Below are 57,671 nucleotides of genomic sequence, written 5' to 3'. Positions count from 1 at the left end.
GGTGGTGGCCACACCGGTGGCCCAGAGGTCGACCTTGGCACCGCGCAGGACCCCGGCGACGGCCTCGTCGGTGGCGGCCAGGCGCTCGCGGCGGCCCATCTCCGGGGTCACGGTCACCCGGTGGCTGTGCAGCACGACGCCGTCCAGGTCGGTGACCAGGGCCAGCACCTTGTGGCCGCCGACGTCGACACCGAGCAGGTGACCGGCGCCGGCGTTGAAGCGGTAGCGCCGGGCCGGGCGGCCGACCCCGCCCGCGGCCGGCTCGACCTCGGTCACCCAGCCCAGGTCGAGCAGCTCACGCACCACGTCCTCGGTCGAGGCACGGGACAGGCCGATCCGTTTCGCGAGTTCCGTCAGGGTCAGGGCCGGCTCGTCCCGCAGGGTCCGGATCGCGCTGTGCGCGTTGAGCTGGCGGAGGCGGGAGAGATCCCCGCCGGCGAGATGCGCGATCAACGTTTCCCCTTGGCGTGCGGCGGTCGCAATGCTTTTAATGGAGTCCTTCTTAACTTGCTTGAAGGGACGCCATGTCTGCGGTGACTTTAGCTCTCGTCGGCGCCGGCCTCCGGGGCCAGGCGTACGCACGGCACGCGGTCAGCACCGGGCAGGCCCGGGTGGTCGCCGTCGCCGAGCCCGACCCCGGCCGCCGCGAAGCCGCCGCCACCGAGTTCGGCATCGCGCCCGAGTTCGTCTTCGAATCCTGGTCCGACCTGGTCGCCGAGCCTCGGCTCTCCGGTCAGGCCGGTGAGCCACGGCTCGCGGTCGCCGCGATCGTCGCCACCCAGGACCGGATGCACCGCGACCCGGCCGTCCGGCTCGCCGACCTCGGCTACCACCTGCTCATCGAGAAGCCGCTCGCGCCCACCGAGGAGGACGCCACGGCGATCGTCGAGGCGGCGGTGCGCAACAAGGTGATCGCGGCGGTCTGCCACGTGATGCGCTACACGCCCTACACCCGGCTGGTGAAGGGCCTGCTGGACAGCGGGCGGATCGGGAAACTGGTCAGCGTGCAGCACCTGGAGCCGGTCGGGTGGTGGCACTTCGCGCACTCGTTCGTCCGCGGGAACTGGCGCAACACCGAGGAGTCCGGGCCGCTGCTGCTGACCAAGTGCTGCCACGACATCGACTGGCTGGTGCACCTCTTCGGGCAGCTGCCGGAGCGGGTCAGCTCGTTCGGCAGCCTCAGCCACTTCCGGCCGTCCGAGCGTCCCGCGGGCGCGTCCGACCGGTGTCTGGACTGCGCGGTGGAGCCGACCTGCCCGTACTCGGCGAAGCGCCGCTACGAGCAGGCCCTCGCCGATCCCGACGAGCACTTCTGGCCGCTCGGGGCGGTCACGCCGATCGCCACCGAGGAGTCGCTGCGGGCTGCCCTGCGCGACGGGCCGTACGGCCGCTGCGTCTACACCTGCGACAACGACGTGGTCGACCATCAGGTCGTCAACCTGGCCTTCCCGGACGGCGCGACCTGCTCGTTCACGGTCAGCGCGTTCACCCCGATGGAGCACCGCCGCACCCGCCTGCAGGGCACCCACGGCTACCTCGACGGCGACGGCCGGCACGTGACGCTGCTCGACTTCGTCACCGGCGAGACCGAGGTGTTCGACTCCGACGCGGGCGGCTCGTCGGCCGGGGACGGTCACGGCGGCGGCGACGAGGGCCTGACCGAGGCGTTCATCGCGGCCGTGGCCACCGGCGACCCGACCCTGCTGCCGTCCGACCCGGTGGAGAGCCTCGCGACCCACCGGGTGGTCTGGGCGGCCGAGGAGGCCCGCCTCCGCGACGAGGTCGTCCGGCTCTGACCCCCAGTGGTAGCTCAGAGCGGTATCCGGCGCCCGGACACCGCCAGGAGCTACCTCTGATCAGGGCTTGCGGGCGACGGCGCCGTACTCGTCGGTCTCGCGCAGGTCGGCGGGGTCGCTGTCGGGGGACGGGCGCCAGCTCGCACACGGGACCAGGCCCGGCTCGAGGACCTCGAAGCCGGCCGTGAAACGGGCCAGCTCGTCCGGGTGGCGCAGGTGGTACGAGAGCGGCGCGTTCGCGTTCCACACCCCGATGGCCCGCTCGAACGCCGGGCCGTCCAGGACGTTGGTGCCGTCCGCGGTGACCAGGTAGCTGCCGGCGGGCAGGGCGTCCATCAGCGTGTGCGCGATCCGGTCGGCCTCGTCCAGGTCGGGGACGTGCCCGAGAATGTTCATCAGGATCAGCGCCACCGGCCGGGAGAGGTCCAGCGTGGTCTCACCGGCCTTCGCGATGATGTCCTGCGGGTCGTGCAGGTCGGCGTCGAGGTACTCGGTGGCGCCCTCGTCGGTGCCGGTCAGCAGCGCCCGCGCGTGGACCAGGACCAGCGGGTCGTTGTCCACGTAGACGACGCGCGACTCGGGCGCGACCGCCTGCGCCACCTCGTGCGTGTTCTCCGCGGTCGGCATGCCGGTGCCGATGTCCAGGAACTGGCGGATGCCGACGTCGGCGGCGAGGTGGGTGACCGCCCGCTTGAGGAACGCCCGGGAGGACCGCGCGACCAGGGTGATGTCCGGGTAGAAGCGCACGAACTCGTCGCCGACCTGACGGTCGACCTCGAAGTTGTCCTTGCCGCCGAGCCAGTAGTTCCAGACCCGGGCGGAGTGCGGGATGGACGTGTCGAGCCCGCTGGAGGGGTCGCGGTCGGTCATGGCCGCACAGCATACATGCTCCATTCTGGATGGTGACTCTCGGTAGCGCATTTCCGTGGCCCGGAAAGGGATCCGTCGCTTTTCGGCGTCACGGCAAATAATCTTTCCAATCACGACAAATGTTGACCTTCGTTCCGATTGCCTCAAACATCGGACAGGTGCCGATCAAACCATCTGTCAAGGACATGATCTACTACGAGGTCACCGACCACAGAATGGTACGCGGAGAAGGCGTCCATCTTTACGACGGCGCCGGCGAAGCCTATCTGGACTGTGCGTCCGCCACGTTCAACCTGAGCCTCGGCTATTCGCACCCGGCGGTGGTCGGCGCCATTCAGAAACAGGCCGAGCTCGCCATTCACCTGACCTCGTCGTTCCGCAGCGACCCCGTCGACGACCTGGTCGGCAAGCTCGTCGCCTGCTCGCCGGAGAGTCTGACCAGGGTGCACCTCAAGGTCGCCGGCGGGTCCGAGGCCAACGAAGGCGCGATCAAGATGGCCCAGGCGGCGACCGGCCGGAGCGAGGTGATCACGCTGTTCCGGAGCCATCTCGGACAGACCATGATGATGACGTCGATGTCCGGGAACGCGTTTCGGAAGGCACCCTTCCCGCTGCTCCATCCCGGGTCGATGCAGGTTCCCGACCCGTACTGCTATCGATGTTTCTACGGCCAGGACCGGGCGAGCTGCGCTCTGATGTGCGTGGACCGGCTCGACGATTTCCTGGAATACGCGAGCAGTGGCCGGGTCGCCGCCATGGTGGTCGAGCCGATCAGCGGGAACGGCGGGAACATCGTCTCGCCGGACGGTTATCTGCCGGGGCTGCGCGACTTCTGCGACCGGCACGGGATCATGCTGATCCTGGACGAGGTGCAGACCGGGATCGGCCGCACCGGGCGGATGTTCGCGGCGCAGCACTTCGGGGTCGAGCCGGACGCGATCACCGTCGCGAAAGGACTCGGCGGCAGCGGGGCGCAGGTCGCCGCGATCCTCTCCGGCGAGCGGCTGGACGGGCTGCCCGGGCACCACCACTCGTTCACCTACGGCGCGAACCTGCTGGCCGCGGCCGCCGCGAACGTCACCCTGGACATCGTCGGCCGGCCGGAGTTCCTCGCCAACGTCACCGCCACCGGCCGGCGGATCATGGACCGGCTGACCGACCTGCAACGCCGCTTCCGGTGCATCGGGGACGTCCGCGGGGTCGGGCTGATGATCGGCGCCGAGCTGGTCGGCCCGGACCGGGAACCCGACGTGGCGCTGACCAACGAGCTCGCCGCCCGGAGCATGGAGCACGGGCTGATCCTGCGGACCTCCCGCTACGGATTCGGCAACGTGATCAAGATCCGGCCGCCGCTGATCCTCACGATGGGACAGGCGGACGAGATCGGCGACAAGTTCGAATCACTGCTGACGGCGGTGACGTCGTGAGCGCGTACCTGAGAAGTCTGCTCCTGGGAACCGCCCAGGCCGTGCGGACCGCCGTGCTGGACCACGCACGGGCCGGCCTCCCCCGGCACGTGCAGGGCGACTCCCCCGGCGGCGACGCCCAGTTCGACATCGACGAGGTCGCCGAGGACGCGGTGTGGAAGCACCTGACCGAGCACGCCCGCGAACCGGTGGCGGTCTACACCGAGGACAACACGCTGCGGAGCACCGGGCCGGACCCGCGCTACGTGCTGCTCATCGACCCGATCGACGGCACCCGCCCGGCGTCCGCCGGACTCGAGATGGCCACCGTCTCGATCGCCGCCGCGCCCATGAGCGAAGAACCCACGCTGGCCGACGTGTGCGCCGCGCACCTGCTCGAGCTGCGCGGCGGCAACCGGATCTACGCCGACGACGAGCTCGAGGCGCCGCTGGAATGGCACGGCTACGACTGGACGCTGCCCCGGCTCAGCCGCACCACCGAGGTCGCGCGGATGTTCTGGTCGCTCGAGTTCAACGGGCACCCGATGCGGCTGATGACCGACGCGTACGACCACCTCGTCGACGCCAGCGCCAACACCGGCGGCGTCTTCGTGTTCAACAGCGCCACGTTCTCGATCAGCCGCATCATCACCGGCCAGCTCGACGCGTACGTCGACATCGGCAACCGGGTGCTGCGCGACCACCCCGGCACCGAGGCCGACTTCCGCCGGGTCGGGCGCGGCAACATTCTGCACCTCTTCCCCTACGACATCGCGGCCGCCGTCTACCTGGCCCGCCGCGCTCGCGTGGTCGTCACCGACGCGTACGGCGCGTCGCTCAGCCCCACGCCCCTGCTGGCCGTCGACCCGTCCGCGCAGCGGTCCTGCGTGGCGGCCTCGACCCCGGAACTGCACCGCACCCTGCTCGACACCATCCGCTGGTAACCGGAGGTAACACCGGAATGAAAGCCTTGGTACTGGGCTCTGATCGGACACTGGAGCTGGTCGAACGACCGCGACCGGCGTGCGCCGCCCCGGACGACGTGGTGCTGCGCGTCGTCCAGGTCGGGATCTGCGGCACGGATCGTGGCGTGCTGCTCGGCAAGTTCCCCGCCGAGCCGGGCGTGGTGATGGGCCACGAGGCGGTCGGCGAGGTCGTCGAGACGGGACGTGGCGTCACCACGCTGAAACCCGGCGACCGGGTCATCATCAACCCGACGCTCTACTGCGGACTGTGCGACCCGTGCCGGGACGGCGTGCTCAACTTCTGCGAGAACAAGGCCGGCAACGAGATCGGCATCGACCGGGACGGGGCGTTCGCCGAGTTCATGCGGCTCGAGGAACGGTTCCTGCACCTGATCCCGGACGGCATGTCCTACGACCGGGCGGTGCTGGTCGAGCCGCTGGCCTGCGTGCTCAACAACCTGCAGGCCGCCGCGGTGACCGCCGACGACCGGGTGGCGGTGCTCGGCGCCGGCCCGATCGGCACGGTGACCGCACTGGCCGCTTCCCACTTCGGAGCTTCCGTACGGCTGCTGGAGAAGGACCCGTTCCGCCGGGACGCCGCCATCGCGTTCTTCGAAGGCACCGCGGTGACGATCGAGGAACTGGCTTCCGGAGAAGCCGACGTCGTCGTCGACACGGTCGGCTCCCTGCTGGAGCAGGCCTGCGCGCTCGCGGCGCCCCGGGGCCGGGTGGTCGTGATGGGCTTCGACGAGCGGGCCACCGCCGAGGTGCGGCCGCTCGAACTGCTCCAGCGCGGCCTGCGGATCATCGGCGCCGGCGACTACAACAGCCAGGTCTTCGGCCGGGCCGTCCGGATGGCCCGGCACCTGCCGCTGGAACGGATCGTCTCGCACCACTTCGGACTCGACCGGGTGGACGCCGCGCTCCGGGCGCTGGGCGTCGGCGAGGGCGCCGCGTACGCGGGCATGAAGATCGTCATCGAGCCGGGCGGTGCCGCATGAACGACCGGCCCCTGCTCTACGGCGAATACCCCTACTACCGCGCGCTTCCGGAGCGCTGGGACACCAACCTGGGCGCGATGGCGGCGGCCGGCATCGACGTGGTGACCTGCTACCTGCCGTGGCGGTTCCATGAGATTCCAGGCGACGGGTACGACTTCAGCGGCGCCACCGACCCGCAGCGCGACGTTCTCCGGCTGCTCCGGCTGATCGGCTCGCACGGGATGCGCGCGGTGCTCAAGCCCGGCCCGTTCGTGCACGGCGAGGTGCAGCTCGGCGGGCTGCCCGACCGGGTGAGCCCGACCGTCGACCCGGCGTTGCCCGCCGTGCTGGACGCTGACGGCAACCCCGTGACGTCCCAGGCCCTCGCCCTGCCGAGCACGTTCTCCGCGGCGTACGCGTCGCAGGTCACTCTGTGGTTGTCGGCCGTCGACGAGCAGGTGCTGGCACCGAATCTGGCTCCCGGCGGCCCGGTCGTCGCGGTGCAGCTGGGCAACGAGGGCGTCTACAGCGACGCGAACCGGGCGGTCACCGCGCACGACTTCGCCGCCCCCGCGATCGCCTCCTTCATCGCGGCGCTGGCCGAGACCGATCCGTCGCTCGCCGAGGCGGCCCGCACCGCCCCGCGGAACTGGCCGATGGCCGTCCGCGCGGCCTGGGCCCGGCACGGCGGCGTGGTGCTCGCCGCCCAGTACTCCGAGCTCGCGGCCGCGCTGACGCCGCGCACTCGTGCGATCGCTCTGGTGAACCTGCCGCTGCCCGACCTGACCGTCGCCGGCAGCGCCGCGGGCTGGCTGCTGCGCACCGCCGACCTGGACGGGCTCGGCTTCCGCGAGGGCTACACGAGCTGGGTGGGCAACGCGTCCCGGTCGGCCGACGCGTTCGCCGCGCACTGGTTCGGGGTCCGCGCCCGCCGGTCCAGCAACGTCGAGGACAACTGGGGCTTCACCTGGACCGACGAGTCGTTCGCGCGGCCCGGGACGGTGCTCTTCCACGCGCTGCTCGCACTGGGCCTCGGCTCGTCCACGTGCAGCGTCTACACGTCCACCGCCACCACGCACTGGGGACCGGAGATCGACCTGGACCCGGCCGGGCTGCGCTCCGAGGGCCTGGACCCGGCCGACTACGGGCCGCCGTACTGCCCCGGCGCCCCGCTGCACGAGAACGGGCGTACCGGAGCGAACCTGCACGCCCTGCACGCCCTGCGCGACCTGCTCCGCGCGCCGGACGTCCCGCACGGCTCGCGGTTCTCCGCCGACCTCGCGCTGCTCGTGCCCGACGTGCTGGCCCGCGCGGCCGCGTGGACCGAGGCGGACGGGCCCGCCGACGCGGTGCTGCGGGCCGCGATCGACGCCTCGGTCGCGCTGATGACCAACCACCAGTACCGGGTCGAGGTGCTGACCGAACGAACCGCCGCGTCGGATCGGGTGGGCGAGGTCTGGCTGGTGCCGCTCGGCGCGCAGGATCCCGACGACGCGCTGCTCGCCCTGCTGCGCCGGCACCGCGACACCGGCGGTTCGGTGATCGTGCTGGCCGAGCGGGCCCGCCCCGGCTGGTCGGAGATCGGCGACGCGCTGGTCCCGATCACCGTGGCCGCCGAGACGCTCCCCCGCTTGCTGCCCCCGCCGCGCTACGCCCATCCCGCCACCGACCCCGGCGTGGCGTTCATCCACGAGGACCCGTCCGGCCGTCCGGTGGGCGTGTTCGCCTTCAACCCCACGGACCAGGCGGTTTGCGTACGCCGGAAGCTCGGCGACCGTGCCGTCTCGATCGAGCTCGCCCCCCACGGCGCGGCGTACCTGCACGCCCCCGCCTTCGAGGTGGCCGTCACCACCACCGACGTCGAGACACAGCCCTTCCCGCCCGTCGCCCTCCCCCTCCTCGCTCAGGAGAAGTCATGATCACCTTTGACACCCTGGTGCCGCGCGCCCTGGTCGACCGCGGCGACACCACGACCGTGCTGATCACGTCCTATCTCAAGGAGGACAACAAGCTCACCGCGGGCGCGGCCTGGTCCCGGCTCGGCGGCTTCTACACCCTGCTCGACCACGAGACCCACGACCCGATCCTGGTGCTGGAGACCTTCCGCCAGGCCGCCCTGCTGATCGCCCACGTGGTCGACGACGTGCCGCTGGCCACCATGCAGATCATGCGCTCGGTGGAGTTCACCGTGGATCCCGCCGGCCTGAAGATGACCGCCGACCCCACCGAGCTGATCGTCGAGCTCACCACGGCCGGCGCGTCCGCCGCCCGCAACATCATGCAGACCACCATCGAGATGGCGCTCTACCGCGACGGCGACCGCATCGCCACCGGAACCGGCCACGCGATCGTCCCGCCCAACGACACCTACCTGAAGGTCCGCGGCCGCGACCCGTCCACGGTCGCCCTCTCCCGCGCCGCGATGCCTCCCGCCGCCGACCCCCACACCGTGGGCCGCGCCCTCTCCCGCGACGTGGTGATCTCTCCCGCCGGCGGCTCCTACCGGCTCCGGGTAGACCCCGAACACCCGAACTTCTTCGACAACCCGACCGACCACGCACCGGGCATGCTCCTCACCGAGGCGATGCGCCAGGCCGTGGTAGCCGCCTCGGGCGACCCGTTCTACGCCCCGCTGTCGGTGTCGCTGCAGTTCTTCCGCTTCGTCGAACTGGACTCCCCCGCGGACGTGACGGTCACCCGCCGCTCCGACGGCTTCCACACCGAGGTCCGCCAGTTCTCGAAGCTCGCCGCCCGGGCGAGCTGGCCGGCATGAACCTCGTGGCCGAGCCCGCCCGTACGGTGCTCGCGCTGCTCCGCTCGGGCGAGCTGAGCGCGGCCGAGGTCCACGAGGCCGTGGCCGCCCGGCTGGCCGCCGTCGAGCCGGTGATCAACGCCGTGCCGCTGCGCGTCGCCCACCCGCCCGCCGGCTTGCCGATCACGGTCAAGGACGTGCTGGACGTGGCCGGCCTGCCCACCACCTTCGGGTCCCTTTGCTCTGCTTACCCATACGCACCACCCCCGCCCGCGCCCTGCTCTGAGCACGCGCCCTGCTCTGAGCACGCGGGGGCATCGCCCACGGCCGCGCTTTGCTCTGAGCACATATATGCATCACCCGCGGTTTGCTCTGCTTACACATACGCATCACCGCACGATCGGGGTGTCGCGCGCACGTCGGATCCGCTGGTCCGGCGGCTCGAGTCGCGCGGCATGGCGGTGATCGGCAAGACCAACGTGCCCGAGTTCCTGTCCGGGGCGGAGACCACCAACGACCTCTTCGGACCGACTCGTAACCCATGGGATCCGGCGCTGACCTGCGGCGCGTCCAGCGGAGGCGCGGCCGCCTCGGTGGCGTCGGGCACGTCGTGGCTCGCGCACGGCGAGGACACGGCCGGCTCGATCCGCATCCCGGCCGCCTTCTGCGGCGTAGTCGGGCTACGAACCACACCCGGCCTGGTCCCGACGGCACCGACCGCGGACCCGGTGCCCGGCTTCACCGTCCACGGCCCGATCGCCCGCGACGTGGACGACGCCCTCCTGATGCTCCGGGCGATGTCCCCGTCGCCACTCGTCGGATCGCCACCCAGCGGGTCGCCGCCGCTCGCCGAACTGTCGCCCACCGACCCGCCGCTCGCCGGGACGTCGCCCACCGGGACGTCGCCCACCGGGACGTCGCCCACCGGGACGTCGCCTCCTGCCGAGCCGCCGCCCAGCGAGCCGTCGTTGCGCCGGATCGGCTACAGCCCTGACCTCGGCGGCCGGGTGCCGATCGATCCGTCGATCGCCGCAGTCTGCGCGCGAGTGATGGCAGGGTTCGGCGACCGGGTCTCGCTCGCCGAACCCGCCGTGGACGGCTGGCACGAAGCCTGCCTGGTGCTGCTTGCCCACCGGGCGGCGGTGCTGCACGGGCCGCGGGTCGACCGCTGCGGCGACCGGCTCGGCGCGGGCATCCGCGCCGAGGTGGAAGCCGGACGTTCCCTGACAACGAAACAGCTGGCCGGCGCCTGGGAAGTACAAGCCGCGGCTCGCAACGCCGCCCGGCCGGGATCATCCGACGTGCGCACCGCGGCCCGGGGCGCCGCCGGGCCGGGGTTGTTCGACGTGCACGATGCGGCCCGGCCAGGGTTGTTCGACGTGCATGACGTGATCGTGACGCCGGCGTTCGGGGTGTTGCCCTGGCAGCCGCCGGCCGATCTCGCGACCGTGGCCGCGTCCTGGCCGCTCATGACGGTCGCCACGATGGCCGGCTGTCCGGCGCTGGTGGTGCCGTGCGGAGTCAACGAAGGCGGGCTGCCCGTGGCGCTGCAGCTGATCGGGCCACCGGGGAGCGACGTGGCCCTGCTGCACCTCGGCCGGGAGATCGAACAGCTCCGCACGATGCCCGATCTGCCGCTTTCCCGAGTCCCAACGCCGCTGTGAGCTGGGGTGCTTCCTATATGTATGCAGAGCAAAGCGACCGTGATGCGTATATGTGCTCAGAGCAAAGCGCCGCGGGCGATGCCCCGGTGCGGCCGGAGCAAGGCGCGGGCGCGGGCGATGCCCCGGCCCGGCCCGGCCAAAGCGCGGGTGATGCCCCGGCCCGGCCAGAACGAAGCGCGGGCGCGGGTGACGCCTCGGCGTGCTCGGAGGGAAGCGCCGCCGCGTATCCGGTGGGGCGGGACGAGCCGCTGCACCCGCCGGGGGTCTACGGGGCGTGGCGGGAAGCGGGGCCGGTCAAGCGGATCGTGCTCCCCAGCGGGGCGGAGGCCTGGCTGGTCACGCGCTATGACGATGTGCGGCGGCTGCTTCGTGAGCCGGCGCTGAGCTCGGACGCGACCCGGGCGGGTTATCCGCGGTTCGGGGCCGCGGTGGAGACGCCGCCGCTGAACCGGACCTTCATCGGGGTGGACGAGCCGGAGCACACGCGGCTGCGGCGGATGGTGGCGGCCGAGTTCACGGTGGCGGCGACGCGGCGGGCGATGCCGATGATCGAGGAGGTCGCGGAGGATTGCGCGCGGCGGTTCGGCGCCGGGCCGTCGCCACAAGATCTGGTCCATGGGTACGCCCTGCCGGTCGCGTCCGGCGTGATCTGCCGGGTGCTGGGTGTGCCGTACGAATGTCACGACGAGTTCGAACATCTGACCGCGGTGCTCACCGACGGCGAGAGGTCCGATGAGGACAAGCTGGCCGCCGGGCGGGGCATCACCGAACTGCTCCGCGGCCTGGTCCGGCAGCGGGCCGCGGAGCCCCGGGACGACCTGATCAGCCGGCTGATGACCGGGCCCGTCGCCGGCGGCGAGCTGACCGAGGAGGAGGCGATCCACAATCTCGTGCTGCTGCTCGGCGCGGGGCACGACACGTCGGCCAGCATGCTCGCGCTGGGGGCGTACAGCCTGCTGACCGCGCCGGTGCGGAAGGCGGAGCTGAGTGACGAGGCGGTGGACGAGCTGTTGCGCTTCCACACGATCGTCCAGCTGGGTCTGGCCCGGGTGGCGACCGCGGACGTGACGGCCGGCGGGCGGGTGATCCGGGCCGGTGAGGGGGTGGTGCTCAGCCTGCAGACGGCCAACCGGGATCCGGCGCGGTTCGCCGACCCGGACCGGCTCGATCCGGGGCGGGCGAACGCGCGGCAGCATCTGGCGTTCGGCTTCGGGCCGCATCAGTGCATCGGGCACCTGCTGGCCCGGGCCACTCTCGCCGTCGCGCTTCCCCGGCTCTTCGACCGGCTGCCCGGATTGCGCCTCGCGGACGGCTCGGAAGAAACACTGCCGGTCACCGAATCCATGGACTTTCACGGCATTCGAAGTCTGCCGGTCACGTGGTGAACTCAACCGTTTAACTTCAGGAGGAACAGCATGTCCGCCAATGATTCCGCGGCACGGAACAAGGAGATTATCCGGTCCTGTTACGAGCGGTATTTCACGCATCGTGACCTGACTCGGCTGACCGAGGTCATCGGCGAGGGCTTCGTGCAGCACAGCCCGGACGCGCCGTCGGGACGGCAGGCCTATCTGGACCATCTGGCCGAGGCCGCGTTCTACGGCGGCAGCTCGGACATCAAGCTGATCCTCGCCGACGGCGACCACGTGGCCGTGCACCACAACATGAAGCTGCCCGGAGAAGAGGGCGAGGGGCTGGCGGTGGTCGACCTGTGGCGGCTGGAAAACGGCCGAATCGTCGAGCACTGGGATGTCGAGCAACCCGTTCCGGAATCGTCCAGAGTACCCAATGGAATGTTCTGAAAATCCTGTTTCGAGGTGATGATCACTACATTACCGAAGGCTACACATTAGACACTGTTCGCAGTTACGCTCACCGGCAACCAATCTGACAGATCTCTCGGGATGGAGATTTATCGGTTTCATCGTCAGCCGACGTTCGATTCCTTTACTGAGTCGGCCCATACGTCATGGGGAGAAAAGCGTGACGATCGTGACCTCAACCGCTGCCCGAACCGCCAATGATCGCGCGTTCCTCCTGCTCGACGCGATGGCCGCGCTCGGGCCTGGTCCACACCGGCTGCGCGACGTCGCCACCCAGGCCGGGCTGGAACCGTCCACCGCGCATCGCATCCTGCAGTCGGCCATCCGGGTCGGCACCGTGTCCAAGGCGGACCGGGGCCGGTACTCGCTCGTCAACCGCACCGGCGAGTCCTCCGCCGGTGCGGTCGAGCCGGGCGCGCCGTCGCTGGGCGCGCAGACCGGGTCGATGCTGGCCCTCTCCCGCCGGACCCGGCTGCTGCTCGCCGCGCTGCAGCGGACGACCGGGCAGACCGTCCTGCTCTACGTGCCGCTGATGCTGGACACCCCGATGCGGTACTGCCTGGCCTACTTCGCGCCGAAGCACGACGAGCTGCTCGGCGACGCCGAACGCCAGCTGACCTCCGACATCCTGTTCTGCGCGCCGCTGTCGGTGGACGCGCCCGGCCGGGTCATGCTGGCCGGCCTGGTCGACAACCGGTCGGTGACCGACCCGGCGATCGCGGCGATCCGGGCGCACGGGTACGCGTTCGGCCCGTCGCCGGTGGCCGGCTGGCAGTCGGTCACCGTGCCGCTGCGCCGATACGGCCACCTGGCCGGCGCCGTCTGCATCACCGCGCCCGCCCGCTGGCTGGACGCGCACCGCGACGAGACCCTGCGCGAGCTGCTGCGGATCAACGCCGAGCTGGCCGAGAAGATCGATCCCACCTGAGTGAATCGATCCCACCTGAGTGAGGAGCGCCCCCATGCAACCCGTCCACCGCCCCACCGCCGCCCCTGACCGGACTGACGGCAGGGCTGTGATCCTCGGCGCCGGCTTGGCCGGACTGCTCGCGGCCGCCGCACTCGCCCCGCGGTACGACGTCACCCTGATCGAGCGCGACGAACTGCCCGCCGAGCCGGACCACCGCCGCGGCCTGCCGCAGGGCCACCACGCGCACGTGCTGATGTCCAGCGGCGCGCGCATCGTCGACGAGCTGCTGCCGGGCACGACCGACGCGTGGATCGCGGCCGGCGCGCACCGGCTCGGGCTGCCGCACGGCTACGTGATGCTGCTGCCGCAGGGCTGGCTGCCCCGGCGGCCGACCGGCGAGTACGTGATCAGCTGCAGCCGTGCCCTGCTCGACCACGTGGTCCGGCAGCGGGTGCTCGCCCTCCCGCACGTACGCCTGCTGGACGGCACCACGGCTCAGGGGCTGATCGGCGACGCGCGGCGCGTCACCGGCGTGCGTACCCGAGAAACGGTCTTGACCTGCGATCTTGTGGTGGACGCGACGGGACGGGGGTCGCGGCTGACGCACTGGCTGAGCGAGCTGGGCGTGCCGGAGGTGACGCAGCAGGTGGTCGACTCGGGGCTGCGGTACGCGACGCGGCTGTTCCGGGCGCCCGCCGGTGACTTCCCGATCGTGAACATCCAGGCCGACCCGGCGCGGGACCGGCCCGGGCAGACCGCGGCGCTGATGCCGATCGAGGACGGGCGCTGGCTGGTCACGCTGTCCGGGACGCGGGGTGGCGAGCCGCCGGCCGGGGAGGACGAGTTCGTCGGTTTCGCACGGGCGATGCGCCACCCGATCGTCGGCGACCTGATCGCGGACGCCGAACCGCTCGGGCCGGTCCGGGTCACGAACACGACGGCGAACCGGCGGCGGCGCTACGACCGGGTGCGGCACTGGCCGGACGGGCTGGTCGCGCTGGGTGACGCGGTGGCCGCGTACAACCCGGTCTACGGCCACGGCATGTCGATCGCCGCCAAGCAGGCGCTGATTCTGCGCGACCGGGCGGATCAGGCCGACCGGATGGATTTGGGCGACCGGGTGGATCAGGCCGCGATCACCGCGGCGGCGGCCGAGGGCTGGGGGCACGCCGCGGGATCGGACGTGCGCTTCCCGGGCGTACGCGGCGCGGTGCCGTCCCGGGCCGACCGGCTGATCTGGCGCTACCAGCACCGGTTGTTCCGCACCGCGCTGGACCGGCCCGGTGTGGCGGCCGACCTGGTCCGGGTGTTCAGCCTGAACGCGCCGCCCACCCGCCTCTTCCATCCGCGGACGCTGCTGGCGACCGCCCGCGGCCCGCGCACCGTGCCATCGGCCGAGCCGCCCTTCACCGACGCCGAACGAGCCGTGGCGGCCTTGCGATGATCCTTGCGAGGGATGGCAGTCCTCGCACTCGCCCCGCGCCGCCGACCGGCCCACGATGGGAGTCGTGAACACCGAACCCATCGAGCTCGCCCGGGTCTTCGACTCCTTCGACGAGCTGTGGAGCCCGCGCATCGCGACCACGGTCAACGACTACGACGTCCGCGTCGCCAAGATCCAGGGCGAGCACGTCTGGCACACGCACGACGACACCGACGAGTTCTTCCTGGTCGTCCAGGGCACGTTGCGCCTCGCGCTGCGGACGCCGGAGGGCGAGCGTGAGGTGGTCATGCCGCCCGGCTCGGTCTTCACGGTGCCGGCCGGCGTCGAGCACAAGCCGTCCTCCGCGGAGGGCGCGCGCATCCTGATGCTGGAGCCGTCCGGCACCCCGACCACCGGCGACCGGCACGACGACCTGCCCGGGCACATCCGCACCAGCATCGGTCAGGCGTACTGCGACTGATCCCTCAGATCCCGCCGGAACGCGCCGATGGGGATGATGTGCCGTCCCGCAAACTGATCGTGCGCCTCCGCCAGATCGCAGCCGTGTGCGCGGTGGTGCTGGCCGTCGGACTCGTCGCCGCGGTCGGCCTCTACCTCTCGAACACCCAGGAAGACGCCCGCGAACGGATCGTCGCCGACTTCGACGCCCGGGCGCGGCTGGTCGCCGGGGTCACCGGCGACTCGATCACGGCCAGCGACGCCAAGACCCGCGAGTGGGCGATGACGACGTTCGCCGGCTCGGCCGCCGACCTCGGAGCCGTTCTCGACGTCCAGCGGGTGGGCATCAACTGGCTGGTCGTACTGCGGGCGGACGGCACCGTTCTGGGCGCCTCACCGCGCTCGATGGCGAAACCGGCGGCGTCGTTCTCGGGCAGCCCCGGATTCCGGCTCGCGGTGACGACCGGGCGGCTGTCCTACGGCGACGTCACCCTGGAGGACGCCGTCCCGTCGCTGTACGCGTTCCAGCCGTACCGCACCACCGGCGGCACCCGGGTCCTGGTCGTCCCGACCGCCGCGAGCGACCTGGCCGGCGCCCTGGGCAGCACGCTCGACGTGACGGCCGGCCGGACGTACGTGGTGGACAGCGTCGGCGTCGTGGTGGCCGCCACCGACAACACCCCGGTCGGCCAGCCCGTCCCGGACCGGTCGCTGGCCACCGCGGCGCAGCGGTCCGTCCACGGCGTGGTCGACGGCGACTACTTCCTGTCGCTGCCGGTCGCCGGGTCGGCCTGGCGGGTGATCATCGCGACGCCCCGGGCGGCGCTGCTGGGCCCGGTGCAGGAGACCAACCGGGTGGCCTGGCTGGTCTTCGCCGGGTTCGCCGCGGCGGTCACCCTGATCATCGTGATCGGCGCGGCCTCGGTGATCAGCTCGGCCCGGCTCGCCCACGCGCGGCTGCACGACACGCTGACCGGCCTGCCCAATCGCGCGCTCTTCCTGGAGCGGGCCGAGGCGGCGATCGCGCAGAAGCGGCCGGTGGCGGCGCTCTTCCTGGACCTGGACGGGTTCAAGCCGGTGAACGACACGTACGGGCACGCGACCGGGGACGCGCTGCTGGCCGCGGTGGCGCTGCGGCTGCTGGCGGCGACCCGGCCGGAGGACTTCGTGAGCCGCTTCGGCGGGGACGAGTTCCTGGTGCTGTGCCGGGGGGTGCGCGACGACCACGGCGCGTACGCGGTGGCCGACCGGATCAGCGACGAGCTGTCCCGGCCGTTCGAGATCAACGGCCGCACGATCACGATCGGGGTGTCGATCGGCATCGCCGTGCTGGACGCGTACGCGGAAAGCGCCGCGACCCTCGTGCACAACGCCGACCTCGCCCTCTATCAGGCGAAGCGCAACGGCCGCGGCCGGATCGAGGAGTTCACCCCGGAGCTCGCGGGACAGCGCGCCGGCTGATAGAAACACGACGTGCCGCAAGGATCCTTGCATCGCGTGGTCGCGATCGTCGACGAGCTGTCCAACCCGTTCGAGCTGGGCTGCGTCACCGAGGTGTTCGGCATCGACCGGCCCGAGCTGGGCGGTCGCGTCTACGACCTGGTGCTCTGCGCGCCGGGTGGCAGCGCGCCGATGCGGCAGGGGTTCTTCACACTCGGCGGGGTCGCCGGGCTGGCCGCCGCGGACGGCGCCGACACGCTGATCGTGCCCAACCGGGTCGACGTCGACCTGCCGCGGCGGCCCGGGGTGCTGGCCGCGATCCGGCGCGCCCACCGTCGCGGCGCCCGGCTGATCGGCCTGTGCACGGGCGCGTTCACGCTGGCCGAGGCCGGTGTGCTGGACGGGCGGCGGGCGGCCACGCACTGGCAGTTCGCCGGCGAGTTCCGCCGCCGGTTCCCCGAGGTCGACCTGCAGCCGGACGTGCTCTTCGTGGACGACGGCGACGTGCTCACCTCGGCCGGCAGCGCCGCCGCCCTCGACCTCGGCCTGCACCTGGTGCGGCGCGATCACGGCGCGGAGGTCGCCACGGCGGTGGCGCGCCGGCTGGTCTTCCCCGCCATCCGCGACGGCGGCCAGCGGCAGTTCGTGGAGAGACCCCTTCCCCACGTACGCGACGAGTCGCTCGCACCCCTGCTGGCCTGGGCACAGGAGCACCTGGCCGAGCCGCTGACCGTGGCCGGCCTGTCCGCCCGGGCCAACGTCAGCCCCGCCACCCTGCACCGGCGTTTCCGGGCACAGCTCGGCGCCACGCCGCTGGGCTGGCTCACCGCCGAGCGGCTGGCCGTCGCGTGCCGCCTGCTGGAGCGCGGCGAGCGCCGGATGGAGGTGGTGGCGCGGGCCAGCGGCCTGGGCACGGGGGCGAACCTGCGGCAGCTGATGCGCCGCGAGATCGGGCTGAGCCCGTCCGAGTACCGCCGGCGCTTCAGCGCGCCCGCTCCGGCGTCACCCTGATCGCCCGCGCCTCCTATGCTCGTGCGGTGCGGACGCGCGAGCAACTGGGTGACTTCCTGCGTCGCCGGCGGGAGGGCCTGACGCCCACCGACGTCGGCCTGCCCGGCGGGAGCAGACGCCGCACGCCCGGCCTGCGCCGCGACGAGGTGGCCGGGCTGGCGCACATGTCGGCCGTCTACTACGAGCGGCTGGAACAGGGCCGCGGCCCGCAGCCGTCGGCGACCGTGCTGGCCGGCATGTCCGAGGCGCTGCGGCTGACCGACGACGAGCGCGAGCACCTCTACCTGCTGGCCGGGCAGGCGCCACCGGCCCGGTGTCACGGCTCGGCGCCCGATCCCGGGCTCGCGTACGTGCTGCACGAGGTCGCCACGACGACGCCCGGCTTCATGTCCGACGAGCTGGGCGGGCTGATCGCGCAGAACCGGCTGAACGTGCTGCTCTTCGGCGACATGGTGGGCGCCAACCTGATCCGGCTCTGGTTCACCGACGCCGGCTGGCGGGACCGGCTCGACCCACCGGCACAGCAGGCCGACACGTCACTGGCGTACGCGGCGGACCTGCGCGCGGCGGCCGGCAGACGTGGCGCCGACCCGGCCGCGGCGACGCTGGTCGCGGAGTTGCGGGCGGCCAGCGAGGAGTTCGCCGCGCTGTGGGACCGGCATCCCGTGTCGGCGCTGCACTGCTCGGGCAAGGTGGTGCACGACCCGCGCGTGGGGCGGCTCGACCTGGAGTGCTCGGTGCTCACCAGCGCCTCCACCCGGCAACGGCTGCTGCTCATGAAACCGGCGCCCGGCACCCCCGCCGCGGAACGGCTGGCGGAGCTTTCCACGTACAGCTGATGCGTGGTTGATCTTCCCTGGCATCTCTAGGTTCGTCGGCATGCGAACCGTGATCCTCGTCCATGGCTTCTGGCACGGCACCTGGTGCTGGAGCCCGGTCACCGCCCAGCTCGCCGCCCGGGGCGTACCCTCCGTCGCCGTTGATCTCGATGGTCACGGCCTGCGAGCCCGTTATCCGCACGCCCGGTGGCGACGTCCCTTCGATCCGGGGGCGTTCGCGACCGAGGTCTCCCCCGTCGCCGGCATCACCGCGTCGTCGGCCGCCGAGTCGCTGGTCGCCGACATCCGGCTGATCGGCGGCGGCGCGCCGTGCGTGGTGGTGGCGCACAGCATGGGCGGTGCGGTGGCGACCGCGGCGGCCGAGCTCGACCCTTCGCTGTTCTCGCACCTGGTCTACGTGACCGCGTTCGCGCCGGTCAGCGGCACCGCCTCGGCGGACTACATCGCCGCGCCGGAGAACGCCGGTGAGATGGTGACCCGGCTGATCGGCGCGGACCCCGCCGTCGTGGGCGCCCTGCGGGTGGACGCCGGGCAGCAAGCAGCGGTGCGGGAGACGTTCTACCACGACGTGGACCCGGCCACGGCGGACGCGGCGATCGGGCTGCTGTCACCCGACGGCCCGGCCGGGATCACCGGCGAGCAGCTGACGGTGACCCGCGACCGTTACGGAGCGGTGCCGCACTCGTATGTGGTCTGCGCCAAGGATCAGGTGATCCCGGATCCGCTGCAACGCCGGTTCGTCCGCGAGATCGACGCGGTGTCGGCCGCACCCACGTCGGTGACCGAGCTGGACGCGGCCCACTCCCCGTTCCTGTCACATCCGGGCGAGCTGGCCGAGGCGATCGCCGCCCGCTGGTGAGCCCGCCGGGTCAGGCGTCCAGGCCGGCGGCCCTGGCCATGTGTGCGGCGTACCAGGCCGGCCACTGCTCGTCGAAGACGCCGCCGAGCTGCTCCTTCTCGTACTCGCCGTGGGCCGCCGCCGCGTCGCGCAGGGCCTGCTCCACCTCGGCCGCCGACCGGTAGACGACGCGGTCGACCCGGCCGGCGCGACGCTCGGTGACCTCCTGCAGGACGAACTCGTTGCCGTCCGGGTCGGCGAAGGACGCGAACGACGCGTACGAGGCGCGCGCCGGCTGCGGACCGGGGACCCGGCCGGTCGTACCCGCGTGGTGGAACATGCCGCCCTGGTCGTGGAACACCTCGCTGACCTCGACGCCCTTGCCGGCCAGTTCCGACCGGGCGGCGACCACGTCGTCGACGACCAGGTGCAGGCCGCGGGCCGATCCGGGGGCCGCGTCGGTCACCCCGGAACCGAAGACGATCGAGGCCGCCGAGCCGGGCGGTGTCACATGCACGACCCGGAACCCGTCCGGCCCCGCGACGTCGACGTCCTCGCGGCACCCGATCCGGCGGTAGAACTCCTTGGCCCGGTCGACGTCGGCCACGGGAACCACAATCACCTCGAGCTTGAATTCCATGTGTACAGCTTGGGGCATTTTCCCCGGCGCGCGGGGAACCCGGTGACTTAAGGCACAAGAAAGGTTGTGTCCGAACGGCTGACGGAAGACCGACCGAATGGTGAAAAGATCTCCGTTAACCGGGTCCTCATCGGACTGAGCTGGGAAAAGTCGCCGACTGTCGGGTTTGGACAGGACCCCGGAAACACCAATTCACATCAATACGGATCGGTAGCATGTCGAGCACGTGCTGCAACCGCAGCATGATCAATGCGTGGTCGCCGCCGGGGAGGACGTGTGTCGACTGGGCCGCTGACGCGCCGACCCACACGGGTCGGTCTTCTGCGTCCCCGGCTGATCGACGCGCTCGGCGGTCTGCGGTCCGCCCGGCTCGCGATCGTCGCCGCTCCGGCGGGCACCGGGAAGACCACACTGCTGGCGCAGTACGCGCACGGCTGGCCCGGCGCGGTCGGCTGGTGGCAGGTCGAACCCGGCAACGCGACGGTGGATGCCGTGGTCAGCGGCGTGTGGCGAGCGGTCGGCGACCCGGCACAGCCCGCGCCCGCGAGCCTGGACGCGCTGGCCGCGAGGCTGGCCGCCGCCCCGCCCGACGACCGGCTGCTGATCGTCGACGACCTGCACTACCTGAACGGGACGGACGCCGAGGCCGCGCTCGAGTCGCTGATCCTGCGATTCCCGGACGCGTTGCGGGTGCTGATCGGGACCAGGCGGATGCCCGGCTTCAACCTGTTCCGGCACGAGCTCGACTCCACCTCCGTGATCGGCTCCGAGGACCTGCGGTTCCGGTCGTGGGAGGTGGAGTACCTGCTCTCCGACGTCTACCGCGAGCCGCTGCCACCCGACGACGTGGCCGCGCTGACCCGCCGGCTCAACGGCTGGGCGGCCGGCGTGCACATGTTCCACCTGTCGACCAGCGCGCGGTCGCTCGCCGAGCGGCGCCGGGCGATCGCCGCGCTGGACGGCCGTTCCGCGCTGACCCGGGGCTACCTGGCCCGGACGGTGCTCGCCGAACTCCCCACCGACCTGCGCGAGTTCATGGTCCTCACCTGCGTCTTCGAGACCCTGACGGCGGCGCGTTGCGAGCGGCTGCTCGACCATCCGGGGCACAGCGCCCGGCTGCTGGCCGAGCTGGACAGGCGCCAGGCCTTCACGTCCACCAGCGACGGTGGCGAGACCTACCGCTACCACGACGTGCTGCGCGCGCACCTGGGCGGATCGCTGGCCGAGCAGCTCGGCGAGTCCGGCGCCCGCGAGTGGCACGCCCGCGCGGCCGGGCAGCTGGTCGTCGAGGGCGCGCTGGTGGAGGCCGCCCGGGCGTACGCACGGGCCGAGGAGTGGGCCAAGGTCCGCAAACTGCTCGACGAGGTCGGCGGGCGGGTCGCCGAGGAGGACATCGAGCCGTGGCGCGAGCTGCTGCCGGGCTGGCTGGTGGCCGGCGACCCGTGGCTGATCTACGCCGAGGCGCGGCAGCTGCTCGGCCGCGGCATGCTCACCGCGGCGGTGGAGCGGCTGCGGCAGGCCGAGGAGCACCTGGGTGACGAGCGCAGCCGCGCGCCGGTGCGGGCTCTGCGGCACACCATCGCGGTCTGGCTGCCGGGCGGGAACGCGCCCGCCGCCCCCGGCCTGGGCCGGCTGCGCGGGGCGGTCCGCGGGCACCCGGCGCTGACCGCGAGCACGTCGGCCGACCAGCCGCTGGTGGCCGCGCTCGCGCACCTGGTCGCGGGCAACGTCGCGGAGGTGCGGCGGACGCTGCCCGAGCGTACGCCGGAGGCCACCGACCTGCCCGAGCTGACCGCTCGTCTGGTGGACGCGGTGCTGGCGACCTCCGAGCGCCGGCCCGACGCCCGGGCCCGGCTCGGCGCGGTGCTCGCCGCCGCCGAACGCGCCCGGCTGCCCTGGCTGGTCCGGCTGGCCCGGGCCGGCGCCGCGCTGAGCGGCCATCCGGAGGCTCTCGCCGACGCGCGCGCGGTGATCCGCGAGTGCGACCGGGACGGCGACCAGTGGGGCGGGATGCTCGCCCTCGGCATGGTCTGCCTGGCCCGTTCGACGACCGACGAGGTCGAGCCGTCCGATGTGGACGACGCCGCGGACTGGCTGGGGCGCTGCCGGGCGGTGGACGCCGCCGCGCTGGCCGCGTGGGCACAGTCGTTCCTGGCGCTGGCGTCGGCGCGGGCCGACGTGGAGGACGCCGAGCTGGAGGCGCAGCGGGCGGACGCGCTCGCCCGGTCGGCCGGGGTGCCCGGCGCCCGGGTGGCCGCGCTGGCCGCCGCCGCGCGCTGCGGCGCCACCCGCGCCGACGTTCCCGCGCTGGCCGTCGAGTGCGGGCTGCCGGTCGCGCTCGCCACCCACTGGGCGGGCGACGAGGGCCGGCGGGCCTCGGTGACCGAACCGCCGCCGATCGAGGTGTGGTGCCTGGGCGGCTTCCGGATCCGCCGGAGCGGCGTCGAACTGGACCTGTCCCTGATCAAGCCGCGCACCCGGGCGGCGTTGCGGCTGCTGGCCACGTACGCCGGCCGTCCGGTGCACCGGGAGAACCTGATCGAGGCGCTGTGGCCGGAGATGCCGCTCGCCCAGGCCACCCGGAGCCTTCAGGTGGCGCTCTCCAGCCTGCGCACGTTCCTGGAGCCGGGCCTCGGCCGCGGCCAGTCCGAGCTGATCGTGCGGCACGGCGAGGCGTACGAGCTGGCCCTGCCCCGCGGCGGCGCGAGCGACGTGGCGCGGTTCCGGGCCGCTCTCGGCGAGGCACAGCGCTGTGAGCTGATCGACGACACCCCGGGCCGGACGTACGCGCTGCGGGTCGCCCTGCACACGTACGGCGGCGAACTGCTCCCCGAGGACGGCCCGGCGGAATGGGTCGTGCCGGAACGCGCCCTCCTGCAGCGGCATGCCGCCGAGGCCGCGGCCGAGCTGGCCCGGCTGCAGCTGGACGCCGGCGCGGTGTCCGACGCGATGCTCACCGCGCGACGCTGCGTGGAGATCGACCGGTACAGCGATCCGGGCTGGCGGCTGCTGATCGAGGCCTGCGAGCTGGTGCCCAACCCGGCCGCGGCGGCCCGGGCCAAACGCGGCTACGCCGAGATGCTGGCCTCGCTCGGCATCCAGCCGAGCGAGACCCTGGCACGCACCGCGTCCTGAGCGGCTCCGCCCAGGTGGCTGGTGGTGGACGGTGACTGACACTCCATGGCGAGCCACCGTTCAACACCGGCCACCTACCCCCGCTTGCGGAACTCGAGCTCGCCCACCGCGCAGAGGTCGGCGGTCTTCTCGTCGTAGCAGGAGATGATCGTCAGCCGGACCGCCTTGACGCTGCTGGCCTTGACCTGGAAGGTCTGACCGCCCGGCTTGTCCTGCACCACGAGCGGGAACGTCTTCTGCTCGTTGTCGTCATCGGTGGTCGTGATCACCACGTCGTGCGGCCGGCCCTGCGAGATGAACTTCTTCTGCACCGTGGAGACGCCGGGCGTGATGATCACGTTGAGCAGGCGCACCGGCTGCTCGAACGACGCCTCGATCCACTGCCCGCTGCCGCCCTCCGCCTTCACCGGGGCCCAGAACTTGTTGCTGGCACCGTCGGCGATCAGCGACGGGTCGGCGCCGCGGGACGACGACGAGGCGGTCAGGGCGGACGGGCGCACCGGCACCGGGTCGGAGCTGCTGTCCCGGATGTAGGAGACGAACCGATTCAGATAGGTGCGGGTGGGCAGCACCGTGAACATCGCGACGATCAGGCCGACCGCCACCAGCAACCCGATGATCGTCCGCAGCCAGCCACCGTTGCGCTGCACCCGCCGGGTGCCCGCCTCGTAACGCCGCCCGCGTCCGGTGATCTTGTCCCAGAGCCGCCGCCACCAGGACCGCTTCTTCTCCTCGGACACCGGCCGGGCGAGCAGATGGCCGCAGGACCGGCAGAACTTGCGGGTGGCGACGTTGCCGACGCCGCAGTTGGCGCACTCGATGTCGCCGGGCGTCTCGGTCGCCGGCTCGTCGCTGGTGTTCTGGACGTACCGGCGCTGCCGATCGTCCGGCTGGACCAGCCGGATGCCGGTGTCGGCGGCCGCCGTCTCCTTGGCGACCGGCGCCGGCTTCGGCTTCGGCTCCGGTGGCCTGGGGGCCAGAGTCTCGGGCCGGGGCGTGACAGGTTCCGGCGGCCGGGGCGTGACGGGCTCCGGCGGCCTCGGCGGCTCCGGTTTCTGCGTGTCGGGGGTCGGAGGCGAGACCGGAGCGGCCGTCGTGGTGCCACCGCCGCTCTGCGCGACCTGGGTGGTGCCGGCCTTCGCGGTGGAGGCGGCGTCGTCGCCGGCCCACTCCAGGAAAGTGCCGCACTCGCCGCAGAACTGGGTGCCGGGCGGGTTCCTGGTCCCGCACTCCGGACAGACGATCATCTATGAGTCCCCTCGTACACGAAAATCTTTATGACTGCTCGATCTCGAGACTCACCCGCACGTGCGCGGGCACCGCGTCGACCACGGCCGACCGCAGGCGAGCGGCATCCACCGTGCCGGGATCGGCGACCCGGACCCTGACGGACACCCACGGGGGTTCGTCGCCCGGCACGTCCCCGCCGGACTCCTCGCTCCAGCGGCACACCCCGCTGTCGGTCACCTCCACCTCGCCGCCGGTCAGCAGGCGCACCTGCCAGGCCAGCGCCTCCGTGGTGCCGCGGCGGCGGTGCAGGTCGACCGCGTTGGCGACCAGCTCGCGCTTCTTCTCCATCGGCCAGGCGTCGTCGAGCGGGAAGGCCACCCACTGCGACAGCCAGGCCAGGAAGTCGTCCGGGGCGAGACGCGGATCCAGGTACGCCGGGAACGAGTCCAGGGTGAGGAAGATCGGCGCCAGCACCTCGTCCAGGGCGGAGGTGAACCGCTGCGTGAACTCGTCCTCGTGGTACACGGCGGGCAGGCGCTCGCCGATCGGGTGCGGCGTGGGCATGCCGGACAGGCCGAGGCGCATCAGTGGCTCCCCGTCACCCGGACCTGGTGGCCGAACGAGAACGGCAGCGCGTTGCCCGGCAGGTCGAGCCGCTGCACCGGGTTGCCGCGCTGGCCGGTGATCGGGTCGGCGCCGAACAGCCGGACGTCCTCGACCAGATCGACGCCGGGCAGCTGCTGCAGCACGGCGTAGATGTCGCCGGCCTGCACCGGACGCCCGAACGGCCAGCCGTCACCGTCCGGACCGCCGTAGATCGGGTCCAGGTACGCGTACAGCGCCTCCCTGGCCTGTTCGCGAACCGCCTCCGGGGTGCTGCGGCGGCGCGCCACCACCGAGGCGACGACCGTGACGCCCTGGTAGAACGGCGGCTCGACGGAGATCCGGGCGCCCAGGCAGCGCCGCTCGTCGAGGTACCGGGCGATCCGGGCGAGCAGGTCCGCGCTGGGCTTGAGGTGGGCGAACTCGATCGTGCCGTCGTCGCCGGGCGCGACCGCGGGCACCACCAGCACGCGTACCGCGGCCGACTCGTCGCTGACCGGGACGCAGCGCACCCGGGCGGCCTCCGGCGCCGCCTCACGGGCCAGCAGCTCGTGGTCCTCCGCGGTGACCGCGCGGTAGCGGGTCCGCAGGCTGAGCGGGCCACGCACGGCGGCGTCCTTCACCGACTCGCCGTCCACACCGCCCGAGGCCGGCCGCCGGTTGGTGACCGTGCTGACGAACGGCACCGGGTTGCGCTGCACCGTGAGCGAGTCCCGGGCGACGTTGCCGCGCCGGCCGCCGCCGGTCAGGTAGCGCCGGATCCGGATCGGGGCGCCCTTGGGCGGCACCTCGCCGTAGAAGCGCAGCCCGCCGGACGCCTCCCGGACGACCGGGCCGAAGACCACCTCGCCGCTGTTCCGGTCGACCATGAAGTGCAGGTCCTCGGGGCCGGACTCGGAGAACGACGGCACCTCGCGCCACTCCTGCCAGCCGTCGCCGCCGGCCACCTCCAGGACCAGCGGCTCGTCGGAGGCGACCACCGGGCGACGGGCCAGCAGGAACCGCTGCCCGGGCACGCCCTCGGAGAGCCCCAGCGTCTCGTCCTTGACCACCTCGGCGTGCACCGCGCGGGTGGTGCCGCCGACCGTGCTGGCCACCGCCGAGGTCAGCTTCGGCGACTGCCGGTACGGCGGCTGGCCGAGGTCCGGCTCCACCACCTTGCAGCGCAGCCACCCGGCCCGCTGCCGGCCCAGGACCGACGCGGCGTGCGTGGCCGGCAGGTGCAGGATCACGTCGCCGGTCCGGTTGAAGCCACCGGTGGAGTCCTTGCCCACCTCGCACGGCGCCCAGCCGTCGCCGTCCCAGGCGGTCCACTCCCACGGCGGGTACCGCGGGTCGACGCCGACGCCTTCCGCCTCGCACTCCACCCGCAGCAGCACGGCGCCGCCGGGCACCGGATTGGACAGGCCGAAGTAGACGGTGTCGCCGGGCTGCGGCTCGTTGCTGAAGAGCGGGATCGGCACGCCGGACTTCAGATCCTCGGACCGCTCGGCCGGGTTGCCCTCCGCCGCCGCCGTCATCACCCGCTCCAGGCGGGACGCCTCGATCCGCAGCGCGGACTGCGTGGTGAAGACGACCGGGTCGCCCGCCTCGGTCGCGACCGTGGCGACCTGCGAGTCGCCCGGCACCGTGACCACCTCGTCCTGCACCGCGGACAGCCAGAACGTGACGTCGGCGGAGGCCATGGTCGGCGGCAGCAGGGACACGCCGATCAGGTCGAGGAAGCGGAGCAGGTGCAGGTCGGGCATCCGGTTCAGCCGGTAGATCAGCTGATCGGTCATGAACGCGAACGTCTCGATGAGCGTGACGCCCGGATCGGACACGTTGTGGTCGGTCCACTCCGGGTTGCGCTCCTGCACCATCCGCTTCGCCTCGTCGACCAGGTCCTGGAAGCGACGGTCGTCGAGGTTGGGCACCGGCAGCGGCATCAGTTTCCTCCGGTAATGCGGGCCACGGCGGACGGGCCCGCCTCGATCTCGGCGTCGCCGCGCGAGGGGATGACATAGAACGGGAAGACCAGGTTGCGGGGGTCGTTGGTGCCGCGGATCGCGTACTCGATGTCGATCAGCAGCGTGTCGGAGCGGCCCGGTGCGAAACCGACCCGGACGTCCAGCAGGTCGATGCGCGGCTCCCAGCGCTCCAGGGAGAGGCGCACCTCGTACGCGATCCGCCCGGCCGTGGACGCGTCCGCGGGGGCGAACACCAGCTCGTGGATGTTGCACCCGAACTCCGGCCGCATCGGCCGCTCCCCCGGCGCGGTGGCCAGGATGAGCCGGATGCTCTCCACGATCTCCCGGTCGCCGCGCACCAGCGCGATCGAGCCGGTGGGGTCGGTACGCAGCGGGAACGCCCACCCCGCCCCGACGAACCTCGACGGATCCTGCATCGTCAGCCTCCTAGCCGATCAGCACGGTCGGGCAGCCGGGCGGGAGGATCGGCGCGCCGCAGCCGGACTTGTCGCCGACCCGCGCGGCCGGTTTCCCGCCGATCAGCACGGTCAGCGACCCGGGCGGGATGATCGGGGTCGGCGGGTGCGGCGGCTGCGGGAACGCGCAGGTGTGCAGGTCGCCGACCACGGCCGCGGGCATGCCGCCGATCAGCACGGTCGGCACACCGGGGCCGGTGATCACCCCGGGGTGCGGGGTGCGGTCGGTGACCCGGGCGGCGGGCATGCCCATGACAGCTCCTCAGTTCAACTTGATCGGGGTGCCGGAGACGGTCACCGGGCCGGAGGCCTTCACGTCGGTCTTGGACTGGCCGGCCAGCGACGCGGTCATGCCCTTCATGTCGAGCGCGCCGGAGCCGGCGTCGATCTTCACGCCGTTCGGGCCCTTGATCTCGACGGTCTTCGTCGCGGTCAGCTTGATCACGTCGCCCTTGGCCTCGACCGTGCCGGTCTTGACGTCCAGCCGCACCGAGAGCTTGCCGTCGCCGGTGGCCACCAGCACGCCGCCGTCCTCGATGAACTGGATGGTGTGGCCCTTGCGGGAGACGAAACCGCGCACCGCGACCGCGCCGCTGCCGCCGTCGACCGGCTCGACCTCCAGCTTCGGCACCTTGTCGACGCCGTTGTGCATGCCGCCCAGCACGTACGCGTTGTCCGGGTCGCCGTGCACGAAGCCGACCAGCACCTCGTCCTTGACCTCGGGGAGCACCAGGAAGCCCCGGTCGGCTCCCGCGCCCGGCTGGACCACACGCGCCCAGCCGGTCACGTACTCCTTGTCCAGCCACGGGAAGGTCACCTTGACCCGGCCCATCTTGCGCGGGTCCTTGATGTCGCTGACCAGGCCCGGCACCAGGCCGCTGGTCGCACCGGCCGGCAGGCTCGTGCCGCCGCCGGCCAGGTCGTAGAGCGAACGCTCGGTCCGCCCGGCCACGGTGAACATGGTCCGGTAGCCGTCCGTCGGGCTGAACGTGTGCCGGGTCTGCGTCAGCACGTACTTGCCGACGAACGGCTCGCCGACGTTCGTCAGCGCGACCGCGATACCGGCCCGCAGCTTGGGATTGCCCTTCGCGACGCCGTCCAGCTCCACCGCCGAGCCGCCGAGCTGATCGGCCAGCGAGGTGGCGACCGCCTTCACGGTTTCGGCGGTCTGCCAGGCCGGGTCGGCGGCCCGCAACGGCGGCGCGCCGACCTTGGAGGCGATGTCGGTCGGGCTGGCGCCGGCCACCTCCATGCCGGGCAGGCGCGGGGTCGCGGTCGCGGTCACCGCCTGCTTGTGTTCCATGTCCCAGCCGTACGCCTCGACGCTCGGCACCTGGTGCGTGGCGCGGACCGTGGCCCGCAGCGAGATCAGGTTGCTGCGCGCCTCCAGGACCAGCGGGCTCGTGGCGGCCTTGGCGTTGGTGGCCGGCGCCTTGGCCGGCGGCTCCGGCAGCTGGAAGCAGAGCGCGCCGTCCTCGATGGCCAGGTGCGCGCCGACCAGGTCGGCCAGGGCCGACAGGAACTCCCAGTCGCTCACGTTGTTCTGCGAGATCTGGCCGTCCTTGCCCGCGCCCACGCCCGGGACGGTGTCGATCTTGCCGACCTTCACGCCGGCCCGCTGCGCGACCTTGCGGACGATGTCGGAAAGACTCATTCCCGGGTACGCGGCGACGCGCCGGCCGCGGAACAGCTTGTGGGCGACGTCCTGGCCGCGAACCTCGATGATCGTCCCGACCGGGTCCAGGTCCAGCTCGATCGCGGTGACCTCGCCGTCGATCAGCACCTCCGGCCCGGCCGGCTCGGCGGTCTGCACGGACACCTTGACCTTGCTGGCGATCTTGATGCCGGCCTTGTTCAGGACGATGCCCGCCGGGTCGCGGAAGCGCAACGCGAACACATCCGGCAGATTCCGGCTGTCGTCCACATAGGTCAGCGCCAGCAGCGACGCGACGTCGGCCGGCAGCTGGTTCCCGTTGACCGTGATGATCGGCGAGTTGGAGAAGCTCTCATTCGCCATGGCGGGCGGCCACCTCCTCGGGCGCCGGGATCAGCAGCCGCGAGCCGGGAGCGAGCCGCAGCGGGTCGTCGATGTCGTTGAGCTCGGCGATCTCCCGCCACGCGTTCGGGTCACCGAAGGCGCGGTAGGCCACCGACGGCAGGGTGTCACCGGCGATGACCGTGTGGGTGTCCCGGGCGGCCAGTGCGCCCGATGTCGGGTTCTGCCCGCCCGTCTCGCCGGCGATCTCCTCCAGCACCACGGTGACCAGCGCACGGACCGGCATACCGGCCGGCGTGAACAGGGTGTACTTGGCGCTCACCGAGCTGACGTAGGACGGGAATCCGGTGAGCCCGCCCCACGAGAAGATCACCCAGGGCGGCGAGCCCTTCTTGGAGTTCCGGCTCTTCTCCGTCGGCACGCAGCAGGAGAAGAGCTTCTCCACGGTCTTCACGACGCCGTCGTCCATCTTCTCCGTGGAGTCGAGGAACATCTCCAGGTTGAGCTTGCTCGGGTCGGAGCCCATGAACTGCGGCGGCGCGCTCTTCTCGGCGTTGGGCTTGTTGTCCCGGTTCCACTTGGCGTTCTTGGCGATCACCAGTTCCTTGGGGTTGTACTGGAACTCGATCACGCCGAGGACGCCGCCGATGCTGCCGGTGGTGCCGTCCGCGGCCGGCTCGCGCATCTCCAGCTTGGCGCGCTGCAGGTTCAGTGGCGTCTTGGCGAACGCCGCGCCGGCGCCGGGACCGCCGCCGGCGGGGGCCGACACGGAGCCCGACGAAGTCATGGCGACCGGCTTCGGCATGTCAGTTCATCCCTCCGCTGCCGGCGACCGGGCCGCTCAGGAAGCCGTGGTGGGCGAGCTCGAGCGTCTCGGTCGCGATCTTGGGGCTGTCGACGTTCAGCTGGGGACCGGTCCAGCGCACCGGGACCACGTCCATCAGGCCCCACTGGGCGATCACGGTGTTCTGCGCGTTCCGAGCCTCGATCGTGGCGGTCTTGCGCTTCACGCCGGAGGCCATCTCGGCGAACCACTGGGCGATCTTGATGGTGTCCTTGGTGACCGGGCGGGACAGCTTGATGTTGGTGTACTTGATCCGGGTCGGGAACTGCCACACCCAGCCGTTGTTGCCGCCCTCCTCGCGCTGCTCCACGACGAACTCGCACCCGAGCCCCTCACAGCTCAGGAACGCGCCGAAGTTCTCGCCGTCGATGCTGACGGAGAAGAAGACGGCGACGGCCTCCTCGATGTCCGACATGGAACTCTCCCTTCGTGCTTCGGCTCGTCCGGGTCAGTGCCGCAGGTCGGTGAGCGACCCGCGGCGTTCCCGGTCCAGGCGCAGCTCTGCCTTGAGCCGGCGCAACAACGGATCGAACAACTTCTTGACCAGTTCCTCCGGTTGCGCGGCGCCACCGGCCGCGGCGGGGTCACCGGGGGCGGCCGGGGCGGCGGTCGCCACCGGGGCGGCGCCCTCCTCGGCGCGGGACACGGTCGGGGTCGGGTTCTGGGCGGAGGCGCTGACGGTGACCACCCGCGAGACGGTGACCGGCGGCGGGTCGTACCGCTGCGCGGTGTCCGCGGCGGGGGTCGCGTTGGCGGTGAGCAGCTGCATCACGGGCGAGCCCGCGGCCGGCGTCGCCGTCGACCGCTGCACGCTGCGCACGCCGGAGGCGGTGCTCAGGGTCGGCATCGGCGGAGCGGAGAACGCGCCACCGCCCATCCCGCTGTCGCCGCCACCCAGCCCACCGCCGCCGCTGCCGAGCCCGCCGCTGCCCAGGCCGCCGCCGCTGCCCAGGCCGTCGCTGCCGCCCAGCCCGCCGCCGGCCGCGAAGCTCGCGCCGAAACTGAAGCCGCCGCCCGAGCCCGGGCCGCCGCCCGCCCCGCCGCCGGATCCGGCGCTCGCGCCGTCGCTTCCGCCGGGATCCGCGAAGGTCTGTACCGGCACCGCGACGCGAGCCGGCGCACCGGCCGACGGCTCGGCGGTGAGCTGCGCGACGGGCACCGCCGGAAGGTCGGCCGGGTTGGCCGCCGGGGACGCACCCGCCGGAGCGGGCTGCGGCGTCGGCAGGTCGGTCAGCGCGGGCCGGATCGGCCGGTCCCCGACGAGCCGGGACACCACCGGCAGCCGCGGCGCGGACGCGACCGAGGCGAACGGCGCGGACGGTCCGTCCACCGGCACGAGCCGGTCGCTCGACACCGGGCGGCCCATCGGGTCACCGTGGGTCACCGCGACGGGCAGATCGGGCGCGCGCTGGGCGACAGCCAGGTCCGGCTCACGCTGAGCGATCGGCGCCGGCCCGGACTCGGCGATCCGCTGCACCGCGGAAGAACCCGAGGACGCGCTCGGCAGCGCCGAAGAGGTCGACAGGCCCGGCGCCGACCCGGAGAAGCCGGGCGAGGTCGCGGTGGTGGGCGAGGTCGCGGCGGGCAACGCCGGGAAGATCGGGCTCGCACCGAGAGTCGGCGCCGGCGCCGGCAGCGGCGCGCCGGACTCGAGCACCGGCCCGAGGCCGAGCCGCTGCACGGACGGCGCGGTGGGTGCCGGTGACGAGAACGGCATCGCGGGACCGTCCACCACCGAACCGCTGATCGGCGCGACGTCGTCGACCGGCAGAGCGGGCGCCTCGGCAGGCACCGGCCGGGTCGTCTCGAACGCGTCCGGGATCGGGTGGTCCACCCCGTCCCCACCGCCGCTCAGCCGCTGCACGGCCGAAGGCGTCGCATCGCCACCGCCGCTCATCCGCTGCACGGCCGGCGGCATGGGCTCGCCGCCGTCGCTGAGGCGCTGGACGAAGGGCGCGGCGCCGTCGCGCATCCCGGTCAGGTCGATCGGCGCGCCCAGGCCGATCCGGCGCGGCGTCTCCGGCGCGGCGCTCCGCTGCACCGGGAGGTCGAGCGAGGCGGTGGAGCCGCGCGAGGCGGGCGCGGCGGCGACGTCCCCCGAGGCGGGCGCGGCGGACCCGGACCGCTGAACGGGCGTCTCGGTGTGCGACACCGGCAGGTGCGTCGGCTGCAGGGTCGACTCGGTCCGCTGCACGGGCGGCAGGTGGAAGTGGTCGTCGTGCGCGACGGCGCCGGGCGTGTCCGCGGCCACCCGCTGCACTCCCACCTCGTCGTCGTGCGAGTCCACCGCGCGCTGGATCGGGGTGCCGGTCGACGATCCGGCCACTCGCTGCACCGGCGACGCGGAGGTCACCGGCATCGAGGCGTCGTCCATCGCCCGCTGGAGGGGCGGCAGCGACGTGCTGGTGTCGGCGGTCCGCTGCACCTGCCCGGCGGCGTCGTCCGGTGCGGACGTACCCTCCGGCTCCGGAATCGGCGGCGCCGGCGCGCCCAGCGTGGGCGCCGCCGGTCCGCTGAGCTGCGGCACCTCGGCGGGCGCCGGCTGCGGGGCGGCCACCGGCAACGTGTCGGCCGGCGCGGACGACGAGGCGGCGGAAGCGGGGCCGGGCGCCGCCTCCGGGGCGGGCGCGGCGGCCTCAGGTCCCGCCGTGATCGGCGGCGCGTCCGGGGTCAGCGGCGCGACATCCATCCCGGGCTGCGGCGAGGCCGCGACAGCCGACGACTCGGGTGGAAGGGCCGACGACTCGGCGGGAAGGGCAGGCGGCTCGGCGGGAAGGAAGGACGGCTCCGCCGGAAGGGCCGGCTCGGCCAGGCGCGACACGGTGAACGAGGCGCCCAGGTTGCGCCGCGCCTCCCGGGCCGGTGCGGGCGTGGCGACCGGCATCTGCGGCAGCGACCCGGCCGGATAGTCCGGCACGACCGTGGCCGGCCGCGCGAACTCGCCGATCGTCCCGGACGGCTCGCCCGCGCTCACCCCGTGCCCGAGGGCGCCGAGGAAGCGCGGGTCCTGCCAGGACGCCAGCGAGCCGCTGAACCGCTGAACCGGGTTCGCCAGGATGTCGTCGCCCACCATCCGCTGGATGGGGGCGACGAGGCGCCACTGGTCGGCCGGTGGGCGCGTCGGGACGACCGGCGCCGGCGTGGGTGCGGGCGCCGGTTCGTCACGCTTACGCCGCCATGGCCACATGAGACCTCACCGACCTTGACTGATGCGGGTGTTGATACGGGCGATCTCCGCCACGTAGCGGCGGCGATCCGGGTGCTCCATGTCGAGGATCTCGTCCAGCGACCAGTGGAAGTGGTAGGCGACGTACGCGACCTCCTCGTGCAGGCGGTCGGCCGCGTACGTCACGATTCCCCCGGGCGCCCACCCGCGAGGTCGATCGCGAACGAGTGCCCGCAGGACGGGCAGCCGACGCTCGCGAGGGTGTGCCCCTCGGTGTTGACGCGGCGGTACATGTCCTGGAGGAATGCGAGATCCGTGGCGAACAGGTTCTCGATGATCCCCGCGTGCACATCGGTGACGTCACCGATGTTGGTGACCACGCGGGCCAGGAGAACCACCGTCAGGTAGGCGGGGTTCTCCCGGACGCGGTCGTCGCGCAGCGGGACGAGCTCGTCCCGGCCGGTGGCGAGCCGCATCGTGCCCCTGCGGTGCACGGTGCCGGACCCGTCGACATACCCCCGGGGCAACTCGAAGTCGAACTCCGTCTGCAGGGTTTCCCGGGGCCGCTGGCTCGGCGGGCCGTCGATCGGTGGTGCGTCAGCGACGCTCGCGTTGCTGCGCCGCATGGCGCTACTCGACCTCCATCATCTCGTACGTGATGACGATCTTCTCGGTCAGAACGCTGGTGTCGCCGGCCTTGAGCGAGCCGATCTCCAGGCTCTTCGGCCACGCGGCGGTCAGCTTGTAGCGCTTGATCGCCTGACCCTCGTAGTCGTAGACGATGATGGCGCCACCCTTGCGGGCCGTGCCCATCTTGCCGAAGTGCGCGTCCTTGACCCACGACTCGAAGCTGGTGTCACCGGTGAGACCACGGGTGAGCGTCACCTCGCCGGCCTTGGGGCGGCCGGGCAGCTTCTTGATGACGTACTTGCCGTCCGCCGTGTTCTGCTTGAGCTCGATGACGTCCTGTTCCATCTTCAAGCCGCTGACCTCGGAGATCTGCTTGATCACCAGGCCGTCGACCTCGAGACCGAAGGAGTGGCCGACCGAGGTGTCCATATCCGCAAGTGGCATGGCCTTTTACCCTTTCGCTGCTGCTGACCGGTGGGGGATTACTCGCTGACCAGGCTGGTGCCGCCGGACATCTGCGCCAGGCGGAACACCACGAACTCGGCGGGCTTGACCGGCGCGATGCCGATCTCGCAGGTGACCTGCCCGTTGTCGATCTGCTCGGCCGGGTTGGTCTCCCGGTCGCAGCGGACGTAGTACGCCTCGTCGGGGGTGAGCCCGAAGAGAGCGCCCTTGCGCCACTCGGTGACGAGGAAGGACCCGACGGTGCGGCGGATCCGAGCCCACAGCGCGTCGTCGTTCGGCTCGAAGACGACCCACTGGGTGCCGACGAGGATCGACTCCTCGAGGTAGTTGAAGAGGCGGCGCACGTTCAGGTAGCGCCACGCCGGGTCGCTGGAGAGGGTGCGGGCGCCCCAGACGCGGATGCCCCGGCCGGGGAAGCTGCGGATGCAGTTGACGCCGATCGGGTTGAGCAGTTCCTGCTCCGCCTTGGTCAGCTGGGTCTGCAGGTCGACGGCGCCGCGGACGACCTCGTTGGCGGGCGCCTTGTGCACGCCGCGGGTGGCGTCGTTGCGGCCCCACACGCCGGCCATGTGGCCGCTCGGCGGGACGAAGGTGTTGGTGCCGGTCGACGGGTCGAAGACCTTTGCCCAGGGGTAGTACAGCGTGGCGTACTTCGAGTCGTAGCCGGCCAGGTCCTGGCGCCACTCGCGCACCTGCTGCGGGGACAGCCCCGGCGGCGGGTCGAGGATCGCCATCCGGTTGCCCATGAGCTCGCAGTGCGCGATCAGGCTCAGCTGCACGGCCTTGAGGGTCTCGAGGTCGATGGAGCCGTTCTGGTACGCGCTCATCAGGTCGGGCACCGAGACCATGGTGACCTCGTCGATGGCCTCCAGGCCACCGAAGCCGCTGCGCTCGGACACGTCGCCCACGTAGTCGTCGGCGACGACCGCGTGCGGCACCGGCGCCGGAACCGACGGCTGCTCGGCGACCAGCGACACCGTGCCCTTGGAGAGCCCGTTGCCGGCGGCGACCTCCTCGACGGTGATCAGCTTGGAGTGCTCGCGGAGCTGGGTGACGACGTTCTCCCGGCCGCGCTTGGTGGTGACGTTGTACTTCTCCGCCTCCTTGCCGTCCTGCTTGACGATCAGGACGGCGCGGTCCTCGGGAGCACCCTCGCCGGCGTCGTGCACCTCGACGGTGATGTTGTTGTTGTTCTGCCCGGCGGGCAGTTCCTTGGCGACGACCCGGTAGCCGCCGAGCTGCGCCTGCGGCTGGGCGACCACCCCGTTGCCGTTGCCGCCGTCCTGGCCCCCGTTGATCCGCACGATGTAGGCGTTGCCGCCACCGTTGAGGAAGTAGCCGTACACGGCGTGTGCGAGGTACTGGCCCTCGGCGAACTCGCCGAACGTGGTCGTGTACTGAGTCCAGTTCGACACCAGCGTCGGGGTGTGCACCGGTCCCTGCGGGGCGAAGCCGACGAAGGCCGCCACCGCGGTGCCCACACCTTCAATGGGTCGCGAACCGGCCTCGACCTCCTCCACGTAAACACCCGGGGAGAGATAGGTGGGCATCGCGTGCCTCCTTCAATTCACAAGTGGATCTCGGCAGCCCGGTGGGTCTGCCTCTGGTGTTCATGCTCAGCCAGCCCGCGCGGGCGAACAATGACCCGGCGATCGGTCGGGAGGGAACTCGTGGGTGCCCCAACGGGCACGAGATCGACGCGGCCGAATGATCTTCCCGAACGGGCAGCACGGCCGGCCCTGTCGGCTGCCCGAGCACGCTCCCGCCAGCAGCTACCTGGCGGAAGACTGTCGATTGCGCGACTCTGTCCGTATCCGGATCCAACCCGCGGGGGTGTGTTGGATGAGGCGCCCGGCCGAAGAGCACGACGGGGCGGGCGATGACGCACGCCGGACAACATCCTCGGTGGAGCGTGATCAGGCCGAGGGGGTGACGCAGCCCCGGCAGCGACCGATGACGCCACGCGTGGCGCAGCGTCTCCAGGCGGCCGCGGGAAATCGTGCCCTGTCAGGCATCCTGGCCCAGCGCCGCACGACAGCTCCCGCGCCCGAGTCCGAGGCGCCGGCCGCGGCGGCTGTCGTCGAGCCGGAGGTCCCGGTGCCCGCGGTTCAGCGCCTCTCGCGACCTCCCGCGGCGTCGACGCCGAAGTTCAACACGCTCAAGTCGGATGTACGGGGTAAGCAGAAGACCCTGGCAGCTCACCCGCCCGCCACCTCCAAGGCCAGCGCCGCGCAGGCCGCCGCGAAGCCGCCCGCTGATGACAAGCAGGCGCAGGGCAAGGCCGCGAACGCGGAGAAGATGAACGCGGCGCAGCCGGGGGTGTTCGACAAGGCGGCGTTCATCGCGGCGGTGAACAAGGCGATCGCGGATCAGGCGCCGAAGAATTTGGACGAGGCCGACAACTTCGGCGAGTCGGGTAAGGCCGACGCGGTCAAGGGTCAGGTCCAGGGCAAGGTCGGCCAGGGCAGGGAACAGTCCGCCAAGGCCATCGAGACCACCACCAAGGCTGCGCCGGACACCTCGGCGGCGAAGGAGAAGCCGGTCACGCCGCTGGTGCAGGAGCCGGCCCCGGCCGGCCCGGGTGTGCCGGATGCGGGGAATGCGCTGCCGGACAAGGCGCCGGCGTCGGCGACGGATTTCTCGGCGGGTCCGGCGCAGGTGGATCAGCAGATGGCTGGCGCGCAGGTCACCGAGGAACAGCTGGCAAAGTCGAACGAACCCGAGTTCACCGGCGCGTTGAAAGAGAAGAAAGCCGGGGAGCAGCATGCGGCGACCGCTCCGGGAGAGGTGCGGGCGGCGGAGGCGCAGACGCTGGCCGGGGCGAAAGCGGACGCGTCGGCGACCGGGGCGCAGGCGGTGGCCGGGATGCGCGGCGACAAACTCGCCGCCAACAACGCTGTCGGCAAGGGCCAGCAAGGCGCCCAGGGCAAGGACGAGTCGAAGCGGGCGCAGGTCACCGCGAAGCTGCAGGCCGTGTTCGACGCCACCCAGAAGGACGTCGAAGGCATCCTGACCGGTCTGGACAAGAAAGTCGACGACGCGTTTTCGGCCGGGGAGAAGGCGGCCCGGGATTCTTTCACCGCCGAGCACAAGCGGCGGATGGATGAGTACAAGGACAAACGGTATTCGGGTTTCACCGGGAAGCTGAAGTGGGTCAAGGACAAGTTCGCCGGTCTGCCGGAGGAGGCCAACCAGATTTTCGTGACCGCCCGGCAGGGCTACGTGGCGAAGATGCAGACGGTCATCTCGAATGTGGCCGATGTGATCGGTGGGGAGCTGACCCGGGCGAAGCAGCGGATCGCGACGGGTCGGCAGCAGTTGCAGGCCGAGGTGCAGAAACTCCCCGCTGATTTGCAGGCGGTGGGTAAGGAGGCGGCGGGGGAGTTCGCGGGGAAGTTTGATGAGCTGACCGAGTCCGTGGATGCCAAGGGCACCGAGTTGGTCAACACGTTGGCGTCGAAGTACAACGAGGCTTTGAAGAGTGTTGATGCGGAGATCGAGGCGGAGAAGGAGAAGAACAAGGGCCTGATCGCCAAGGCGGTCGATGCGGTCAAGGGTGTCATCGACACCATCCTGAAACTCAAAGACCTCCTGCTCGGTGTCCTGGCGAAGGCCGCGCAGGCGGTGATGGCGATCCTGAAGGACCCGATCGGGTTCCTCGGCAACCTGGTCTCCGCCGTCGGCGCCGGCCTCAAAGCGTTCATGAACAACATCGGCACCCATGTGAAGAAGGGCCTGATCGGCTGGTTGCTGGGCACCATGCAGGGCGCCGGGATCCAGCTGCCGGACAAGTTCGACCTGCGCGGGATCCTGTCGATGATCGCGTCGCTGCTCGGGCTCACGTGGGGTGCGATCCGCGGGCGGATCATCGCCAAGGGCATCCCCGAACAAGCCATGGGTGCCGTCGAGGCCGGTGTCCCGGTCGTCGCCAAGCTGCAGTCGCAGGGGGTGGCGGGGGCGTATGAGGAGATCAAGGATCAGGTCGGTGATCTGAAGGAGAACCTGCTCGGCAAGATCAGCGAGTATCTGATCCCGACCGTGCTGATCGCGGGGATCACCTGGATCATCAGCTTGTTGAACCCGGCGTCGGCGTTCATCAAGGCCTGCAAGATGATCATCGACATCGTCACGTTCATCATCGAACGGGGCGCGCAGATCATCGAGTTCGTCAACGCCGTCCTCGACGCCGTGATCGCGATCGCCGGTGGCGGCGCCGGTGGCGTACCCGCCTTGATCGAAGCGGCCCTGGCCAAGTCCATCCCGGTGCTGATCGGTGCACTCGCCGCCATCCTCGGGATCGGCGGCATCGCCACCAAGGTGAAGTCGTTCTTCCAGGCGCTGTCGAAGCCGGTGATGAAGGCCGTCGACTGGGTCGTCGGGAAGATCGTCGGGCTCGGCAAGAAAATCTGGGCCAAACTCAAGGGCAAGGACAAGAACAAGAGCGCGGACGCGGCGAGCAAGGACCCGGCCAAGGAACGCGCGGCCATCACCGACGCCGACAAGGCACTACGGAGTTCGGAGAGCACCGACCAGGCGCGGAAGAAGGTCGAAGCCGCCGAACGCCGGCATCAGGTCCCGCTGCATCTGTTCGTCGACTCGCGCACGTCGGAGGGCGACGTCGTCCACGTGCAGACGATGTCGACCCCGCAGCGCCCGATCGGCGCCAAGGAGGACGAGGCCGAATTCGAGCGCCGCTACCGGGTGTTGCGAGGGAAGCTGACCGACGTCCGGGCACAGATGATGCTGGACCAGAAGTGCACCGGCAACCGTTCCATCAACGAGTCGATCGGCCCGATCATCAAGCCGTACGAACGGATGTCGCTGCCGAGAGCCCAGGAACTACTGATCAAGGAGTACGAGAACGCGGTACAGCACAAGGGCACGGGCCTGCCGATCGAGGACATCAAGCGGAAGATCCAGCAGGTGAAGATGTCCATCGACCACGCCATCGCGCTGGAGAAGGTGCGGCAGCTGCCGGAGTGCCGGGATCTGCTGGGCACCATGCAGCAGATGGCTGCGGTGCTCGACGCGGTATCGGACGAGATCGCCCGCGGCGACGTCAACCGGGAGCACCAGGAGGACGCGATCCGCACCCAGGTGAACAACATCCTGGAGCAATTCGTCAAGGAGGCGAAGGACCACGGCTACCCGTCGGTCGCCGTCCTCAGGCACCCGTCGAACTACGTCCTGGCCGGCGAGATCCGCGAGAAATGGCGTCACACCATCCGCGACACGTTCTACGGCAAGACTTACTCGGCGGCGACGATGTCCTGGGGGGCCGGTGAGCAGACGAGGCTGGTCAAGAAGGCGGCGGCAGACGAGTACAGCGCCCTGCCCCATCACGGCGACCCGAACTGTTTCTACTGCGAGAAGTGCAACGAGATCAGGCCGCTGGTGACGATGAAGGACGGCAAGAAGGTCAAGGGCATCACCTTCGACCACGACGATCCGATCGCCGGCCACTGGACGAATCTCGGCGGCAACAACACCAACCACAAGACGCGTACGGACTATTACAGCCTGATCAGCAATCTCGTCGTCATGTGCCAGCGGTGCAACTCCCGCAAGGGCAGTGGCGGCGAGACGTACGATCCTCACGTGGGGCCCAGTTTCCGCGGCCCGGGAGAGTAGGTGTTCGCGGTGTCCGACTCCGATTTCGAACTCTGGTTCCCGCGCTGGGGGCGATCCGGGGACCAGACCACGCTGACCTTCGACGTCGTGTGGCTGAGTTGGAGCCTGCTCCATGAGGGCACGGCCGAGCTGGGCCGGTCGTTCCTCGAGGCGTGGGGCCTGCCCGAGGACGAGCTGCGCGGCTGGCGGATCGAGCGCCTCTGCACCCCGTTCTTCACCGAGCTGACGGAGAACGAGGACTGGCGGGACCGGTACCGGATCTCGTGGCGGGTCGAGCTGCGGATCGCCGGCGGTCCGCGCGAGCTCGCGCCGGGGCCGGTCGAGGTGATCGGGTACGACGACACCGGCGTGCCGGAGCCCAGTTCGACGGCCGGCGTCGAGACATGCGAGGTGATCGCGGCCGGCACGGACCCCGAGCTGGAGGCCCGGCTGCGCGCACGGTTCCCGGACGCGTGGCTCAGCGTGCACGAGGTGACGGAGGACGGGCAGGTCTACCGCATCGGCCGGCTGGCGCAGGGGACGCTGGATGTCGAGGAGCATCTGGCCGAGCTGGACGCGATCCGGGACGCCTGCCGCGAGCTGGGCCTGGTGACCGACCTGCCCGGCTTCGAGCGCCTCCGCGCGGGCGCATGACCGGTCAGCGGCAGGCACTGTTCCTCGTCGGCCATCCTCTCGACGACGCATACGAGTGGTGGCTGCGGAAGCGGCTCGCCTACGCCAAGGTGCGCGATGTGACCGAGGTGACGGTCGACGGCAGTCGCGGTGACGCCTACGGCGTGTGGGGCAGCCTGCCGTGCCGGGTCACACACCTGGATCACCTGGAGGGCGGACCGCTCTTCATCGCCGCCGAACCGGCCGCCTTCGACGCGGCGATGAGGCTGCCGCCGGCCACGCGACACCTGCCACCACCGCTGTCGGCCTTCGCCGAGGCGTGTGAGGATCTGCGGCCCTCGCTGGCGCTGCTGCCCACCGAACCGCTGTCGGACCCGGATCGGGAACAGTGGGCGCGGGCCGCGGCCGAGCGGGTCGAGGAGTCGGCGTTCGCGGAGGTCCTCGACCTGCCGTGCACCGCCGTTCAACTGAACGGGTTTGGCGTGGTGCTGCTGGACGAGGCGCCCGCCGTGCGCACCGTGCCGCTGGCGCACGGCGGCGCCGTCTATCTGACCGGATGGACGGCCTAGGAGGCGACCTCTTCCTCTTCGCCCGCTTCTTCCTCGCGCTGGACGTAGCCCTGGACCTCGGCGGGCTCCTCGTCCTCGCCCTCCTCGCGCTGCACCGAGGGGTCGTCGACCCGCTGCACCGCAGACTCCTCGATGCGCTGCACCCCGGGCTCCTCGATGCGCTGCACGCCGGCGGCGGCCGGTGCGGCGTCATGCGAGTGGCCGGCATGCGAGTCGGAGGACATGAGCCGGTCGGCGTTGGCCGAGGCCTCCCGCTCGAAGCGGTCGGACGGGTCGCTGACCTTCACGCCGCCGCCCGCGTCCGAGCCGTCGACCGGGCCGCTGCGCTGCTGCACCACGTGGGTGAGCTCGTGCGCGATCATGTGCTTGCCGGAGTCCGAGCCCGGGTCGTACTTGCCGTCCTGGAACACGATGTTCGGGCCGACCGTGTACGCCTGCGCGTTCACCGATTTCGCCGAGTCGTGCGCGGTGCCGCCGGTGTGCACGCGTACGTCACCGAAGCTGGTGCCGAAGCGCGACTCCATGTCCGTACGGGTGTCGTTGTCCAACGCCGAGCCACCGCCGCCGTTCACCACGTCGAGGACAGGCGACTTCTCCTGCTCCATCATCGTGTTGACGCCCGAGTTGCCGATCGCGCGCTGCAGGCCGAGCATCCCGCCCTGGCCGAGCACGTCGGTCCGGCCGGCCACCGCGGCCTTCATCGAAAGGTCGGTGTCCTCGCGCTCGACGCGGTCGCTCTTGGGCCGGAAGTCGCCCTCCTGGCCGTGGTCGTGACCGTGCATAGCCGCCCCCTTGAGGATCGTCTGTCCACCGCCCAGCGTGGCACCGGACGCGCCCGCGGGACAGGGGCTTTGGCGCGCTCCGCCGGGCAGCACCGCTCGCCCGAAAGGGCAAAGTTCAGGCCGTGACCAGTGACAGGTACGGACCGAACTCCCGGTCGAGCACCAGCCGGCCGAGCTTGCGGTACTCCCGGGCCACCGCCCCGATCAGGTCGAGCATGCCGACCGGGCGGCCGTCCGCCGCCGCCAGGTACGCCGCGGTCACCGCCGCCGCCCGGATGTGCCCGCCGGCCAGCTCGAACGCCTTCGACAGGAACACCAGGTCGATGTCGTCGGCGCGGGGCACCCCGGGGCCGAGGCAGACGTCCCACAGTGCCGCCCGGTGCTCCTGGTCCGGCACCGGGAAGTCGATCACCGCGTCCAGCCGGCGGGTGAACGCGTCGTCCAGGTTGGCCCGCAGGTTGGTGGCCAGGATCGCCACCCCGTCGAAGCTCTCCATCCGCTGCAGCAGGTACGCGCTCTCGATGTTCGCGTAGCGGTCGTGCGCGTCGCGTACCTCGGAACGCTTGCCGAAGATCGCGTCCGCCTCGTCGAACAGCAGCACGCCGTTCACCCCGGCCGCCTCGGTGAAGATCCGCTCCAGGTTCTTCTCGGTCTCGCCGACGTACTTGTCGACGACCGTGGCCAGGTTGACGGTGTACAGGTCGAGGCCCAGGGAACCGGCCACCACCTCGGCGGACATCGTCTTGCCGGTGCCCGAGTCACCGGCGAACAGGGCCACCACGCCGATGCCGCGCCCGCCGCCGGGACGCATCCGCCACTCCTGCAGCACCCGCTCACGATGCCGGGCGCGTCCCGCCAGCTCGCCGAGCTGGGCCAGCACCGGCCCGGGCAGCACCAGGTCGTCCCAGCCGACGCCCGGTTCGATGCGGCGGGCCAGGCGTTCCAATCCGGCCGCGTTCTGGGTACGCGCGCCCTGCCGCAACCGTTTGACGTCGACCAGCTCACCGTCCGCGTTGGCGGCCAGCACCGCCGCCTCGGCGGCCCGCCGGATCTGTGGCGGCCCGAGCGTGAAGTGCGCGGTGGCGGCGGCCGGGTCGACGCCCGGAGCGAGCTTGCCGTCCAGGGCCGAGCGCCAGACGGCGGCCCGGATCGCGGCCGGCACCGGCGCCGCGTCGAGGTGCAGCGGCGGCCGGTGGCCCCAGCGCGGATCCCAGCCGGTGGTGCCGTAGACGAGCAGCGGGGCGTCCGTGCCCGAGAAGGCGTCCAGCACACCACCCGGCGGCCTGCCGCCGCTCCCGATCGGGCCGACCACCACGCCCGCGCCGGTCAGCAGCGCCTCGCGCAGCAGCGGGCGGACCAGCTCGGGCTGCTGGTCGAGGCGTTCGGCGTCGACCATCAGGGCGGACCGGCCGAGCGCGTGCAACCCGGTCACGCCCAGCGCCGGACCGCTGCCACCGCTGCGTTCGCGCAGATACAGCAGGCGCGCGCCGCTGGTCAGGGCCCGGGCGACGACGTCCGCGCCGGGCAGCTCGGCGACCGGGTCGACCGGCGCGGCCAGCACCGGGCCGAGCGCCGGGTCGATCCGCATGTCGCCGAGCAGGTGCGAGACCACCGGGTCGGGCACCCGCAGCGTGCGGGTCAGCAGCGGCCGGTCGGGGTCCTCGACGATCAGCAGCCCGTTGCGGACCAAGGGGGAGTCCGCACCGAGCCGCGAGCGGCCGGCGGCCGACCCCTCGGGCAGGCCGCACAGCCGCAGCGCCAGGCCGACCGTGGCCCGGCGCCGGGTGACGTCGTCGTTCAGGTAGCCGTAGAACTGCTCGAACCGGCTGTCCACATCGGGCGCCACCGCGACCAGCAGCAGCTCGATGTCGAGCGCGGAGAGGCCGAGCCCGGCGGGCAGCACCGACGGTTCGTCGGCGGGCTGACCGGCCCACGGCACCGCCGCCGGATCCCGGTTCTGTTCCAGCAGCGCGTCGATGATCTCGTCGGAGAGGTACAGCCCGCGGAACGGGTCGTCCGGCGCGGGATCCCGCTGGCGGCGGGCGCCGACCGCGGTCCGGATCCGCTTCTCCAGGTCGGCGAGCCGCGCCAGCAGGCCGGGCAGCGTGTTCACCGCGCCCCCGGCTCGCGGCGCATCCGGACCATGGCGACCCGCGACTCCTCGGCCGGCTGGCCGGACTGGGGCAGTTCCGGCGCCCGGGCGTGCCGCACCGGGTCGTCGCCGTTCATCGAGACCAGGACACCCTCGCTGGCGATCGTCGCGGCCTCGGTCCGGCGGCCGGAGTCGACCGGCGCGCTGACCACCACGTCCAGCGACGGCTTGAGCTCGCCGCCGAGAGCGGACCAGACGTCGGCGAACGCGCGGTCCTCCGGCGGCGGCAGGGCGACCGTGATCGGCACCGGCAGGCCCATCTCGAGCAGCGATCCGGTCAGCATCTCGACCGGCATCGCGTCGTGCGCCAGCAGCGACATGAGCAGCGCGGACAGCAGCCGGTGCTCGTCCTCGGGACGCTGGGTCCACGCGGTGACCAGGTAGGACAGCTTGATGTAGCGGGGTGGCAGGTGCCGGGCGGTGATCTGGCCCTGCTCGTCGTACTCGTTGAGCCGGCCCCGCGACCGCCGCCGCATGTCCTCCCGGATGTCGTAGAGGTACAGGTTGACCGTGGGCGCGTTGCGCCGGGCCGCCCAGTCCTTGGTCGGCGCCTCGAGCACGATGTCCACGTCACCGCTGCGCAGCACCTCGGTACGCAGCAACTGGCGCAGTGCGTCGTCCACCTCGTGAATCACACGATCACCTCCGCACGGCGAAGTCGGCCGGGTCCTGCGACCCGGGTACCACCAGGAACTCCGCCGCGACCACCGTCTTGAAGCCCACGCCGGTCGCGACGAGTCTGCGCGGCCCGAGCGTGTCCCGGTGGAAGATCAGCACCTGCGCGCGGATCCGGCCGCTCGCGTCCGCCCGCACCTTCTGCGGCACCTTGATGCCGTTGTCCCAGACCAGCGTCACCTCGCTGCGCGGCACGAAGCCGCGTCCGGTCGCGACGGTGACGATGCCGGGCGGGCCGACCGCCGGCTGGACGACCAGCACCGGCGTGGCGTCCCGCGGCTTCACCGGCTCGGGCTCGATCGGCGCCGGCAGGATGGTGATCGCCACCTGGGCCGTCGCGACCGCGGGCAGACCGCCCGGGAAGACGCCGGTCACGAACGCCTGCACCGTGCCGGACAGCGGCGTCAGGGTGTCGACGTCCACGTCGACCGTCTCCGAGGCGCCCGGGGCCAGCGTGCCGATCGACGCGAACCGCGGCTGCTTGGTCGGGATCACCGTGGACACCCAGACCCGGCTCGCCGTCGCCGAGGTCGTGTTGGTCGCGACCATCGTCAGCCGGATCGGATCGTCGCCCTGCACGGCCTGCGCCGGTGTCGCGGTCAGGGTGAGCGTCAGCCCGGCCGCCAGCGGGCGGAACGCCACCTCGAACGCCTCCCCCGGCGTGTCGATGAACACGGCGGCATTGCCGCCAGCCGCGGGCAGGGTGCGCAGGGTGCGGCGCTCCGGCTCACTACCCGCCACCGACGTGTACGCGATCAGAGCACCGTCCGGCGAGAAGGCCGGGTCCTCCGCCCGTGGGTCGTCGGAGCTGGTGAACTGCCGGGGCAGCAGCCCGCCGGGGTCGGTGACGCAGAGCCGGCCGTTCGCGGCGAAGATTACCGAGTTGCCGTCCGGGGCGAACGCGGGCGCGTCGTCCTCGACGGCGGCCGGGCAGTCGGCCGCGGCGTGCACGCTGATGTCGATCTGGTCGATGACGCCGAGCGGCGCGCCCAGGGCGGCCGTCACCGTGGCCATGTAGATCCGGGCCTTGTCGTCGGCCTTCTGGTCGATCACCGCGATCAGCGCGGTGTCCTGCCCGACCGACCCGTCGATGTCCTCGGCCGTGCAGGTCACCGTGGCCTGCCCGATCGGGAAGGCGGAACCGGACGGCGGCGTGCAGGTCGGGGTGAGCGGGGTGCCGTCGGCGGCCACCGCCGTCGCGGTGTACCGCACGACCGTCCCGAACTCGTCGGCCGCGGGCACCGTCACGTCGTCGACGGTGACCAGCGGCAGCGCCGGGTCGTTCACGGTCACGGTCACCGGCGCCTGGTAGGCGTCCTGGTTGCCGTCCGGGTTGGGCGAGATCGGGTACGAGACGTCGCAGTGCAGCACCGTGCCCGGCTCGAGCCCCTCGCCGACCGTGACGGTCTGCTGGTAATGCACGTCGTCGCCGCTGCGCACCTTCGTCGGCGTGGCCGGCTTGAACGTGACGGTCAGTCCCTCGTCACAGTCCGGCCCGACCGTCGGCGTGACCGTGATGACCAGGTTGCGCAGCCCGGCCAGGATCGCGGCCGACACCTTGTCGTCGTCGGCCTCCTTGATGAGCTGGCCCTGCGTCTGCTTGGTCACCTCGGTGGCCTGCTTGGTGCAGAGCCCCTGGCAGCCCTCCTGCGGCGGGATGGCCGAGTCCAGCGCGCCGACGTCGACGGCGACCACTCGCGTGCTCGCCGTCCTGAGGTTGGCGATCGCGGTCTCGAGCGTGACCTTGTCCGAGGTCTTGGCCGGGTTGTGCGTGGGCGCGTCACCGATCAGCACGACGACCCGGTTGCTGTTGTCCCGCCAGCCGACCAGCTTCCCGTCCGAGGAGCGCCGATTCAATGCCAGCTGGTTCAACGCGAAACCCCAGTCCTCGGGGTTGTCGCCGCCGTTGTCGTCCGCGTCGGTCTTGAGCTGATCCACCCCGTCCTGGACCTCGTCGACGTCGGCGGTGAGCGGCTGGTGGATCCGGAAGACGGTGTTCTTGTTGCCCCCGTCCCGGAAGCTGGCCACCGCGAACTGCGCCTTGGGCTGTGCCTCCTTGACCTGCGAGACCACGGTCTTCAGGTTCTCCCGGACGTTCGCGATCGGCCCGTCCATGCTGAGGGTGGTGTCCACCAGCAGGACGATGTCCGGCGTCGGCAGGATGGCCGGAGTCTTGACGAGCTGGTCGATCGTGGACGAGCCACCGGGGTTGACCCGCCGGTCGGTCGGCCCGGGGATGACCATCAGCGGCGGCTTCCGCTCCGCCCGGCGGACGAAGGCGATCCGGGTGCCGTCCGGCGACCAGGCCGGCTTGCTGTCCTCCGCGGTCAGCACGCGCGGCACCGGGATCGTGCCGATCACCTCGCCGTCGTTGTCGACCCGGACGACGATCACCGTCCGGCGCCCGTTCGGCAGGGTCCGCCCGAAGGCGATCATCGTGCCGTCCGGCGACCAGGCCGGGTCGTCGTCCACCCGGCCGTCGACGAAGCCGGTCAGCGGCTGCGGGTCGCCGCCCTCGGCGTCGGCCACCACGATCCGCGAGCTGGGCGGCTCCTCGCCGTCGCCGTTCCGCTCGCGCTCCTCGGAGTACGCCAGCCGGGTGCCGTCCACCGAGTACGCCGGTGCGGTCTCCCCCGCGTCCGGCCGCTGGGTGTGGTCCTGCCGGTCCAGGCCGGCGGCGTTCGCCGTCCAGATGTCGGCGCTGTCGTCCTCGGCGGCGACGACGTCGGAGTAGACCACCGCGACGCCGTTCCAGGTGGCGTGCGTCTCGGCGCGACCCGGCTTGCGGGCCACCACGGTCGAGCCCAGGGTGCGTACGGTCACCACGGCGATGTCGCCGGACGGGTCCGTGCCGCGCGTGGTCAGCGCGAGCTGCTGCCCGTCCGGGGACCAGGCGGGCTCGTCGCCGGTGGCGATCCGGCGGACGTCACCGCCGGCGTCGGGGACCGTGGCGACCACGGCGCCGGGCTGGGAGCTGGTGGCGAAGCGCGAGGTGGTGAACGCGATGACGCCGAGCGGCGACCAGGCCGGCTGGGTGTCGGCGGCGGGCGAGGCGGCGAGCCGGGTGAGCGCCTTGCCGGCGAGCCGGATCGTGTAGATGTCGCCGGCCGTGTCGTCGCGGGTGCTGCTGAACGCGATCCGGTCGCCGGTCGGCGACCAGGACGGGGTGGTGTCGTCGCCCGGGTGGTCGGTGATCCGGGTCAGGCCCCGGCCGTTGACGCCGATGGTCCAGATGTCCGGCTGGCCGTCCCGGTCGGACTCGAACGCGATGGTCCGCCCGTCCGGCGAGAGCTGCGGGGCGCGGTCGTCGAAGTCGTCGGCGAGCACGGACACCGACTCGCGCGAGCCCGGCGCCCGGTAGCGCAGGTCGCCGTCGCGGTGCCCGTCGCGCCGGGTGACGAAGACCAGCCCGCCGGCCCGGGAGCCGGGCTCCTCGGCCGGGGTGGTCGTGTCGGGGCTGGGCAGGGCGACGCCGCCGTTGGGGCCGCCGGGCGTCACCGCCGAGAGCACCGGCTGGTCGGCGCTGGCGTAACCGACCCGGTAGGGCACCGGGACGTCCGGCGCGGCCTGGGCGGGTTCGCCGTTCGCCGCCCAGACGCCCAGCGATCCGAGCGCCAGCAGCGGAACCGTCAACAGGGCGACGCGACGCCGTCCCCACGGCGTCCGGGCAGCAGTCACCGCCGCGCCCCCGTCCTCAGCCCGAGCGTCCATAGTGCTCACCGTGTCGTAACCGCCCGCCGGTGGCAGCAGCGGACAGGACAGCCCTTAGGGCAGCCACCGCTGCCCCGCCGGGCAGCCGGCGTCATGACCGCGCGAAGCGAGATCATGATCGCGATCTTGTGCACTTCGGTTGAGAAGGCGCTGCTTCAGATCAGCCCGTGCCGCAGGGCGTAGGCGACCGCGTGCGCCCGGTTGCGCAGGTGCAGCCGGCTGGTGATGTCGTGCAGCACGTTCTTGACGGTCCGCTGCGAGTAGGACAGCTTGCCGGCGATCTCGGCGGTGTCGAAGCCGTCCGCGACCAGGCGCAGGACCAGGATCTCGCGCTCCGCCAGGCCGGTGAAGGTGAGCCCGCGCGGCGCCAGCACCTGGCGCTGCACCCGGCTGACCTGGGTGAGCAGGCGGCCGAGCAGGTCCGGCGGCACCGCGCCGTCGCCGGAGGCGGCGCTCGTCACGACCGCGACGAGCCGATCCGCGGTAGCCTCGGAACGGCGTACCAGCCCGGCGACCCCGATCTCGACCACGGCCAGCAGGTCGGCGTCGTTGAGCTGGGTGGCCACCACCACCAGGTTCTGCAGCCCCTCGGCGCGCAGGCTGCGCAGCATCCGGACGGTCTCGTCGGTCACCGCGTCGGTGACCACGATGGCCACCTCCGCCTCGGCGAGCTCGTCGGCGGCGACGACCCGCACCTCGGGCCGCGGCCGCAGCTGACCGGCGATCCCAGCGTGGGAGATCGGGTCGTCGGCGTAGAGGTAGACCGGAATTCTGGTGGTAGCCACTTTTATCTCCCCGCTGTGTTTAAGCCCCGCGATGTTCGGGTAAAACCGCGAGGCAGAGTTTGCCCGGGGGGATTCATCGTCCACTCAACGTGGACTCAACGGCCCTCACGTTTTGCCCGATGGGGTAGCCGAGCGTCCGGTCCCCTCACGGCGGAAACCCTCTACGGTCGGCCGCATGACCACGTATGCCGTGCTGGAGCAGATCCCGCTCGAAATCATGCCGGGCGACGAGCTGACCTGCCAATTGACGGTACGCAACAACTCCGATGTGGTGGAGGCGTACCGCTTCGAGGTGGTCGGTGAGGTCGCACAGTGGACGGTGGTCCTGGACCCTCCTGAGCTGAGCGTCTACCCCGGCACCGAGCAGAACGTGACTGTCAGATTTCAGCCACCCCGGTCCTCGCGGGCACGTCCCGGCGAGATCCCGTTCGCCGTCCGCGTGCTGCCGACCGAGCGCGCCGAGGACGCGGTTGCCCCCGAGGGCATCCTCACGGTGGGCGGTTTCACCGAGACCACCACGGAGATCACCCCGCGCACCTCGTCCGCGCGCCGGGCCGCCAAGCACGAGGTGGCCGTCGACAACCGGGGCAACGTGCCGATCGTGGCCACGGTCACCGGCATCGACCCGGACGACCAGCTCCGCCTGCGCAGCAGGCCGGCCCGGGTGACCGTGGCGCCGGGCTCGACCGAGTTCGTCAAGGTGCAGGTCAAGCACCGGCGCTGGCTGTGGCAGGGCACCCCGGCCACCCATCCGTTCCAGGTGGAGGTGGCGGCGCACGCGCTGATCGAGCCGCCGCTGCCGCCCGAGCCGCCGATCCTGCTGGACGCGGGCGCGGTGCAGACCGCCCTCATCCCGGCCGGCCTGCGCAACCTGGCCATCGGGCTGCTCGCCCTGGCCCTGCTCGCCGCCGGCGCGTGGTTCCTGCTGCTGCGCCCGGCCGTGCAGTCGGCGGCCGAGGAGGCGGTGCAGCAGCCGCTCAAGGAGGTCGCGGCCAAGGCCGACACCGCGGGTCAGAAGGCGGACGACGCGGGCAAGAAGGCGGACACCGCCGAGCAGACGGTGGCGAACGGCGGCGCCGGCAACGGCGTCCCGAAGCCCAAGCCGGGCGCCGGCGAGGAGGTCAACACGAAGACCTTGCCGACGACCATCAACCTGGCCACCAACCAGGCCCCCAGCTCGAGCGCGAAGACCGACTCGCAGGAGGTCGGCGCCCGCAGCACCCTGGTCATCACCGACCTGGTGCTGCAGAACCCGCAGGGCGACGAGGGACGGGTCGACGTGCTGGTCAACGGCAAGCCGATCCTGACCCTGTCGCTGGCCAACTTCCGCGACCTCGACTACCACTTCGTCTCCCCGATCGAGGTTCCGGCGGGCAAGAAACTGTCCCTGCGAACCGTCTGCCAGAAGCCGGGCACCCCGATCGTCGGGACGACGGCCGGTTCGTGCCGGGTCCTGATGTTCGCGACGGGCACCAACCGGACCCGCTCCGGCGCCGCCACGACCGAGGCCGCGGCCACGAACTGACACCGATGGTGGTGGTAGCCCCACCTCGACCGGGTGGTTCACAGGATTAATCGAGACCTCGTCTCTCCCTACGGTGAGACGCATGCTGAGGAATCGATGGGTGGTACGGGGCGTCGCGGCAACGGTCGCGGCGGGCCTCGCGGTGACCGCGCCCGCCGCCGCGTGGGCGGGCACGTCGCCGGGACATGATCGGGACGCGCTGCGCGACGCGGTGAACGATCTGCGGGCGCTCGGCGCGGTGGGCGTTCAGGGACAGGTACGCGACGGGCGGCGGGACACCGTGGTCGCCGGTGGCGTGGCCGACCGGCGCACCGGCGAGGCGATGCCGCGCGACGGGCACTTCCGGATCGGCAGCGACACCAAGACGTTCGCCGCCGTGGTCGTGCTGCAACTCGTCGGCGAGGGCCGGCTCTCGCTGGACGACAAGGTGGACCGGCTGCTGCCCGGCGTGCTGCGTGGCAACGGGAACGCCGGGCGCGGGGTGACCGTGCGCCAACTGCTCCAGCACACCAGCGGCATCTACAACTACACGGAGGACCTGCCTCAGCTGGCGTCGGCGGAGGGGTTCCTGGCGGGCCGGTTCCACCACTACGAGCCCGGGGAGCTGGTGGCGATCGCGACGCGGCACGCGCCGCTGTTCGCGCCGGGCACGCACTGGTCGTACTCGAACACCAACTACGTCCTGGCCGGCATGATCATCGAGCGGGTCACCGGGCAAACCTGGGACGACCAGGTCCGCGCCCGGATCCTGAGGCCGCTGGGGATGCGCGCGACGTCCTATCCGGGGGACCGTCCGGGCATCCCGCGCCCGTCCGCGCGGACCTACCAGCAGTTCGCTCCGGGCGGGCCGCTGGTCGACACGACCGCGCTCAACGGCAGCGCGGCGGGCCCGGCGGGCGGCATGGTCAGCACCACGGCCGACATCGCGACGTTCTGGCAGGCGTTGCAGCGCGGCGAGCTGCTGCGGCCGCGGGAGCAGGCGGCGATGCGCCGGACCGTCCTCGCCGAGACCTTCCAGGACGAGTTCCCCGGCCTCCGCTACGGCCTGGGCATCTTCCACGTCCCGACGGCGTGCGGCGGTTACTGGGGGCACCCGGGCGACGTGCCGGGCACCAGCATGGTCAACGGCATCACCGCGGACGGCCACAAGGTCGCGGTGCTCTACCGCACCACCGGCCTGACCGACCCGCAGGCGAGCGGCGGCATGGACGCCCGCTCGTTCGAGCTCCTCGACGAGGTGCTCTGCAGCCCTTCGCATTGACGCATGTATATTTCTACCTTCAAGTTTCTCGTTGAGGGTGGAGGGCGCATGCGCAGACGAACCCGAGCGTTCGGAGCAGGGGCAATGGCGGCGGCGATGGTCCTGGGCGGGGCGTCTCCCGGGACCGCGGCGCCACCGCCCGGGACCGCGGCGCCACCGCCCGGGCCCGCGGCGGCGGCAGCCGACGATGCCTACGCGTATGTGGACAACCGGCCGCGGGCCGTCGGCCCGGTGGGGCGGCGGGTCCGTGGGCCGGCGGCCGTGCGGTGGAACGCGCTGGGCACGGCGGCGTCGGTGTCCCGGCCGGACGGCCCGCTCGCCACCGGGCTGTCCCGAGATCCGGATCGCGCCGCCCGGCAGTACCTGAGCGCGAACGCGGCCCTGTTCCCCGGCGCCGGGGAACAGGAGACCAAGCCCGCCGGCGCGCCGGAGACCAAACCGGCCGGGACGCTGGAGACCAAGCCGGCCGGGACGCCGGAGACGAAGCCGGCCGGGACGCTGGAGACGATCGCCGAGACGCCGGTCGGCGACGGCACCGTCGTCCTGCTCCGGCAGCGGTTCGGGTCGCTGCCGGCCGGGCACGACGGCCTCGTCGCGGTCGCGGTACGCAATGGTGACGTGCTGCGGGTGACGTCCTCGCTCAGTCCCCGCACCGAGGAGCCGGCACCCGCCCGGCTGACCGGGGACCGGGCGCTCGAGGTCGCGCTGGCGGATGCCGGGATCGCCCGCGACCGGCTGACCGGCCACCGCGTGCGCCTGGTGGCCATGCCGATGCCGGCCTCGGCGCCACGGGCCGCGTACCAGGTGGTCGTCATGTCGTCCGACACCGGGCGTCCCCTGGGATACACCACCTATGTGGACGCGATCGACGGCCGGATCCTGGTCCGGGAGAACCTGGTCGATTTCGCGGAGGCCGAGGACGACCCGCACTGGAAGGTCTTCCCGGCGGGTTCACCGGCACGGCCGGAACTCTGGTGCACCGTCGCCACGGAGGGTTGCGCCCGCGTCGTCCAGGACCCGGCCACCGGCCGGCACTGGGACATCGACCCGGCCACCGGCGAGCCCACGCTCACCAGTCGTGGCAACTCCGCCGAGACCGTACGGGCGTGGGGCAACGGCACCCCGGAGGTGTGGGCGCCGGAGAGCCCGCAGCGGGAGTACGACTACCCGTTCACCGACCAGTGGGCACAGTCGAAGTGCGACCCCGCGACGCTGAACTCACCGCAGCGCATCGACGCGGACGCGGCCACCGCGAACCTGTTCGCGATGCACAACAGCCTGCACGACTGGGCCTACCACCTGGGCTTCACCGAGGCCACGTGGAACCTGCAGCGCGTCAACTCCGCGCCGGGCGGCCTCGGCGGCGACCCCGAGCGCGGCAACGCCCAGCAGGGCGCGGCCACTCCGACCACCCGCAACAACGCCAACCAGACGTCCCCGCCGGACGGCATGCAACCGGTCACCAACCTGTTCCTGTTCCAGCCGGCCGCGGGCGCCGTCTACGCGCCGTGTGTGGACTCGTCGTTCGACATGACGTTCATCGCCCACGAGTACGCGCACACGATCTCGAACCGCATGATCGCCGGCCCGGACACCCGCCTGAACTCCAGCCAGGGCAACGCGATGGGCGAGAGCTGGTCCGATCTGATCGCCACCGAGTTCCTGTTCGAGCACGGCTACACCCCGCCGGGCGATTCGCCGTACGTGATCGGCGGCTACCTGAGCGACGAGCCGGTCAGCGGCGTCCGCAACTACGACATGAGCGACAGCCCGCTGAACTTCTCCGACATCGGCTACGACCCGTCCACCAACCCGCACCCGGTCGGCGAGATCTGGAGCGCCACCAACTTCGCGATCCGCCGGGCGATGATCGACCGGTACGGCGCCGGCGACCGTGAGCTGCAGGAGAGTTGCGCGGCCGGGCGTACGCCGGTCGGACAGTGCCCGGGCAACCGCCGCTGGGTGCAGCTCGTCCTGGACTCGTTCCTGCTGCAGGCGACCGGCGAGCCGAGCATGGTGGACATGCGCGACAACCTGATCGCCGCGGACCGGCTGCGTTTCGGCGGCGCGAACGAGGACCTGCTGTGGCGGGTGTTCGCCGCGCGGGGTCTCGGCGCGGACGCGGTCAGCGGGCCGAACGACCTCGATCCGACGCCGAGCTTCCGCGATCCGATCGGCGGGAACGCCCGGGTGACGTTCCGGCCGGCGACGGACCGGCCGGCTCAGCTGTACGTCGGCGACTACGAGTACGGCGCGGTCGCGGTCGCGGACACCGATCCGGCCACGCCCTTGCCGGACACCTTCAGCATGGCGCCGGGTTCCTACCACTTCACGGCGGCGGGCCGGGGTCTGGGCCACGCCCGGTTCTCCCAGGACGTCGACGGTGACGTCGTCCTCGAGCCGGCGCTCGGCACGAACCTGGCCTCCACCACCGCGGGCGCCACCATCACGTCGCCGCACGGCAGCAGCCCGCAACTGCTCGGCGACGACAACGAGCGGACGATCTGGACGGCTACCGGCGGCGCGGCGGGCCGGGTCGCCACCGTCGACCTGCCCGGGACCGGGGCACACAGCGTCTCTCGCGTGCAGGTGAGCGCGGTCGGCGCGACGTTCACGGCGGTGCGGTCGTTCGAGGTGCTGGCCTGCGACGCGACGGCCGGTGCGAACTGTGCCACCGACGCCGGATTCCAGGTGGTCTGGACGAGTCCGGCGGACGCGTTTCCGGCGGTGCAGTTCCGGCCGAAGGCGCCGCAGCTGACGCTGAAGTCGTTCGACATCCCCGCGACGACGGCGACCCACCTGCGGCTGCGCACGCTGACCAGCCAGTGCACGGGCGCGCCGTTCTACGCCGGGGAGCAGGACAACGATCCGCGGGCGGCCACCGACTGCGCGACCGTCGGCGCCCAGCGCGGCACGATCACGCTCGCCGAGTTCGAGGCCTACGCCTGAGAGGGCGCCCCTCCGGGACGTCAGGTCACTCCAGCAGGGAGAGGACGGCGGCCGAGGCGCCCGCGAGGACCAGGCCGAGCACCGCCGAGCCGACGACGAGCTTGCCGCCCAGCGCGATGTCCTCGCGCCGGGCGGCGAGCACGTCCGCATGCCGGGAGGTGCCGAAGACGCTGAGACCGGCGCGGTTCGGCGCGAGGCCGTCCGGGGTCAGCCGGCCGAGGGCGAAGACCTCGAGGCCGCGAGGCAGGCGCGTCTCGGTCAGGCGGAGCGTCTCACTCCTGCCGAGATCGTCGATCAAATCCTGGGGTACGACCGGAGCAAGCGACCGCGGCGCGGATCGGCGATGGATCAGCACGGTCTCGGCAACGGCCGCCGAGCCGGCGAGATCCGGACGGTTGATCAGGCGCGGGTCGATCGCCATCCGCCCGGTCGCGTCGGCCACCGTGGGCCGGCCCGGCGACATGGTGTCCATCAGCAGATCGTGGCCGCCGTCGTCGGCCCGGCTGGGCTCCCGCACCAGCCGGATGCGGAACCAGACGCACTCCTCACCGGACACCGGCCCGGCCAGCAGCCCGCCCGGACCACACTCGGTGACGCCCTCGACGGCCACCCGGCCGCCGGACGAGAGGGCCCGCGCACCGATCGGCGACGGCCGGACACGGCTCAGGGTGCGCACAGCGCGCCGATCACCGAGGTTGATCAGTGCGAAGATGCCCGCACCGCCGACCAGGAGGGCACCGAGACAGAAGATCAGCGTCGCTACCGTGACCACACGATCAAGGTAGAGCAGCCTGACCAGGCGACGGTGGCCTGGAGCGGCGGGCGGGCGCCCGGTTCCACCACAGCGACAGGCCGATGCCGGTGAAGACCAGCAGGACCGCGGCCAGGATGAAGAAGACGCTGATCTCGGTCTCCTTCCGGTGCAGGCCGATCTCCTGCGGCAGGTCGCCCAGCACGTCGGTGAGCTGGCCGGCGTCCTGCGCCCGGAAGTAGCGGCCGCCGGTCAGGTCGGCGACCTTGGTCAGCGCGTCCTCGTCGATCTCCAGCGCACGACGGCCGCCGCGGAAGCCGCCGCCGAACGCGCCGCCACCCGGCCGGCCGAACTGCGCGCCCGGCCCGATCTGGTCGGCCGTGCAGACCATCGGCGACGGCTCGGTGGTGCCGAACCCGATCGTGAAGACCCGCAGCCGGCGGGCGGCCGCCTGCTCGGCCGCGGTGACCGGGTCGACGCCGGTGGTGTTGGAGCCGTCGGTGAGCACCACGATGGTGTCCGGCTGGAACGCCGCCTGGTTCTGGTTCGGGTCCGGCTCCCCGAGGTCCACCCCGGTGCGCGCGACCTGCGGGTTCGACTCGGCGATCGCGTCGATCGAGGAGAGGATGGCCTGGCCGATGGCCGTGCCCCTGGCGGTCTTGAGGGTGTCGATGGCCTCGAGCAGCTTGTCCTTGTCGGTGGTCGGCGGCACCATCAGCCCGGAGATGCCGGAGAAGGTGACCAGCCCGATCCGGGTGTCGTCGTCGGCGTTCTCGACGAAGTCGTGGGCCGCCTTGCTCGCCGCGGTGATGCGGTTGGGCTGCACGTCCGTGCTGCACATCGACGACGACACGTCGATGGCGAGCAGGATCGAGGTGTCGTTGGAGGGCACCGCGACCGTCGCCTGCGGGCGGGCCAGGGCCCCGGCCAGCGCGACCAGGCCGGCCAGGAAGAGGGCGACCGGGACGCGGCGCCTCCACGAGCTGCGGCCGGGCAGCGCGGCGCGGATCAGGGCGACGCTCGAGACGGTGATCGCGGTGCGTTTGCGGCGGCGGTTGAACCACCATCGGGCCAGGAAGATCAGCGGCACGACCAGGACCGCCAGCAGGGCCCACGGCCAGTCGAAGGACATCAGAGGATCCTGGAGTGCCAGCGGAGCCCGAGCAGCGCACCGGCCATCAGCAGGAGCAGGGCGGCCCCGGCGACGAACGCGGTCAGCTCGACCGGCTCCTTCTTGGTGGTGAGGCGCAGGTCGATGGCGTCGGCGGCGCTCGCCAGCGCGGCCACGTCACCGGCGGCGTGGTAGGCGCCGCCGGTGGTCTGCGCGACCGCGGTCAGCACCGTGGCGTCCAGGGCGGTGCCGAGCTGGTAGCCGTCCACCTCGACGGTCGTACCCCGGTCGGTGCCGATGCCGACGGTCTGCACCCGGACCCCGGCGGCCGCGGCCAGCTCGGCGGCGGCCTCCACGTCGGGGCCCCCGGTCTGCTGGCCGTCGGAGAACATCACGATCGTCGCCGACGGCCAGTAGCCCAGTGATCCGGCGGCCGCGTCGGCGGCGACCGGCCTGCCGGTGATCGTGCCCAGCGCCACCAGGATCGCCTGTCCCAGCGACGTGCCGCCGCCGGTGCTGACCCGGCCGATGGCGGCGATCGCGGCGGCGTGGTCGTCGGTCGGCTGCTGGGTGACCAGCGCCTGGTCGCCGAAGGCCAGCACGCCGACGTCCACGCTCTCCGGCTGCGCCTCGACGAAGCGGGTCGCCGCCTGCTGCGCGGCCGCGAGCCGGGTCGGCGTCACGTCGTTCGCCTTCATGCTGTTCGAGGCGTCGAAGGCCAGCATCACGGTCCCGGCGACCCGGGGCACCTTCAGCTCGGCCTCCGGGCGGGCCAGGCCGACGAACAACACCGGCAGGGCGGCGAGCAGCAACGCGTACGGAAGGTGACGGCGCAACCGGCCCCCGG

At 72.0% G+C, this 57,671-nt stretch carries 47 protein-coding genes (2 of these 47 only partly in view); 23 read left to right on the top strand and 24 right to left on the bottom strand.

Annotated features, from left to right (window positions below; translation table 11 throughout):
* Positions 1-453 carry the 5' end (the start) of an ROK family transcriptional regulator gene (locus QSK31_RS08855; protein ID WP_285682674.1) on the bottom strand. Its footprint begins 642 nt before the window's first position, so the window shows 453 of its 1,095 coding nt (coding positions 1-453); the start codon lies at positions 451-453; its stop codon lies off the left edge, out of view.
* 71 nt (positions 454-524) lie between these two features.
* Here QSK31_RS08855 and QSK31_RS08850 point away from each other — a divergent pair, with 71 nt between their 5' ends.
* Positions 525-1,796, top strand: coding sequence for a Gfo/Idh/MocA family protein (locus QSK31_RS08850; RefSeq protein WP_285682673.1), 1,272 nt, complete (start codon positions 525-527; stop codon positions 1,794-1,796).
* 60 nt (positions 1,797-1,856) lie between these two features.
* On the opposite strand, the gene QSK31_RS08845 is transcribed toward QSK31_RS08850, so the two are convergent.
* Entirely contained in the window at positions 1,857-2,666 is an 810-nt protein-coding gene (locus QSK31_RS08845) for an SAM-dependent methyltransferase (RefSeq protein ID WP_285682671.1), read from the bottom strand.
* Positions 2,667-2,824: 158 nt separating this feature from the next.
* Here QSK31_RS08845 and QSK31_RS08840 point away from each other — a divergent pair, with 158 nt between their 5' ends.
* The 15 genes from QSK31_RS08840 (at position 2,825) to QSK31_RS08770 (ending at position 19,197) form a co-directional block, all read left to right on the top strand.
* Positions 2,825-4,093 (top strand): aspartate aminotransferase family protein, encoded by a 1,269-nt coding sequence (locus QSK31_RS08840; protein WP_285682669.1) that lies wholly within the window; start codon positions 2,825-2,827, stop codon positions 4,091-4,093.
* Positions 4,090-5,016, top strand: coding sequence for an inositol monophosphatase family protein (locus QSK31_RS08835; protein WP_285682667.1), 927 nt, complete (start codon positions 4,090-4,092; stop codon positions 5,014-5,016). The genes QSK31_RS08840 and QSK31_RS08835 overlap by 4 nt, the downstream gene beginning before the upstream one ends.
* Before the next feature lie 17 nt (positions 5,017-5,033).
* Positions 5,034-6,038 (top strand): zinc-dependent alcohol dehydrogenase, encoded by a 1,005-nt coding sequence (locus QSK31_RS08830; protein ID WP_285682665.1) that lies wholly within the window; start codon positions 5,034-5,036, stop codon positions 6,036-6,038.
* Positions 6,035-7,936: a beta-galactosidase gene (locus tag QSK31_RS08825; protein ID WP_285682663.1), complete on the top strand. Its 1,902-nt coding sequence runs from the start codon at positions 6,035-6,037 to the stop codon at positions 7,934-7,936. The genes QSK31_RS08830 and QSK31_RS08825 overlap by 4 nt, the downstream gene beginning before the upstream one ends.
* Positions 7,933-8,790, top strand: coding sequence for a ScbA/BarX family gamma-butyrolactone biosynthesis protein (locus QSK31_RS08820; protein ID WP_285682662.1), 858 nt, complete (start codon positions 7,933-7,935; stop codon positions 8,788-8,790). The genes QSK31_RS08825 and QSK31_RS08820 overlap by 4 nt, the downstream gene beginning before the upstream one ends.
* Complete coding sequence (locus tag QSK31_RS08815) at positions 8,787-10,433, top strand: amidase (protein ID WP_285682661.1); 1,647 nt, start codon at positions 8,787-8,789, stop codon at positions 10,431-10,433. The genes QSK31_RS08820 and QSK31_RS08815 overlap by 4 nt, the downstream gene beginning before the upstream one ends.
* Before the next feature lie 230 nt (positions 10,434-10,663).
* Complete coding sequence (locus tag QSK31_RS08810; protein ID WP_285682660.1) at positions 10,664-11,818, top strand: cytochrome P450; 1,155 nt, start codon at positions 10,664-10,666, stop codon at positions 11,816-11,818.
* A 30-nt stretch (positions 11,819-11,848) separates the two neighbouring features.
* Positions 11,849-12,235: a nuclear transport factor 2 family protein gene (locus tag QSK31_RS08805; RefSeq protein WP_285682658.1), complete on the top strand. Its 387-nt coding sequence runs from the start codon at positions 11,849-11,851 to the stop codon at positions 12,233-12,235.
* A 181-nt stretch (positions 12,236-12,416) separates the two neighbouring features.
* On the top strand, positions 12,417-13,184 hold the full coding sequence (locus QSK31_RS08800) for a helix-turn-helix domain-containing protein (protein ID WP_285682657.1): 768 nt from the start codon (positions 12,417-12,419) through the stop codon (positions 13,182-13,184).
* Positions 13,185-13,218: 34 nt separating this feature from the next.
* A complete protein-coding gene (locus QSK31_RS08795; protein WP_285682656.1) occupies positions 13,219-14,610 on the top strand; it encodes an NAD(P)/FAD-dependent oxidoreductase in 1,392 nt (463 codons plus the stop codon).
* 64 nt (positions 14,611-14,674) lie between these two features.
* Complete coding sequence (locus QSK31_RS08790; RefSeq protein ID WP_285682654.1) at positions 14,675-15,070, top strand: cupin domain-containing protein; 396 nt, start codon at positions 14,675-14,677, stop codon at positions 15,068-15,070.
* A 38-nt stretch (positions 15,071-15,108) separates the two neighbouring features.
* A complete protein-coding gene (locus tag QSK31_RS08785; RefSeq protein WP_285682652.1) occupies positions 15,109-16,509 on the top strand; it encodes a GGDEF domain-containing protein in 1,401 nt (466 codons plus the stop codon).
* Positions 16,510-16,545: 36 nt separating this feature from the next.
* Positions 16,546-17,499, top strand: a complete 954-nt coding sequence (locus QSK31_RS08780) for a GlxA family transcriptional regulator (protein WP_285682650.1) — start codon at positions 16,546-16,548, stop codon at positions 17,497-17,499.
* Between the two features lie 26 nt (positions 17,500-17,525).
* On the top strand, positions 17,526-18,338 hold the full coding sequence (locus QSK31_RS08775) for a helix-turn-helix transcriptional regulator (protein ID WP_285682649.1): 813 nt from the start codon (positions 17,526-17,528) through the stop codon (positions 18,336-18,338).
* A 40-nt stretch (positions 18,339-18,378) separates the two neighbouring features.
* Entirely contained in the window at positions 18,379-19,197 is an 819-nt protein-coding gene (locus tag QSK31_RS08770) for an alpha/beta fold hydrolase (protein ID WP_285682648.1), read from the top strand.
* A 10-nt stretch (positions 19,198-19,207) separates the two neighbouring features.
* Here the strand turns inward: QSK31_RS08770 and QSK31_RS08765 are convergent, their stop codons facing one another.
* On the bottom strand, positions 19,208-19,816 hold the full coding sequence (locus QSK31_RS08765) for a VOC family protein (protein ID WP_285682646.1): 609 nt from the start codon (positions 19,814-19,816) through the stop codon (positions 19,208-19,210).
* Between the two features lie 276 nt (positions 19,817-20,092).
* Here QSK31_RS08765 and QSK31_RS08760 point away from each other — a divergent pair, with 276 nt between their 5' ends.
* Positions 20,093-22,951, top strand: a complete 2,859-nt coding sequence (locus tag QSK31_RS08760; protein ID WP_285682644.1) for an AfsR/SARP family transcriptional regulator — start codon at positions 20,093-20,095, stop codon at positions 22,949-22,951.
* Positions 22,952-23,025: 74 nt separating this feature from the next.
* On the opposite strand, the gene QSK31_RS08755 is transcribed toward QSK31_RS08760, so the two are convergent.
* Genes QSK31_RS08755 through QSK31_RS08695 form a run of 13 tightly spaced genes read right to left on the bottom strand, consistent with a single transcriptional unit; the run spans position 23,026 to position 35,860 of the window.
* Complete coding sequence (locus QSK31_RS08755; protein WP_285682643.1) at positions 23,026-24,198, bottom strand: NADase-type glycan-binding domain-containing protein; 1,173 nt, start codon at positions 24,196-24,198, stop codon at positions 23,026-23,028.
* Between the two features lie 28 nt (positions 24,199-24,226).
* Positions 24,227-24,766, bottom strand: coding sequence for a phage tail protein (locus QSK31_RS08750; protein ID WP_285682642.1), 540 nt, complete (start codon positions 24,764-24,766; stop codon positions 24,227-24,229).
* The gene (locus QSK31_RS08745) at positions 24,766-26,712 is read right to left on the bottom strand and encodes a putative baseplate assembly protein (protein ID WP_285682640.1); all 1,947 of its coding nucleotides are present in this window, start codon (positions 26,710-26,712) and stop codon (positions 24,766-24,768) included. Before QSK31_RS08745 ends, QSK31_RS08750 begins: the two co-directional genes overlap by 1 nt.
* Positions 26,712-27,170 (bottom strand): GPW/gp25 family protein, encoded by a 459-nt coding sequence (locus tag QSK31_RS08740; protein WP_285682639.1) that lies wholly within the window; start codon positions 27,168-27,170, stop codon positions 26,712-26,714. The genes QSK31_RS08745 and QSK31_RS08740 overlap by 1 nt, the downstream gene beginning before the upstream one ends.
* A gap of 10 nt (positions 27,171-27,180) precedes the next feature.
* On the bottom strand, positions 27,181-27,462 hold the full coding sequence (locus QSK31_RS08735) for a PAAR domain-containing protein (RefSeq protein ID WP_285682637.1): 282 nt from the start codon (positions 27,460-27,462) through the stop codon (positions 27,181-27,183).
* Between the two features lie 9 nt (positions 27,463-27,471).
* On the bottom strand, positions 27,472-29,226 hold the full coding sequence (locus QSK31_RS08730; RefSeq protein ID WP_285682635.1) for a VgrG-related protein: 1,755 nt from the start codon (positions 29,224-29,226) through the stop codon (positions 27,472-27,474).
* The gene (locus QSK31_RS08725; RefSeq protein ID WP_285682633.1) at positions 29,216-30,010 is read right to left on the bottom strand and encodes a CIS tube protein; all 795 of its coding nucleotides are present in this window, start codon (positions 30,008-30,010) and stop codon (positions 29,216-29,218) included. Before QSK31_RS08725 ends, QSK31_RS08730 begins: the two co-directional genes overlap by 11 nt.
* A gap of 1 nt (position 30,011) precedes the next feature.
* Entirely contained in the window at positions 30,012-30,464 is a 453-nt protein-coding gene (locus QSK31_RS08720) for a phage tail protein (RefSeq protein WP_285682632.1), read from the bottom strand.
* Between the two features lie 33 nt (positions 30,465-30,497).
* Positions 30,498-33,236 (bottom strand): hypothetical protein, encoded by a 2,739-nt coding sequence (locus QSK31_RS08715; protein ID WP_285682631.1) that lies wholly within the window; start codon positions 33,234-33,236, stop codon positions 30,498-30,500.
* A 6-nt stretch (positions 33,237-33,242) separates the two neighbouring features.
* Positions 33,243-33,401, bottom strand: a complete 159-nt coding sequence (locus tag QSK31_RS08710; RefSeq protein WP_285682630.1) for a DUF6760 family protein — start codon at positions 33,399-33,401, stop codon at positions 33,243-33,245.
* Entirely contained in the window at positions 33,398-33,841 is a 444-nt protein-coding gene (locus tag QSK31_RS08705; protein WP_285682628.1) for a hypothetical protein, read from the bottom strand. The genes QSK31_RS08710 and QSK31_RS08705 overlap by 4 nt, the downstream gene beginning before the upstream one ends.
* 4 nt (positions 33,842-33,845) lie before the next feature.
* Positions 33,846-34,289 carry a phage tail protein gene (locus tag QSK31_RS08700; RefSeq protein WP_285682627.1) on the bottom strand — a complete coding sequence of 148 codons (444 nt, stop codon included), beginning with the start codon at positions 34,287-34,289 and terminating at the stop codon, positions 33,846-33,848.
* 38 nt (positions 34,290-34,327) lie between these two features.
* Entirely contained in the window at positions 34,328-35,860 is a 1,533-nt protein-coding gene (locus QSK31_RS08695; protein ID WP_285682626.1) for a phage tail sheath family protein, read from the bottom strand.
* Positions 35,861-36,275: 415 nt separating this feature from the next.
* Here QSK31_RS08695 and QSK31_RS08690 point away from each other — a divergent pair, with 415 nt between their 5' ends.
* The 3 genes from QSK31_RS08690 to QSK31_RS08680 are packed head-to-tail and all read left to right on the top strand — an operon-like array spanning position 36,276 to position 41,122.
* Positions 36,276-39,941: a hypothetical protein gene (locus QSK31_RS08690; protein WP_285682625.1), complete on the top strand. Its 3,666-nt coding sequence runs from the start codon at positions 36,276-36,278 to the stop codon at positions 39,939-39,941.
* Between the two features lie 9 nt (positions 39,942-39,950).
* A complete protein-coding gene (locus QSK31_RS08685; RefSeq protein ID WP_285682624.1) occupies positions 39,951-40,574 on the top strand; it encodes a hypothetical protein in 624 nt (207 codons plus the stop codon).
* Positions 40,571-41,122, top strand: a complete 552-nt coding sequence (locus QSK31_RS08680; RefSeq protein WP_285682622.1) for a hypothetical protein — start codon at positions 40,571-40,573, stop codon at positions 41,120-41,122. Before QSK31_RS08685 ends, QSK31_RS08680 begins: the two co-directional genes overlap by 4 nt.
* Here the strand turns inward: QSK31_RS08680 and QSK31_RS08675 are convergent.
* The 5 genes from QSK31_RS08675 to QSK31_RS08655 form a co-directional block, all read right to left on the bottom strand.
* Positions 41,119-41,904: an eCIS core domain-containing protein gene (locus tag QSK31_RS08675; protein WP_285682620.1), complete on the bottom strand. Its 786-nt coding sequence runs from the start codon at positions 41,902-41,904 to the stop codon at positions 41,119-41,121. The genes QSK31_RS08680 and QSK31_RS08675 overlap by 4 nt on opposite strands.
* 115 nt (positions 41,905-42,019) lie before the next feature.
* Positions 42,020-44,017, bottom strand: a complete 1,998-nt coding sequence (locus tag QSK31_RS08670; RefSeq protein ID WP_285682618.1) for an ATP-binding protein — start codon at positions 44,015-44,017, stop codon at positions 42,020-42,022.
* Positions 44,014-44,691, bottom strand: a complete 678-nt coding sequence (locus QSK31_RS08665) for a Pvc16 family protein (RefSeq protein ID WP_285682616.1) — start codon at positions 44,689-44,691, stop codon at positions 44,014-44,016. The genes QSK31_RS08670 and QSK31_RS08665 overlap by 4 nt, the downstream gene beginning before the upstream one ends.
* 4 nt (positions 44,692-44,695) lie before the next feature.
* Complete coding sequence (locus QSK31_RS08660; RefSeq protein ID WP_285682614.1) at positions 44,696-48,442, bottom strand: VWA domain-containing protein; 3,747 nt, start codon at positions 48,440-48,442, stop codon at positions 44,696-44,698.
* A 155-nt stretch (positions 48,443-48,597) separates the two neighbouring features.
* Positions 48,598-49,227 (bottom strand): response regulator transcription factor, encoded by a 630-nt coding sequence (locus QSK31_RS08655; protein WP_285682613.1) that lies wholly within the window; start codon positions 49,225-49,227, stop codon positions 48,598-48,600.
* A 175-nt stretch (positions 49,228-49,402) separates the two neighbouring features.
* On the opposite strand from QSK31_RS08655, the gene QSK31_RS08650 reads away from it, so the two are divergent.
* The 3 genes from QSK31_RS08650 to QSK31_RS08640 all read left to right on the top strand — a co-directional run bounded on the left by QSK31_RS08650 (position 49,403) and on the right by QSK31_RS08640 (position 54,962).
* Positions 49,403-50,752, top strand: coding sequence for a COG1470 family protein (locus QSK31_RS08650; RefSeq protein ID WP_285682611.1), 1,350 nt, complete (start codon positions 49,403-49,405; stop codon positions 50,750-50,752).
* Between the two features lie 82 nt (positions 50,753-50,834).
* A complete protein-coding gene (locus QSK31_RS08645; protein ID WP_285682609.1) occupies positions 50,835-52,013 on the top strand; it encodes a serine hydrolase domain-containing protein in 1,179 nt (392 codons plus the stop codon).
* Positions 52,014-52,061: 48 nt separating this feature from the next.
* Positions 52,062-54,962 (top strand): M36 family metallopeptidase, encoded by a 2,901-nt coding sequence (locus tag QSK31_RS08640; RefSeq protein ID WP_285682607.1) that lies wholly within the window; start codon positions 52,062-52,064, stop codon positions 54,960-54,962.
* Between the two features lie 25 nt (positions 54,963-54,987).
* Here the strand turns inward: QSK31_RS08640 and QSK31_RS08635 are convergent, their stop codons facing one another.
* The 3 genes in view from QSK31_RS08635 to QSK31_RS08625 are tightly spaced (at most 4 nt apart) and all read right to left on the bottom strand, a layout consistent with a single transcriptional unit that may run on beyond the window.
* On the bottom strand, positions 54,988-55,734 hold the full coding sequence (locus QSK31_RS08635) for a hypothetical protein (RefSeq protein WP_285682605.1): 747 nt from the start codon (positions 55,732-55,734) through the stop codon (positions 54,988-54,990).
* Between the two features lie 4 nt (positions 55,735-55,738).
* Positions 55,739-56,845 (bottom strand): VWA domain-containing protein, encoded by a 1,107-nt coding sequence (locus QSK31_RS08630; protein WP_285682602.1) that lies wholly within the window; start codon positions 56,843-56,845, stop codon positions 55,739-55,741.
* Positions 56,845-57,671, bottom strand: partial view of a VWA domain-containing protein gene (locus QSK31_RS08625; protein WP_285682601.1) — the 3' portion only. 127 nt of this gene lie beyond the right edge of the window; only the last 827 of its 954 coding nucleotides appear in the window; its start codon lies off the right edge, out of view; its stop codon occupies positions 56,845-56,847. Before QSK31_RS08625 ends, QSK31_RS08630 begins: the two co-directional genes overlap by 1 nt.

It is taken from the genome of Actinoplanes sp. NBRC 103695 (assembly GCF_030269485.1).
In the GTDB taxonomy this organism is placed as follows: domain Bacteria; phylum Actinomycetota; class Actinomycetes; order Mycobacteriales; family Micromonosporaceae; genus Actinoplanes.
The sequence above is the reverse complement of the archived record's forward strand: the minus strand, read 5'-3'. Positions and strand labels throughout refer to the sequence as shown.

Coding starts and splice junctions, on each gene's coding strand:
- QSK31_RS08735 (WP_285682637.1), bottom strand. CDS start 27,462: ATGGGCATGCCCGCCGCCCGGGTCACCGACCGCACCCCGCACCCCGGG.
- QSK31_RS08700 (WP_285682627.1), bottom strand. CDS start 34,289: ATGCCACTTGCGGATATGGACACCTCGGTCGGCCACTCCTTCGGTCTC.
- QSK31_RS08805 (WP_285682658.1), top strand. CDS start 11,849: ATGTCCGCCAATGATTCCGCGGCACGGAACAAGGAGATTATCCGGTCC.
- QSK31_RS08660 (WP_285682614.1), bottom strand. CDS start 48,442: ATGGACGCTCGGGCTGAGGACGGGGGCGCGGCGGTGACTGCTGCCCGG.
- QSK31_RS08705 (WP_285682628.1), bottom strand. CDS start 33,841: ATGCGGCGCAGCAACGCGAGCGTCGCTGACGCACCACCGATCGACGGC.
- QSK31_RS08845 (WP_285682671.1), bottom strand. CDS start 2,666: ATGACCGACCGCGACCCCTCCAGCGGGCTCGACACGTCCATCCCGCAC.
- QSK31_RS08815 (WP_285682661.1), top strand. CDS start 8,787: ATGAACCTCGTGGCCGAGCCCGCCCGTACGGTGCTCGCGCTGCTCCGC.
- QSK31_RS08795 (WP_285682656.1), top strand. CDS start 13,219: ATGCAACCCGTCCACCGCCCCACCGCCGCCCCTGACCGGACTGACGGC.
- QSK31_RS08765 (WP_285682646.1), bottom strand. CDS start 19,816: ATGGAATTCAAGCTCGAGGTGATTGTGGTTCCCGTGGCCGACGTCGAC.
- QSK31_RS08720 (WP_285682632.1), bottom strand. CDS start 30,464: ATGTCGGACATCGAGGAGGCCGTCGCCGTCTTCTTCTCCGTCAGCATC.
- QSK31_RS08755 (WP_285682643.1), bottom strand. CDS start 24,198: ATGATCGTCTGTCCGGAGTGCGGGACCAGGAACCCGCCCGGCACCCAG.
- QSK31_RS08630 (WP_285682602.1), bottom strand. CDS start 56,845: ATGTCCTTCGACTGGCCGTGGGCCCTGCTGGCGGTCCTGGTCGTGCCG.
- QSK31_RS08745 (WP_285682640.1), bottom strand. CDS start 26,712: ATGCCGCTGCCGGTGCCCAACCTCGACGACCGTCGCTTCCAGGACCTG.
- QSK31_RS08730 (WP_285682635.1), bottom strand. CDS start 29,226: ATGGCGAATGAGAGCTTCTCCAACTCGCCGATCATCACGGTCAACGGG.
- QSK31_RS08825 (WP_285682663.1), top strand. CDS start 6,035: ATGAACGACCGGCCCCTGCTCTACGGCGAATACCCCTACTACCGCGCG.
- QSK31_RS08740 (WP_285682639.1), bottom strand. CDS start 27,170: ATGCAGGATCCGTCGAGGTTCGTCGGGGCGGGGTGGGCGTTCCCGCTG.
- QSK31_RS08820 (WP_285682662.1), top strand. CDS start 7,933: ATGATCACCTTTGACACCCTGGTGCCGCGCGCCCTGGTCGACCGCGGC.
- QSK31_RS08640 (WP_285682607.1), top strand. CDS start 52,062: ATGCGCAGACGAACCCGAGCGTTCGGAGCAGGGGCAATGGCGGCGGCG.
- QSK31_RS08725 (WP_285682633.1), bottom strand. CDS start 30,010: ATGCCGAAGCCGGTCGCCATGACTTCGTCGGGCTCCGTGTCGGCCCCC.
- QSK31_RS08750 (WP_285682642.1), bottom strand. CDS start 24,766: ATGCGCCTCGGCCTGTCCGGCATGCCCACGCCGCACCCGATCGGCGAG.
- QSK31_RS08645 (WP_285682609.1), top strand. CDS start 50,835: ATGCTGAGGAATCGATGGGTGGTACGGGGCGTCGCGGCAACGGTCGCG.
- QSK31_RS08770 (WP_285682648.1), top strand. CDS start 18,379: ATGCGAACCGTGATCCTCGTCCATGGCTTCTGGCACGGCACCTGGTGC.
- QSK31_RS08830 (WP_285682665.1), top strand. CDS start 5,034: ATGAAAGCCTTGGTACTGGGCTCTGATCGGACACTGGAGCTGGTCGAA.
- QSK31_RS08695 (WP_285682626.1), bottom strand. CDS start 35,860: ATGCCCACCTATCTCTCCCCGGGTGTTTACGTGGAGGAGGTCGAGGCC.
- QSK31_RS08675 (WP_285682620.1), bottom strand. CDS start 41,904: ATGCACGGTCACGACCACGGCCAGGAGGGCGACTTCCGGCCCAAGAGC.
- QSK31_RS08850 (WP_285682673.1), top strand. CDS start 525: ATGTCTGCGGTGACTTTAGCTCTCGTCGGCGCCGGCCTCCGGGGCCAG.
- QSK31_RS08680 (WP_285682622.1), top strand. CDS start 40,571: ATGACCGGTCAGCGGCAGGCACTGTTCCTCGTCGGCCATCCTCTCGAC.
- QSK31_RS08650 (WP_285682611.1), top strand. CDS start 49,403: ATGACCACGTATGCCGTGCTGGAGCAGATCCCGCTCGAAATCATGCCG.
- QSK31_RS08715 (WP_285682631.1), bottom strand. CDS start 33,236: ATGTGGCCATGGCGGCGTAAGCGTGACGAACCGGCGCCCGCACCCACG.